The sequence below is a fragment of the Streptomyces sp. NPDC006435 genome, from assembly GCF_040612315.1.
Taxonomy (GTDB): Bacteria; Actinomycetota; Actinomycetes; order Streptomycetales; family Streptomycetaceae; genus Streptomyces.
The window spans coordinates 1-57,144 of sequence record NZ_JBEXPY010000048.1 but is presented as its reverse complement, the minus strand read 5'-3'; the positions used below and the strand labels follow the sequence as shown (position 1 = coordinate 57,144).

47 protein-coding genes are annotated in these 57,144 nt (G+C 72.8%); 22 read left to right on the top strand and 25 right to left on the bottom strand.

What is annotated here, in order from left to right; all coding sequences use genetic code 11:
• The 9 genes from ABZZ04_RS32740 to ABZZ04_RS32700 all read right to left on the bottom strand — a co-directional run.
• Positions 1-304: zinc ribbon domain-containing protein (locus ABZZ04_RS32740; RefSeq protein WP_356935863.1), on the bottom strand; the 304-nt coding region annotated here is incomplete at its 3' end.
• Between the two features lie 4 nt (positions 305-308).
• Positions 309-872: a phage tail protein gene (locus ABZZ04_RS32735; RefSeq protein WP_356935862.1), complete on the bottom strand. Its 564-nt coding sequence runs from the start codon at positions 870-872 to the stop codon at positions 309-311.
• Positions 869-2,830, bottom strand: coding sequence for a putative baseplate assembly protein (locus ABZZ04_RS32730; RefSeq protein WP_356935861.1), 1,962 nt, complete (start codon positions 2,828-2,830; stop codon positions 869-871). Before ABZZ04_RS32730 ends, ABZZ04_RS32735 begins: the two co-directional genes overlap by 4 nt.
• Positions 2,830-3,249: a GPW/gp25 family protein gene (locus ABZZ04_RS32725; protein ID WP_356935860.1), complete on the bottom strand. Its 420-nt coding sequence runs from the start codon at positions 3,247-3,249 to the stop codon at positions 2,830-2,832. Before ABZZ04_RS32725 ends, ABZZ04_RS32730 begins: the two co-directional genes overlap by 1 nt.
• On the bottom strand, positions 3,246-3,563 hold the full coding sequence (locus ABZZ04_RS32720) for a PAAR domain-containing protein (protein WP_356935859.1): 318 nt from the start codon (positions 3,561-3,563) through the stop codon (positions 3,246-3,248). Before ABZZ04_RS32720 ends, ABZZ04_RS32725 begins: the two co-directional genes overlap by 4 nt.
• 60 nt (positions 3,564-3,623) lie before the next feature.
• Positions 3,624-5,390, bottom strand: coding sequence for a VgrG-related protein (locus ABZZ04_RS32715; protein WP_356935858.1), 1,767 nt, complete (start codon positions 5,388-5,390; stop codon positions 3,624-3,626).
• Positions 5,387-6,109, bottom strand: coding sequence for a peptidase M23 (locus ABZZ04_RS32710; RefSeq protein ID WP_356935857.1), 723 nt, complete (start codon positions 6,107-6,109; stop codon positions 5,387-5,389). Before ABZZ04_RS32710 ends, ABZZ04_RS32715 begins: the two co-directional genes overlap by 4 nt.
• An 89-nt stretch (positions 6,110-6,198) precedes the next feature.
• Complete coding sequence (locus tag ABZZ04_RS32705; RefSeq protein ID WP_356935856.1) at positions 6,199-6,624, bottom strand: phage tail protein; 426 nt, start codon at positions 6,622-6,624, stop codon at positions 6,199-6,201.
• 49 nt (positions 6,625-6,673) lie between these two features.
• Positions 6,674-6,940: a hypothetical protein gene (locus ABZZ04_RS32700; RefSeq protein WP_356935855.1), complete on the bottom strand. Its 267-nt coding sequence runs from the start codon at positions 6,938-6,940 to the stop codon at positions 6,674-6,676.
• Positions 6,941-7,070: 130 nt separating this feature from the next.
• Between ABZZ04_RS32700 and ABZZ04_RS32695 the strand changes: the two genes are divergently transcribed.
• Positions 7,071-7,553, top strand: a complete 483-nt coding sequence (locus tag ABZZ04_RS32695; RefSeq protein ID WP_356935854.1) for a hypothetical protein — start codon at positions 7,071-7,073, stop codon at positions 7,551-7,553.
• Between the two features lie 201 nt (positions 7,554-7,754).
• A complete protein-coding gene (locus tag ABZZ04_RS32690) occupies positions 7,755-8,303 on the top strand; it encodes a hypothetical protein (RefSeq protein WP_356935853.1) in 549 nt (182 codons plus the stop codon).
• A gap of 1,317 nt (positions 8,304-9,620) precedes the next feature.
• Here ABZZ04_RS32690 and ABZZ04_RS32685 read toward each other — a convergent pair.
• The 5 genes from ABZZ04_RS32685 to ABZZ04_RS32665 form a co-directional block, all read right to left on the bottom strand.
• Positions 9,621-9,779 carry a DUF6760 family protein gene (locus ABZZ04_RS32685; protein ID WP_003966147.1) on the bottom strand — a complete coding sequence of 53 codons (159 nt, stop codon included), beginning with the start codon at positions 9,777-9,779 and terminating at the stop codon, positions 9,621-9,623.
• Positions 9,776-10,270 carry a hypothetical protein gene (locus ABZZ04_RS32680; protein ID WP_356935852.1) on the bottom strand — a complete coding sequence of 165 codons (495 nt, stop codon included), beginning with the start codon at positions 10,268-10,270 and terminating at the stop codon, positions 9,776-9,778. Before ABZZ04_RS32680 ends, ABZZ04_RS32685 begins: the two co-directional genes overlap by 4 nt.
• The gene (locus ABZZ04_RS32675; RefSeq protein ID WP_148833111.1) at positions 10,267-10,707 is read right to left on the bottom strand and encodes a phage tail protein; all 441 of its coding nucleotides are present in this window, start codon (positions 10,705-10,707) and stop codon (positions 10,267-10,269) included. The genes ABZZ04_RS32680 and ABZZ04_RS32675 overlap by 4 nt, the downstream gene beginning before the upstream one ends.
• A 40-nt stretch (positions 10,708-10,747) precedes the next feature.
• Positions 10,748-12,268, bottom strand: coding sequence for a phage tail sheath family protein (locus ABZZ04_RS32670; RefSeq protein ID WP_356935851.1), 1,521 nt, complete (start codon positions 12,266-12,268; stop codon positions 10,748-10,750).
• Between the two features lie 855 nt (positions 12,269-13,123).
• A complete protein-coding gene (locus ABZZ04_RS32665) occupies positions 13,124-14,410 on the bottom strand; it encodes a hydrolytic protein (protein WP_356935864.1) in 1,287 nt (428 codons plus the stop codon).
• Positions 14,411-14,637: 227 nt separating this feature from the next.
• Here ABZZ04_RS32665 and ABZZ04_RS32660 point away from each other — a divergent pair, with 227 nt between their 5' ends.
• The 7 genes from ABZZ04_RS32660 to ABZZ04_RS32630 all read left to right on the top strand — a co-directional run bounded on the left by ABZZ04_RS32660 (position 14,638) and on the right by ABZZ04_RS32630 (position 23,758).
• Positions 14,638-15,363 carry a LuxR C-terminal-related transcriptional regulator gene (locus ABZZ04_RS32660; RefSeq protein ID WP_356935850.1) on the top strand — a complete coding sequence of 242 codons (726 nt, stop codon included), beginning with the start codon at positions 14,638-14,640 and terminating at the stop codon, positions 15,361-15,363.
• A 205-nt stretch (positions 15,364-15,568) separates the two neighbouring features.
• Complete coding sequence (locus ABZZ04_RS32655) at positions 15,569-18,745, top strand: hypothetical protein (RefSeq protein ID WP_356935849.1); 3,177 nt, start codon at positions 15,569-15,571, stop codon at positions 18,743-18,745.
• Positions 18,742-19,446 carry a DUF4255 domain-containing protein gene (locus tag ABZZ04_RS32650; protein ID WP_356935848.1) on the top strand — a complete coding sequence of 235 codons (705 nt, stop codon included), beginning with the start codon at positions 18,742-18,744 and terminating at the stop codon, positions 19,444-19,446. Before ABZZ04_RS32655 ends, ABZZ04_RS32650 begins: the two co-directional genes overlap by 4 nt.
• Positions 19,443-21,581 carry an AAA family ATPase gene (locus tag ABZZ04_RS32645; protein WP_356935847.1) on the top strand — a complete coding sequence of 713 codons (2,139 nt, stop codon included), beginning with the start codon at positions 19,443-19,445 and terminating at the stop codon, positions 21,579-21,581. Before ABZZ04_RS32650 ends, ABZZ04_RS32645 begins: the two co-directional genes overlap by 4 nt.
• 194 nt (positions 21,582-21,775) lie before the next feature.
• Complete coding sequence (locus ABZZ04_RS32640) at positions 21,776-22,198, top strand: hypothetical protein (RefSeq protein WP_356935846.1); 423 nt, start codon at positions 21,776-21,778, stop codon at positions 22,196-22,198.
• A gap of 11 nt (positions 22,199-22,209) precedes the next feature.
• Positions 22,210-22,824 carry a cell wall protein gene (locus ABZZ04_RS32635; RefSeq protein ID WP_356935845.1) on the top strand — a complete coding sequence of 205 codons (615 nt, stop codon included), beginning with the start codon at positions 22,210-22,212 and terminating at the stop codon, positions 22,822-22,824.
• Positions 22,825-22,855: 31 nt separating this feature from the next.
• Positions 22,856-23,758 (top strand): MauE/DoxX family redox-associated membrane protein, encoded by a 903-nt coding sequence (locus ABZZ04_RS32630; protein WP_356935844.1) that lies wholly within the window; start codon positions 22,856-22,858, stop codon positions 23,756-23,758.
• Between the two features lie 295 nt (positions 23,759-24,053).
• Here ABZZ04_RS32630 and ABZZ04_RS32625 read toward each other — a convergent pair whose 3' ends face one another.
• The gene (locus tag ABZZ04_RS32625; RefSeq protein ID WP_356935843.1) at positions 24,054-25,598 is read right to left on the bottom strand and encodes an FMN-binding glutamate synthase family protein; all 1,545 of its coding nucleotides are present in this window, start codon (positions 25,596-25,598) and stop codon (positions 24,054-24,056) included.
• 225 nt (positions 25,599-25,823) lie between these two features.
• A complete protein-coding gene (locus ABZZ04_RS32620; protein WP_356935842.1) occupies positions 25,824-26,270 on the bottom strand; it encodes a TetR family transcriptional regulator C-terminal domain-containing protein in 447 nt (148 codons plus the stop codon).
• A 12-nt stretch (positions 26,271-26,282) separates the two neighbouring features.
• Between ABZZ04_RS32620 and ABZZ04_RS32615 the strand changes: the two genes are divergently transcribed.
• The 3 genes from ABZZ04_RS32615 to ABZZ04_RS32605 all read left to right on the top strand — a co-directional run bounded on the left by ABZZ04_RS32615 (position 26,283) and on the right by ABZZ04_RS32605 (position 28,782).
• Positions 26,283-27,101: a zinc-binding dehydrogenase gene (locus ABZZ04_RS32615; protein ID WP_356935841.1), complete on the top strand. Its 819-nt coding sequence runs from the start codon at positions 26,283-26,285 to the stop codon at positions 27,099-27,101.
• 255 nt (positions 27,102-27,356) lie between these two features.
• The gene (locus ABZZ04_RS32610) at positions 27,357-28,091 is read left to right on the top strand and encodes a type 1 glutamine amidotransferase (protein WP_356935840.1); all 735 of its coding nucleotides are present in this window, start codon (positions 27,357-27,359) and stop codon (positions 28,089-28,091) included.
• A 163-nt stretch (positions 28,092-28,254) separates the two neighbouring features.
• Positions 28,255-28,782 carry a DinB family protein gene (locus ABZZ04_RS32605; protein WP_356935839.1) on the top strand — a complete coding sequence of 176 codons (528 nt, stop codon included), beginning with the start codon at positions 28,255-28,257 and terminating at the stop codon, positions 28,780-28,782.
• A gap of 86 nt (positions 28,783-28,868) precedes the next feature.
• Here the strand turns inward: ABZZ04_RS32605 and ABZZ04_RS32600 are convergent, their stop codons facing one another.
• Both ABZZ04_RS32600 and ABZZ04_RS32595 read right to left on the bottom strand, forming a co-directional pair.
• On the bottom strand, positions 28,869-29,489 hold the full coding sequence (locus ABZZ04_RS32600) for a LysE family translocator (RefSeq protein ID WP_356935838.1): 621 nt from the start codon (positions 29,487-29,489) through the stop codon (positions 28,869-28,871).
• A 26-nt stretch (positions 29,490-29,515) separates the two neighbouring features.
• Positions 29,516-30,259, bottom strand: a complete 744-nt coding sequence (locus tag ABZZ04_RS32595) for a metallophosphoesterase (protein WP_356935837.1) — start codon at positions 30,257-30,259, stop codon at positions 29,516-29,518.
• Positions 30,260-30,431: 172 nt separating this feature from the next.
• Between ABZZ04_RS32595 and ABZZ04_RS32590 the strand changes: the two genes are divergently transcribed.
• Entirely contained in the window at positions 30,432-31,049 is a 618-nt protein-coding gene (locus tag ABZZ04_RS32590) for an ABATE domain-containing protein (RefSeq protein WP_356935836.1), read from the top strand.
• A gap of 268 nt (positions 31,050-31,317) precedes the next feature.
• On the top strand, positions 31,318-34,656 hold the full coding sequence (locus ABZZ04_RS32585; RefSeq protein WP_356935835.1) for a S8 family serine peptidase: 3,339 nt from the start codon (positions 31,318-31,320) through the stop codon (positions 34,654-34,656).
• Between the two features lie 165 nt (positions 34,657-34,821).
• Here ABZZ04_RS32585 and ABZZ04_RS32580 read toward each other — a convergent pair whose 3' ends face one another.
• From ABZZ04_RS32580 to ABZZ04_RS32560, 5 genes are all read right to left on the bottom strand, one after another.
• Positions 34,822-35,472, bottom strand: coding sequence for a hypothetical protein (locus ABZZ04_RS32580; protein WP_356935834.1), 651 nt, complete (start codon positions 35,470-35,472; stop codon positions 34,822-34,824).
• Between the two features lie 8 nt (positions 35,473-35,480).
• Positions 35,481-37,007, bottom strand: coding sequence for a HAMP domain-containing sensor histidine kinase (locus tag ABZZ04_RS32575; protein ID WP_356935833.1), 1,527 nt, complete (start codon positions 37,005-37,007; stop codon positions 35,481-35,483).
• Complete coding sequence (locus tag ABZZ04_RS32570; RefSeq protein ID WP_356935832.1) at positions 37,004-37,687, bottom strand: response regulator transcription factor; 684 nt, start codon at positions 37,685-37,687, stop codon at positions 37,004-37,006. The genes ABZZ04_RS32575 and ABZZ04_RS32570 overlap by 4 nt, the downstream gene beginning before the upstream one ends.
• A 130-nt stretch (positions 37,688-37,817) precedes the next feature.
• Positions 37,818-39,743, bottom strand: coding sequence for a serine/threonine-protein kinase (locus tag ABZZ04_RS32565; protein WP_356935831.1), 1,926 nt, complete (start codon positions 39,741-39,743; stop codon positions 37,818-37,820).
• Between the two features lie 228 nt (positions 39,744-39,971).
• Positions 39,972-40,358 carry a MerR family transcriptional regulator gene (locus tag ABZZ04_RS32560; protein ID WP_356935830.1) on the bottom strand — a complete coding sequence of 129 codons (387 nt, stop codon included), beginning with the start codon at positions 40,356-40,358 and terminating at the stop codon, positions 39,972-39,974.
• A 51-nt stretch (positions 40,359-40,409) separates the two neighbouring features.
• Between ABZZ04_RS32560 and ABZZ04_RS32555 the strand changes: the two genes are divergently transcribed.
• Positions 40,410-41,225 (top strand): MBL fold metallo-hydrolase, encoded by an 816-nt coding sequence (locus ABZZ04_RS32555; RefSeq protein WP_356935829.1) that lies wholly within the window; start codon positions 40,410-40,412, stop codon positions 41,223-41,225.
• Positions 41,226-41,307: 82 nt separating this feature from the next.
• On the opposite strand, the gene ABZZ04_RS32550 is transcribed toward ABZZ04_RS32555, so the two are convergent.
• Entirely contained in the window at positions 41,308-41,685 is a 378-nt protein-coding gene (locus ABZZ04_RS32550) for a hypothetical protein (protein WP_356935828.1), read from the bottom strand.
• A 275-nt stretch (positions 41,686-41,960) separates the two neighbouring features.
• Here ABZZ04_RS32550 and ABZZ04_RS32545 point away from each other — a divergent pair, with 275 nt between their 5' ends.
• Positions 41,961-42,185, top strand: coding sequence for a hypothetical protein (locus ABZZ04_RS32545; RefSeq protein WP_356935827.1), 225 nt, complete (start codon positions 41,961-41,963; stop codon positions 42,183-42,185).
• Positions 42,182-42,700, top strand: coding sequence for a GNAT family N-acetyltransferase (locus ABZZ04_RS32540; protein ID WP_356935826.1), 519 nt, complete (start codon positions 42,182-42,184; stop codon positions 42,698-42,700). Before ABZZ04_RS32545 ends, ABZZ04_RS32540 begins: the two co-directional genes overlap by 4 nt.
• Before the next feature lie 165 nt (positions 42,701-42,865).
• Here the strand turns inward: ABZZ04_RS32540 and ABZZ04_RS32535 are convergent, their stop codons facing one another.
• Complete coding sequence (locus ABZZ04_RS32535) at positions 42,866-44,479, bottom strand: pentapeptide repeat-containing protein (protein ID WP_356935825.1); 1,614 nt, start codon at positions 44,477-44,479, stop codon at positions 42,866-42,868.
• 380 nt (positions 44,480-44,859) lie between these two features.
• On the opposite strand from ABZZ04_RS32535, the gene ABZZ04_RS32530 reads away from it, so the two are divergent.
• The 5 genes from ABZZ04_RS32530 to ABZZ04_RS32510 all read left to right on the top strand — a co-directional run.
• Entirely contained in the window at positions 44,860-45,693 is an 834-nt protein-coding gene (locus tag ABZZ04_RS32530; RefSeq protein WP_356935824.1) for a PIG-L family deacetylase, read from the top strand.
• 590 nt (positions 45,694-46,283) lie between these two features.
• Complete coding sequence (locus tag ABZZ04_RS32525; protein WP_356935823.1) at positions 46,284-46,898, top strand: winged helix-turn-helix domain-containing protein; 615 nt, start codon at positions 46,284-46,286, stop codon at positions 46,896-46,898.
• A 5-nt stretch (positions 46,899-46,903) separates the two neighbouring features.
• Positions 46,904-48,403: an MFS transporter gene (locus ABZZ04_RS32520; RefSeq protein WP_356935822.1), complete on the top strand. Its 1,500-nt coding sequence runs from the start codon at positions 46,904-46,906 to the stop codon at positions 48,401-48,403.
• A 349-nt stretch (positions 48,404-48,752) separates the two neighbouring features.
• Entirely contained in the window at positions 48,753-55,496 is a 6,744-nt protein-coding gene (locus ABZZ04_RS32515; protein WP_356935821.1) for an amino acid adenylation domain-containing protein, read from the top strand.
• Positions 55,497-55,543: 47 nt separating this feature from the next.
• Positions 55,544-57,144: condensation domain-containing protein (locus ABZZ04_RS32510; RefSeq protein ID WP_356935820.1), on the top strand; the 1,601-nt coding region annotated here is incomplete at its 3' end.

The window sequence follows — 57,144 nt, the reverse complement described above, 5'->3', positions numbered from 1 at the left end:
CGGCGGGTTCCGGCGTGCGCGACCGCGCGGGCGCCACCGGCGGCTCGGAACGCGGGGCGGGCGGGGGCCCGGCCGAGGGCCCCGGAGCCTGCGGGGCGGCACCGGCCGCGGGAGCGTCCGGAGCACGGCCCGTCGGCCCGGCGGCCGGTTCCGCCGGGGCGGCGGGCTCCTCCGGACCGGTGGGCTCCGTGGCGGCGGGAGGGGTCTGCGGCGGCCGGGAGGACCAGCCCAGGTAGGAACCGCAGTTGCCGCAGAATTCGTCGTCCTCGCGGTTGCCCGCACCGCACGCCGGACATGGGCGCATCGTGTCAGCCTCCTGTCTCCGCCGGTGGACCCGGCAGGATCTCCACCCGGCACGTGAGGTGCGCGGGGCACGACGCCGCGACGACCTCCTGGACGCGGTCCGCGTCCACCGGCCCCCCGTGCGGCGTCCAGACCCGCACCAGCAGTTCGCCGGTCGGAGCCGGGGGCAGCGCGGTTCCCGGTTCCGGCGACCAGACGACGCCCCCGCCGTCACGGATGTCGGCGTGGACACCGAAGCAGAGCCACAGCCGCTCGACCAGGCCCCGGCGGGTGCCCCGCCACCGGTGCAGCTCGACGGCTCGTGCCACGACGGCCCGGCGCAGCTCCGGCGGCAGCCCCGGATCGAGATCGGCACCCACCCAGGACGCCAGCCAGGGCAGGAAGTCGGCCGGGGCGAGCGCCGGATCGAAGTAGGCCGGAAGGTTGTCCAGGGTGGACAGGACGGGGGCCAGCACGGTGTCCAGGCCCGCGGTGAACCGCTGGGCCAGGTCGTCGTCGGCGTACAGCGCGGGCAGCAGCCCGCCGATCGGGTAGCGGCTGGGGAGCCCCGGCACAGCGGCCCTGGTCATGAGCCGTCCCCCCGCCCGCCCGCGGTGACCACGACCTGGTGCTGGTGCGAGAAGACCAGGGCACCCGCGGCGACGTCGATCCGCTCCTGCGCCGCCCCGCGCCGGCCGGTGATCGGGTCCGCGGGGAACAACCGGACCTCCTCCACCAGGCCCACCCCCGGCACGTTCTGGAGCACCGAGAAGACCTCGCCGTACTGCACCGGCCTGCCGAACGGCCAGCCCGTCCCCTCCGCCCCGCCCCGCAGGGGGTCGATGTGACGGAACAGCGCCGCGAGCGCCTCCGTACGGACCCGGTCCACGTCCCCACCGGACGCCACCAGCCTGGCGACCACGGTGACACCCTGGTACGCGGGCGGCTCCACCACCAGCCGGGTCCCGACCAGCCGCCGCTCGTCGAGCCGCGCAGCGACCGCCGAGAGCACCGACTCCGACGGGATCAGCTGCTCGAACCGCAGGTTCCCGCCCTCGTCCGGGACCGCGTCGGGAACCACCAGGACCCGCACCGCACCGCCCTCGCCCGCGACGGCGGGCAGGCACCGGACCCTGCGCAGGGAGGGTGCCGCCTCACGGGCGATGACCTCGTGGTCCGCGGCCGTGACGGCCCGCTCCTGGACCCGCAGGATGTTGGGCGCCCGGACCTTCGCGTTCTCCACCGTCTCGCCGTCGACCCCGCCCCGGGCCGCCTCGCGGTTGTTCACGCTCGCCACGTACGGCACCGAGCTGCGCAGCACGTTGATGGCGCCCCGGGCGACGTTCCCGGCCGCACCGCCGCCCGTCCGGCAGCGGGGGATCCGCAGCTGCGCGCCCTTCTCGGGCACGGCGCCGCAGGAACGCATCGTCCCGTCGGGCTCGCGCACCTCGGGCGGGAACGCGAACTCGCCGGTGACGGCGTCGATCCGCACATGGCGGTCGTCCGGCAGGGAGGCGCCGAAGTGCTCCACGGCGGTCCACACCTGCCAGCCCTCCGCGGACGACACCTGCACCACCGGCGGCTCCCCGTCCAGCAGCAGCGGAGCCCTGTCCACGAGGAACCGCTGCCCGGCGACCCCCTCCGAGACGCCGAGCGGAACGTCCAGGACGGTCTCCGCGTGCTCCACGTCCGCGGTGCCGCCGACGGTGAACACCTCGGCCTCCCGGATCGTCGGCGACTCGGAGTAGAACGGCTGGCCCGGCTCCGGAGCGGTGACCCGGCAGCGCAGCCACCCCGCCCGGGTCCCCGCCGCCACCGACGTGGTGTGCCCGGCGGGGACGAACACGGTGATCTCGCCCGGCCGGTTCAGTCCGCCGGTGCTGTCGGTGCCGGTCCGGCACGTCACCCAGCGGGCACCGTCCCACGCCTCCCACACCAGCGGCGGCTGCCGCGGGTCGACGCCCACGCCCTCCACCCGGCTGTCCAGGCGCACGGCGACGATGCACCGGGGAACGGCGGTCGGCAGCCCGAACAGCACCGCGTCGCCCGGCTCCGGCCGGGCCTGGAAGCACGGGACGTCCTGGCCCGCGCCGAGCGGCGCGGTCCGGTCGGTCTGCTCGCCCGACACCGGCGCGGTGACCAGCCGGACCAGCGAACTCGGCACGACCGAGAGGTCGTCGGAGGTGGAGAACACCACCTCCTCCTCGGCCTCGCCGCGCGAGGTGGCGACCTCCGTCCCCGCCGGGAGCAGCACGGCCTCCGGCTGCGGGGCCGACAGCCAGAAGTCGACCTCCGCCCGCGCCGCCGTCGGCGGGAACAACGTGACGCCCAGCAGGTCGAGGAAGGCCGAGTAGTTCTTGTCCGGCACCCGGTTCAGCCGGTACAGCAACTGGTCGACCATGTACGCGAACGTCTCGATGAGCGTGACGCCGGGGTCCGACACGTTGTGGTCGGTCCACTCCGGGGTGCGCTGCTGGACGTACCGCTTGGCCTCGTCGACGAGTTGCTGGAAGCGCCGGTCGTCCAGGTTGGGGGAGGGCAGGGCCATCAGCGCACCCCCGCTTCCGCGGAGCCCTCGGAGGAGGGGATGGTGTAGAAGGGGAAGACGAGGTTGCGCAGGTCGTTCGTGGCGCGCACGGTGTAGTGCACGTCGATGTACAAGGTGCCCTCCTCGACGGCGTCGAACGCGATCACCACGTCGGTGACCTCGATGCGCGGCTCCCAGCGCTCCAGCGACGTGCGGACCTCGTGCGCGATGCGCCCCGCGGTCGCGCCGTCGCCGGGGGCGAAGACGTGGTCGTGGATGCCGCAGCCGAACTCCGGCCGCATCGGCCGCTCTCCCGGCGCCGTGCCGAGGATCAGCCCGATCGCCTCCTCGATCTCCTGGTCCCGCTCGACCATGCCGATGCCGCCCGTGGGACCGACCCGCAACGGGAAGCCCCAGCCGCGCCCGATGAAGCCGCTCACACCGGACCCCCGATCAGGACGTTCATCGCACCGGTGATGATCTGCGCGCCGCAGCTGGTGCTGTCCCGCATCCGGGCGGCGGGCAGCCCGCCGATCAGCACCTGGCCGCCGATCGCGGCGGCGGGGTTGGGCAGGACGACGTTCCCGGGCCCGAGCGCGGCGTGCGGGGGGACCACGCACACGTGCAGGCTGCCGGCGACGGCCGCCGGCCTGCCGCCGATCAGCACGGTGGCCACGGCCACGGCACCCGGTGGCGGGGTTCCGATGAGGCCGCCGTGAACGGTGGAGTCGCCCGTCCGGGCTGCAGGGGGCATGGTCGCTGTTCTCCTTGCTGCGAAAAGGATTTCGGCCGCCGTACGGGCCGTGTCGGGGCGTCAGTTGATCCGGATGAGCTTGGCCTTGAGGACGGCGAGCAGTCCGCCGTCGACGGTGACCCCCGTTCTGCCGTTGATGGTCACCGAACGCCCCTTCACGTTGACCTCGCCCGTACCGGCGTCGAGCGTGATGCCGGACTTGGAGAGGACCACGGAGCTCAGCACCCGGCTGCCGCCGGGCGCGAGCACCTTCAGCGCGATCTCGTTCCGCCGCTCGTCCAGCGTGACGTCGAGCTGCTTGTCACCACTGGCCAGCCGGACACCGGACAGCCCGCGCGGACTGTCCAGCAGTTCCAGCCGGTTCCCCGAACGGGACACCAGCGAACGGCGGTTGACCTTGCCGCTGGTCGGGTCGACCAGCGGTACGTCGTGGGGCGACGGCTTGTCGACCCCGTTGTAGAGACCGCCCAGCACATAGGGGCTGTCCAGCAGGCCCTGCTCGAACCCGACCAGCACCTCGTCGTTGACCTCGGGACTGAACACACCGCCGCCGCCCCGGCCGCCCCACTGCACCGTACGGACCCAGTCGGACACGTAGGTGTCGTCGAGCCAGGGGAACTTCAGCCGCACCCAGCCCCGTTCGTCCTTGCCCTCACGGATGTCGGTGACCACACCGATCGCGAGGCCCGGCACACGGGGACCGCGCGCGGGCGCGTTCGCGCCACCGGCCAGCCCCGCCAGGGAACGGTCGGGCGCGGCGCTCACCAGCACCGTCGTGCGGTAGCCGCCGTCCGGCTCCAGGACGTGGTGCGCCGCGGTCGCCGTGTAGCGGCCGGAGAACGCGGGCCCGACGTTGCCGAGCGCCACCGGCTCACCGGCCCGCAGCTGGGGATTGCCCTCGGCGACCGCCTCGATCTCCCCGAAACCGGAACTCACCGAGGCGGCCAGGGAACCGGCGACGGCCGTGGCCTCGGCCTGGGTCCGGTACGGGGTGTCGGCGACCGTCAGCCGGGCGCGCGAACCGAACGCCCCGGCCGCCTTCGACGGACTCATCCCCGGGGACACCGTGTCGCTGCGCACGGACTGCTCACGGGCCACCAGCCGCCGCTTGGTCTCGACGTCCCAGCCGCGCACCTCCACGTCGTTCGCCCCGTCCGCACCGGTCAGCACGGCCCGCAGGGCCAGCAGATTGCGCCCGTACTCGAGCACCATCGGGTTCCGGGCGGCGGAGGTGTCGGGGGAGGGCGCCGACGAGGCGGGCTTCGGCTTCACGAACTGCAACAGGCCCTTGTCGTCCACCCGCACGTGCGCGCCGCTCTCGCCCGCGAGGTACTGGAGGAACTCCCAGTCGGAGACGTTGGGCTGGGTCAGCTGCTTGTACGTGACGGGCGCGGCCTCGATCTTCCCGCAGGCGATCCCGGCGCCCGCGGCGACCTTGCGGACGATGTCCGCGGCCCGCATGTTGCGGTAGGCCACCACCTTCCGGCCGCGCTGCAGCCGGTGGGCCCTGGAGAAGGCCCGCACGACGGTGAACGAACCGGTGGTGTCGCTGTCCAGTTCCAGCGCCGTGACCTCACCGGTGAACAGCCGCTCGCGCGCCCGTTCCTGCACGGTGACCACGGATATCTTCAGCGGGGTGCCGATGGTGAGCCCGGTGGCGGTGAGCAGCTTGTGGTCGGGGTCCCGGTACGTCAGCACGGCGGTGTCCGGCAGGCCGACGTTCTCGTCGACCACACAGCTCACCAGCTGGGTCGCCCAGACGGGGGGCAGCTCGCCGGGGGCCTCGACGATCGGATCGGCGGCGAAGGAACGGCCCGGGGCGGTCATCGGCCGCCCTCCGCCGCGGGGGCCTCCAGGCCGGGCACGACCAGCTCCCTGCCGGGGACCAACTGCATCGGGTCGTCGATGTCGTTGGCGTGGGCGATGGTGCGCCACGCGGTGGCGTCGCCGTACTCCCGCCACGCGAGCAGCGGCAGGCTGTCGCCGACGACGACCCGATGGGTGCGCCGCGCCTCCCGCGAACCCGACGTCGGGTTCTGTCCCAGCCGCTCGCCGCTCGCCTCCTCGATGGAGAGGGAACAGGTGGCGCGCAGCGGTTTTCCGTCGACGTCGAAGAGGGTGTACGAGATGGACAGGCTGGACATCACACCGTCGAACGAGGTCGTCCGGGCCGTGCCCCAGTCGAAGCGCACCCAGGGACTGGCCGGGGTCTTGCGGGCCAGGCTCTTCGGGGTGGGCGCACACGCCAGCATCAGCTGCTCCACCGCCTTCTCCACCGAGTTGTCATGGGTGGCCGTGGCGTCGAGGAAGACCTCCATGGACAGGGTCCGGGGACCGCTGCCCACGAACTCGGGCAGCGCGGACTGCTCGGCCATCCGGGACGGGGTGCGCCGCCACTCGGTGCTCTTGTTCAACGACAGCTGCGACGGGTTGAACTGCAGCGTGATCTGGGCGATCCTCCCGCCCGGCTTGGCGCCGACCTCCGCGGGCGGCTCCATGATGGTCAGCTGGGCGCGAGCACGGCTCGTGCGGGCAACGGGTGACATCGCGTTCCTCCTTCCGGGACCGGGACTTCACTGGTGACGGGCTGCCGGGCCGCAGGGGCGCCGGACTTCCGGAGCGGTTCGACGAACGCTCAGGAGGGCTCCAGGCCCTCGTGCGCGATCTCCAGCGTCTCGATCGCCGGCTGGGAGCTGGCGGGATCGAAGGAGGGGCCCTGCCAGCGCACCGGCACGATGCCCTGCACCTGCCAGCTGATGATGCGGCTGAGGTCGGGACGGAGCGCGACGATCTCGCCGTCCTTGCGCTCGACCCGCTGGATCGTGTCGTTCAGCCACCGCGTGATCTTGAGCGTGTCGGCGGTCACCGGGCGGGTCAGCGTGATGTTGGACCAGGTGATCCGCCCCGGCAACTGCCAGGTGAAGCCGTTGTTCCCGCCCTCGGCGTACTGCTCCAGCTCCACCTCGGCGCCCAGGCCCGAGCAGGTGTGGAAGGCACCCAGGTCGTTGCCCCCGATCACCAGCTTGAAGAACACGCTCGTCGCGAAGATGTTGTCCGTCATTGCTCTTCTTCTCTGCCGTTTCCCAGTGCTCCGTCGGGCGGAGCCGTCGTCAGCGGCGGTTGTCGTACAACCGGCCGGTGCGTTCCCGGCCCCGGCGCAGGTCCGCGCGGATCAGCCGGCTCACCGGATCGATCAGCCGGCGTGCCAGTTCCTCGATCTCCGCCCCGGTCACCCGGTGCGCGGCCGGGGCAGCCGCGTCGGGCGGGGCGGCCGGTCCGTTCCTCGTCGGTGGACCGGCCGGCTTCACCGGGGCCGCCCTGACCGGGACGCCGGTGATCCCGGCCGCGGCCGCCGCGCGCTGCACGGCCGGGGACACGGCTCCCGGACCGCTCGCCCCGGCCGCCGGACCGGGGGAGGGGCCGGCTCCAGGACCCGGGGAGGGACGCTGCGGCACCCGCACCGAGAGGGGCGGTGCTCCGCCCGGCACGACGCCGTCCCCTGACGCCGTGCCGGTGAACAGGGGCCCGGCGGACTCGGGCACCACAGGCATCGCCATCCGCTGCACGGCCGGGGTGGCCGGTACCGGCCCGGTCGCCCCGGGCGGATGCGGGCGCACCACCGGAACCGGCCGGGCGGCGGACGGCGCGGACCCCCCGGAGGGGGACGCCGACGCGTACGGGAGTGCCGGTGCGGGGCGCGGCGTCGAGGACGGCGGAGCGGAGACACGGGCCGGACGGGACTCCCCGTGCTCCCGCGCCGGCGGGTGGACGTCGGGCCCGGACGGCACGACCGGCCCACCACGCGCCGAACGCTGCACGAGCCGCAGGAGGGAGCCGCCGATCGACGCCCCGCGCCCCGCCCGGCCGGTACCGGTCGTGGCCCGCGCTCCGCCGCCGTCCGACGCGGGACGGGTGGAACGGGCGGGACCACCGGACGGCGTCCGGCCCGACGGCGCTCCGCCCGGAGCACCCCCGGACACCGAGCGCTGAACGGTCCCCCCGGGGCCGGGCCCCTCGGGGGCCCGTCCCGTGCGCACCGGCCGCTCGGGCGAGGCGGGCCCGGCGGGCGGCGGGGGAGCGGACACCGGCCGGGGGGACGGACCACCGGCCGGCCGGTGCGGTCCGGGTGACGCGTTCCCGTGCCCCGGCGCCGGTACGGCGGCCTCCGGCTGCGGTACGTCACGACGCCAGGTGGCCGCCACGACCGGCCGGGCCGGACCGCCGCCCGTCGCCGCGACCGGGGCCGAGAATCCCTCGGCCGCGCCGGTGCTGATCTCCAGCGCCCTGTTCGGGAGCAGGGCACGCGACCGCTGGACGACGGGAGCCCGTCCTCCGGCGCGTTCGTCCGGGACCGCCGAGGACCGCTCCGGGGCGATCCGCCGGACGCGTACCGGAGCGGCGGGCACCGGGGACGTGGCGGGGGAAGAGGGGCCGGTGGCGGGCGTGTTCGCGGTCGGACGGGTGTCCGCCGCGCGCTGGACGGTCGCGGATTTCGGCCCGGTGGGACCGGTGGGCCCGGTCGGGGCGGTCGGGGTGGTCGGGGTGGGAGAGCCGGACGCGGGGGACGAGAGCACCGGCATCGCGGAGGGCCCGTTCGGGCGCGCCGGTGTCCCCACGGGCCCGGACGGCGCGGCCGACGGGGAGGACGAGGGCCCACGTCCCGGCGTCGAGCCCTGCCCGGAACCCATGGCTCCCGGACGCGGCCGGCGGCGGTCACCGAGCAGGGGGGCGCCGTCCTGACGCCTGGCGGTCGGGGGGAGCGAGGGCAGCGGGGCGCCGATCCCGCCACGGGTGGGCCTCGCCCGGTCGGCCCGGTCGGGCGAGGCCCCATCGGGGCCCGAGGGCTTCGACGGCCCGTGCCCGGCGGGCTCCTGAGCCCGTCCCGGAGCCGATGGGGACGAGGACGGAGACGGTCGGGACGGCTCAGCGGCATCGGTACGCGCGGACGACTGCGGGCGCGCGGGTGGTGCCGTCGCCTCCGGCGGGCGCGCGGTCGCCGGGGCCGGTGTCTCCGCCTCCTGCCGCTGGAGCACGGGCATGCCGGGTCCGGGCTGCCCGGCAGGGCCGGACGGCACGACCGCCCCGCGCCGTCCCGCCGGATCGGCCGGCACGGCCCCGGAGGGCAGTTCCCGCAGCGGCTTGCCCAGGGCGGGCCGTACCGCCGTGACCTCGGGAGGCCCGGCGGGGCCGGCCGGCCCGGTCGCGGGTTCGGGCGTCGGGGCGGATACGGGCGCGGGGGTGTCCGGCAGCCCGGACGTGATCCGCCGCGTGCCGCCGTCGGTGACGGGCGCGGAGACGGCCGGCGCGGCCGCCGAGGTTGGTACGACCCCGGTGATGTGCCGCAGCGGCATCGCCGGGCGCCGGGCGACGATCAGCGGCGGCGCGGTCCGTCGGGGGCGTACCGGGGCGGGACGGGTGGGCGGGGGCCCGGCCGGTACCGGCATGTCGCCCCCGCCGGACGGCGCCGCCGCTGCGCTCCTGGCCGGAGACGTCCTTGCTGGGGCCGGCGCGGTCGTACCGCTGCCGCGAGCGGCCTGCCGAGGTGTCTCCCGGCCGGAAGACCCGGAAGTTCCGGAGGACCCGGACGGCGCCGGAGCGCCCGACCGCTGGACGACCGCCGGTCCCCGCCCCGTGCCCCCCGCCGCGGACGGCGGGCCGGTGACGGGCTCGGTGCCCCCGTCCGGGTCGGGCCGGGCGGCACGCAGCAGCAGCGGCCCACCGGCGGACACCTCATGCGCGCCCGCGGGGCGGGTGACCCCGCGGATGAGGCCCACCGGCGCGGACGGCATCACGGCATGGCCGAGTTCGCCGCCGAACGCGACGTTCTGCCACGAGGCGAGGCCGGACCTGAACCGCAGCCCGTCGCTCACCCCGATCGAGGACCGGGCGACGGTCACCGCGGGCGGCGCGACCTGTCGCCAGCCGCCGTCCCAGTCACCGCCCTGCAGGTCGGTCCGGTCGGTGTCCGGGGCGGCCCCGGCCCCGTCCCCGCCCCCGGAGGGGACGTCGGACGGCGTCCGGTCCGCCCGGCGGAACCAGTCGCCGAACCCCATACGATCACCCGCCTTCGTTGACGCGGGTGTTGATCCGCGCTATCTCCCGGACCCACTGCTGACGCTCGCCGTGGGTGAGGTCGAGAATGTCCTCACGCTGCCAGTGGAAGTGGTAGGCGACGTACGCGATCTCCTCCCGCAGACGGGGAAGCGCGTACGTCACGATTCCCCCAGGCGCCCACCCGAGAGGTCCACCTCGAACGAGCCGTGGCACAACGGACACGTCACCGCGGCGTGCGTATGGCCCTCGCTGTTGATCCGCCGGTAGAAGTCCTGGAGGAACGCCACGTCGGTGGCGTACATCCGCTCCACCACCCCGGCGTGCACATCGGTGATGGTGCCGAGCCGGGTGATCACCTGGCTCAGCAGCACCACGCTCAGGTACGCCGGGTTCTCCTTCACCCGCAGGTCGATCTGCGGGCGCAGTTCGTCCCGCGCGGTCGCGAGGCGCATCGAGCCCTGCCGGTGCACCTGGCCCTCGTCGTCGACGTAACCGCGCGGCAGCTCGAACTCGAACTCCGTCTGCAGGTCCTGGCGTTCCCGCTCCCGCGCCGCGGGCGGGGCGGGAGCCTCCTCGCGGGCGGCGGACCGGGCGGACGCCAGGGTGTCGAGGACTTCGTCGAGTCCGCCCGACGTAACGGTCCTGCGCCTCATTCGACCACGATCTCCTCGAAGGTGATGGTGACCGTCTCGGTGGCCGGGCTGGACTCGCCGGCCTTCAGGGACGGGCCCTCCCACTTGCTGGCCCAGCCCTGCATCAACTGGATGCGCCGGACCGTGTCACCCTTCGAGTCCTTGATCTCGATGGTCAGGTTCTGACGCGCGGTGTCGACGGCCCCGTTGTTGAGCGTCTCCTTGATCCACTTGGTGAATTCGCTGCTCTTGTCGAGCCCGCGGGTGATCGTCACCTCGCCCGCCTGGCGGGCGCCGGGCTGCTTGCGGATGATCTGCTTGCCCTCGGCGGTCACCTGACGGACCTCGACGACTTCTTCCTCGACGGTCAGACCGCTGACCTCCTGGATCGACTCCACGAGATAGCCGCCGAGCTGCACGCCGAAGACGTGGGTGGAAAGAGCGTCGCCCTCTGCCATGACTCTGTGTCACCTGTTCCGTTTTGCGGACCCTGCCGGGTCACTCGTTGACGAGGCTGGTGCTGTCGGAGAACTGCGAGAGGCGGAAGACCACGAACTCCGCGGGCTTCACCGGTGCCACGCCGATCTCGCACACGACCTGGCCGAGGTCGATCGACTCCTGCGGGTTGTTGTCGCGGTCGCACTTGACGTAGAACGCCTCCTCGGCCGTGCGGCCGAAGAGGGCGCCCCGGCGCCATTCCTCGGTGAGGAAGGCGGTCACGTTGCGCCGGATGCTCGACCACAGACGGTCGTCGTTCGGCTCGAACACCACCCACTGGGTGCCCAGGAGGATCGACTCCTCCAGGTAGTTGAAGAGACGGCGCACGTTGAGGTAGCGCCAGGCGGGGTCGGACGAGAGCGTGCGGGCGCCCCAGATCCGGATGCCGCGGCCGGGGAAGGCACGCACGCAGTTGACGCCGATCGGGTTCAGCAGGTCCTGCTCGCCCTTGCTGAGCCGGATCTCCAGGTCCAGGGCACCGCGGATGACCTCGTTGGCGGGGGCCTTGTGCACACCGCGCTCGCCGTCGCTGCGTGCCCACACGCCGGAGACGTGACCGCTCGGCGGCATCAGGGAGTTGCGGCCGGCCTCCGGGTCGAAGGCGCTGATCCACGGGTAGTACACGGTCGCGTAGCGCGAGTCGAATCCGGCGTCGTCGTTGCGCCAGGCGCGGACCCGCTGCGCGTTCATGCCCGGCGGGGTGTCCAGTACGGCGACCCGGTCGCCCATCTGCTCGCAGTGCGAGATCAGCGAGAGCTGGACGGTCTTGACGCCCTCGGCGTCGACGGCCCCGCGCTGGTGGGCGCTCATCAGGTCCGGAACGGCGACCATGGTGATCTCGTCGATCGCCTCGAGCCCCGCGATGCCGGTGCGCTGCGACGAGTCCCCGACGAACTCGGCCAGGTCCACGGTCGCGGCACCGGCCCCCGGGCCCGCGGCGGCGGGCGAGAGCGGGAGGACCTGGTTCGCGGGACGGCTCTGGGCCGCGCCGGGCTGCTCGACGACGTCGATCAGCTTGGACTGGCGGGCCTGGGTGACCAGGTAGCCCTTGACGCTCTTGCGGATGGAGACGTCGAAGGTCTCCACCACCTTGCCGGCCTGCCGCACCAGCAGCCGGAACCGGTCCTCCGGGGGGTTCTCCCCCTCGGCGTCGGCGACCTCCACCGAGAGGTCACCGCCCGCGCCGGGCCGTGCGGACACCTGGAAGCCCCCGAGCGCGACGGACGGGGCCGCCCCGCCGGCGGCCGCGCCCTGCGCGGCGCCGCCCACCCGTACGACGTAGGCCGCGCCGCCGCCGTTGGCGAAGTAGCCGTGGACCGCGCGCGTCAGATACGTGCCGGGTGCGTGGGTGCCGAAGGTCTGGACGTACTGGTCCCAGTTGGTCACCAGGGTCGGCTGGTGGAAGGGGCCGGTCTCCGAGAAACCGACGAAGGCTGCGATCGCCGTGCCGACTCCCTCGATGGGCCGTGCTCCGGACTGCACCTCCTCCACGTATACGCCGGGGGTGAGGTACGACGGCATACTCGCTCCTTCGGGTGGTCGTCCGGTCGCCGTCCAGTCTTGCCGGGCCGCCCCGGCGGACAGTAGGCCCCGGAGTCCTGGGCACGGGGCAGGATCACTGCCTTTCAGGGCGCCCCCGGGGGCAGGGAATTCTTCCCCGTGAGGGCATTCGCGACGGGCTTCCCGGGCCCGGCCCGTAGCAATTCTTTTGCCCCATTCGATGAACGCGGGATGAACTCCGGTGTCGCGGAACGCGCGTGACGGTCCGTCGGCTGCCCGAGTGCCCGGAATACGGATGCCCGGCCCCGGAGAATGACGGTGAATGAAGGCATGGGAACCGGGGCCGACGGGCCCGCGGAACCACTCGCGAACACATTTCGTGCCGATGCCCGTCCGGCCGTTCCCGACGGGCGCACGGGGCCGTGGACCGTCGCCGTGCCGCGGCGTCCGCCGACAGCACCCGTACGCTCCCGCTGCGGCCGCCCCGTCGCCGTACCGCGTGCCTTCCGACGAGGTCCACCAACCGCTGTCGCGATGGGACAACCCGTGGTCAAAGCCCGATCGAGGGACGGCCACTATCGGCCAGAATGAGTCATGGAACCGGTCGACCGGCCGACCCCGCACGGCCGGAGGAACCCGGCGGGCCGTGCGGGCGCCCGTGCGATCCCCCTCCGCCCGGACGGCGACGGAGGGGCGGAGGGCGAACGCGTACCGGACGCTCTTCGCCCCTCCGTCGCTCCGCGGACCGTCACGGGTCCGTTTCACCAGGGTGTAGAGGGAAAGAGTTTCGCCAACGCGCGGCAAGCCGGGTTTCCCCGGGGCGGAATTTCTGCTGTTCTCTTCCCGCCCGGGGGAAGAGGGGCTCAGTGCTTTGTTCTACGGTGCGAGGTCGCGCAGGATGCCGCTGACGTTTACCACTTGGTGGCATCCGGCTGCCTGGGTTCCGGTGGCCGGAGTACCCGGTTTGTTGCACGTCACGGAAGCGGTGACTGTCTCGTTCTCCGGAACCTCGATGGGGGTGACCCAGTGGTAGTCCTGGTTGCGGAAGGTTTCCAGGGCGATGGTGGTGATCTTCCGGTTCCCGAACGTGATGGTCAGTACCCCTTCGTCGCCCTGGAAGTTCGCCACCACGAGGTCCGTGACGCCGAACACCTTCCCCTCGGGCACCTGGTACGGCTTCTTCTTCGTGCCCCCGGCGCCGACCTGTACGTCGATCGTCTCCGACATCTGCTGGTCGTTGCCCCCGCCCGACGTCGAGCCGGAACCGCCCGAACCACCGGAGGACTGGCCGGGCCGGGGCTTCTGGTTCCCGTCCTGCCCCTGACCGCCGGAGGCGTCGCCCGAGCCGCCGGACGAGGCCCCGCCCTGCTGACCGCCGTCCCGCCGCTCCTTCTCCGCGGCATCGGCCACCGCCTGGTCCGCGGTGCTCTTCACCGCAGGCCTGACCAGCGCGAACCACGCGAGCAGCAGGGCGAGCAGCGCGGCCAGCACGATCAGCAGCCACCGGGGCAGTATCGGTATCTGGGCGAACTCGCCGGACAGGGTCTCCGGCCGGTGGGGCTGCCCGTCCTCGGCCTCCCCCTCGGTCTTCTCGGCGACCTCCACCTCGAACGGCCAGGTGGCCGGCGTGCCGAACCAGATCAGCTTCTGGGCCCGCACCCGCAGACCCACCTCGGCGGACTCGCCCGGTTCCAGGCGCCGTTGGTCGGGGGAGAAGGCCAGCCGGAGCTCCTCCCCGTCCTGGGTTCCGGTGAACACGACGCCGACCGGGGTGTTCCCCCGGTTCTGCACCGAGGTCTGGAACCGGGCTCCCCGCCACCCGCGCCGTCGACGGGGGTCGAGCTGCTCCCGGAGCTCGTGGAAGGGCTCGACGACCACCGTGGTCTCGGGGACCGCCACCGACTCGGGGCGCTCCGCGGGCAGGACGCGTACCCCCAGGGGCGTCTCCCCGGCCCGGACCTCGTGGGAACGGGGCGGCGCGAGCCGTACGGTCACCACCTCGGAGGTGCCCGGGTAGAGCGAGACGCGCGCCGGCTCCACGGTGCTCCACGCGGCGCAGTCGCCGACCACTTCGAGCGTGTAGGCCTCGACGATGTCGCCGTCGTTGCGCACGGTCAGGGTCGTCGTCGCCTCGGCGCCGGGCGACACCGTCACCGTGGACATTTCGAATTCGGCAGATGTGGTCACGATGCGACGTTAAGCCGAGGACGCGGTGGCGCAGCAGAGACGGGAGGGCAACGTACGGGCAGGGCTTGTGCCCCCGGAGCCCCGCGGCACGGTCTCCCCGAGCCCCTCTCCCGCGCCAGGTCCCCCTGACGGGGCCCGGCACGGACGGGCATGGCGACCGGCACATCGAGACAAGAGCACCTGAGGAAGACGAGCACGGAACGATGACGACGACAGACGTGAAGAGCGAGGCGGCGGTGCGCGGACAGTTCCGCAGGCCCACCGCTTCGGAACGCTCCGCCCAGCGCGGCGCGCGGAAGACCCCCTCGGGCAGGGTCTCCGTGGCGGTGTACGCGGAGGACCTGATACTCCAGACCGGCGTGATACACCAGTTGCGCCCGCGCCCCGAGATAGAACTGACGACGGAGGCCGAGGCCGACCGGGCCCAGGTCTCCTTAGTGGTGGTGGACATGGTGGACGAACCCACCGTCCGGCTCCTCTCCAGACTCCAGCGCAACACCGCGACCCGCACCGGACTCGTCGTCGGTTTCTTCGAATCGGGCGCGCTCCAGACCTTGATCGAGTGCGGCGTGGCAGCCGTGCTCAGACGCGGGGAGGCCGACCAGGACCGCCTGGTCCATCTGGTGACGGCGATAGCCAACGGCGAGGGCGTGCTCCCGGGCGACCTGCTCGGAAAGCTCCTCGACCACGTCAGCAGCCTCCAGCGCACGGTCCTCGACCCCCGGGGGCTCTCGCTCTCCACCCTCACGGCACGGGAGGCGGAGATGATCCGGCTGGTGTCGGAGGGCTTCGGCACGGCGGAGATCGCGCAGAAGACCTCGTACTCCGAACGCACCGTCAAGAACGTGCTGCACGAGATGGCGACGCGGCTCGAACTGCGCAACCGGGCACACGCCGTCGGCTACGCCATGCGGCACGGGCTCATCTGAGTCCCGCCCCGGGCTCCCGTGCGGACGGTGCGCCGACACCGCCGCACGGGAGCGCGCCGGGGTTCCCGGGGACGGGGGAGCCGCGGGGCGGACGCAAAGGGCAGCGGTTCCTTCCCCCGGTACGGGTACTCGGGGCCTGTTCCCGGCCCGGGGCGAGCGGGATGCTGGCGAGGGGAGCGTCATCAACCAGACTGTGAGGTGGGCCGTGACCGGCACTGCTGGCCCGGCGAGGCGAAACCGGCTGCACCGACTGGCAGGCGTGGTGGTGCTGTTGGCACCGCTCCTGGTGGCGGGCTCCGCGGCCGGGCCGCAGGGAGCGCCACGGCTGGCCGCGGCGGCGGACGAGACCCCGGTCGACGCCGGGCGCATCACCTACGCCGGGACCGAGCACCGAAGCATCGGCCGGGTCGTCGACACGAAGAACTCCGACCCGCTGTTCGGGCCCGGACCGGCCCACTACGACCAGGACCCGTTCGTCCGCGGCGACGTGACGGTCTTCACCAGCCTGCGCGACAGCGTCCGCCCGCAGGTGTACGTGCGCGAGGCGAACGGGGCGGTGCGCAGGCTCACCAGCGACCGGGACGCCGCCCGTCCCGAGCTCTCCCCGGACGGGCGGACCGTGGTGTTCGACTCCGAGGAGCGGGGCGCGGACGGCACGGTCCAGCGCGACCTGTGGATCGTCGGCGTCGACGGCACCGGTCTGCGGCGGCTGATGGACACCCCCAACAACGAGACCTCCCCGACCTTCTCCCCGGACGGCACCCGCATCGCGTTCTCCTGCGACTCCGGCGACGGGGGCGCCGGGCTCATCTACGAACGGGCCGTGGACGGTGGTTCGTCGAGGGTCATCAGCGAGAACACGGGGAAAGAGGACGGCAGCGCGACCGAACCGGCGTGGAACCCGGTGGACGACGACGCCCACCGCAGCCAGGTCGCGTACACCCTCACCAAGAAGGGGGCGGAGCCGCAGCTGCGGGTGACCGAGGGCCGCCCCGGCACCGACCGCCCGCTGCTCGCCGGCGACCACATCAACTGGCGCGCCCGCTCGGCCGCCTGGCTGGCGGACGGCAAGGGCCTGCTCTTCCTCGGCCCCGGCGCCCCCTGCGGATGCGAGTACGACCGTGTCTACCGGACAGTCGCCTTCGACCCGGCCGAGCCGTCGATCGAACTCGACGAGGACCGCGCGCTCGAATCGCCCACCTGGACCGGCCCACTGGACACCGGCACCGTCATCGTCTCCCGGCACACGCCGCGCAGGCCGAAGAAGGAGAACGACGATGCGGAGCGCGCCGATCCGGTCGCCGTGACGCTCCAGGACGTCCGGCAGGACGGCTCCGACCCGCGGGACCTCGGAATCCTCGTCCTGCGCGAGGACCCCAACGCCGGGAGCACCGGCGACAGGGACCTGCTGTTCAACCCGAGGGACACGTACGACCCGTGGACCGAGCGGCAGAGCTACACCCCGGACGGCCGGCGCATCGTCGTGACCCGCTTCGAGGGCCCGGAGAACGCGCGCTTCGAGCGGATCTGGCTGGCCGACGCCGACGGCGGCAACGCCGCCGTGATGCCGCTCGCCGGGCGCAGCCCCGGTGACTGGGACACCGACCCCGCGTTCTCCCCGGACGGCACCAAACTGGCGTTCACCAGGACCTCGCCCGGCGGCATCGGCGACAAGGCGGGACCGAGCCGCATCCTCGTCGCGGACGTCGCGACGGGCGAGATCATCGACAAGGTCGTGCCGCCCGCCGGGCAGTTGGCGGGACAGGACGCACAGCCCGCCTGGTCGCCCGACGGCACCACCCTCGCCTTCACCCGCAACCACGTGATCCGGGGTCTCGGCGGCATCAAGCACATCTGGACCGCGCCGGTGAAGGCGCTCGACCAGCAGTACGACCTCAGCGCCACGATCTGCCCCGGCGAGTGCAAGAAGATCGACGACAGCCCCGCGTTCTCCCCGGACGGCACCCGCATCGCCTTCAACCGCAAGGACGGCGGCAACGACCAGAACAGCGGGCGCGGCGGCATCCTGATCACCTCGCCGAACGGTGACGAGTGCCGGGTGGTGCTCCCCGACACCCGGCGGGACGACCCCGGGGCCTGCCGTCAGGACCTTCCGGACACCCCGCCGAACGGCCCCTTCCAGCCCCGTGACGTGGCCTGGTCGCCGGACGGCGGACGGCTCGTGATGAGTTCGCGCCGGGAGGCCGAGTCGAACTCCCCGGAGCAGCTGGCCGTGCTGGACCTCTCCTCCGGCACCCTGACGCCGTTCGGCGGGCGGCTCACCGGGCGGCAGAAGGAGCCCGCCTTCCAGCAGTCCGTGGACCTGTCCCTGACCGCGCCGCCCACCGCCCCCTCGATCGAGGTCGGCGACACAGGGGAGGTGGAGGTCACGGTCACCAACCGGGGGCCCGCCCCCTCGCCCGGCACCGTGTTCACCATCGACGCCCCGCCCGGGGTGCGCCTGGAGGAACTCACCACCCCGGCCGGGTCCTGCGCCGCCGCCTCGCCCCAGTGCGACCTGGGGGTGCTCCGGCCGGGCCGGAGCGTGACGGTCACCGCCCGGCTCACCGGGGTGACGACGGGGGACCAGCGGATCGGCTGGTCGGTCGCCGGGGCCGTGGTGGACCCGAACCCCACGGACAACGCCACCGGAACCGTCGTCCCGGTCCGGGACGCACCGGCGCCCACCCCGACACCGACTCCGACACCCACCCCGACGCCCACGCCGCCCGAGCCCGAGGCGGGCCCCGGCGTCGTCGTACGGGCCCAGCCCAGCCCCGGGTTCGTCGGCGGCCGGGTCGTGGTGACGTACACCGTGCGCAACGGACGCAACGCCCTCGCCACCGGGCTGCGGCTGAGGCTCGGTCTGCCCGCGCGCGTTCCGACGGGTCCGCTTCCGGCGGGCTGCGCGGCCGGGGTGTGCACCCTGCCCGACCTGGCTCCCCGGGCCTCCACGGTGATCCGGGTCGTCCTCGAACCCGACCGGGCACTGAGAACGACCATCACCGGCAGACTGACCACGACCGGTACCGACGCCGACCCCCGCGACAACGTCGCCAGGACCGCGCTGCGCATCCTCCAGCCCCGCATCGTCGCGGTGCCCGCCGTCGGCAAGCCCGGGTTCGTCACCTCCGTACGGGGCAAGGACTTCCCGCCGGGGGCCCCGGTGCGGCTCACCTGGAAACCGGGGATCACGGCGTCCGCGCCGCCCGCCGTCCCGGGCGCGGACCGCACGTTCATCGCGCAGCTGCTGATCCTGGTGAAGGACCGGACGGGGCCGCGCACCATCACCGCCACGGGCCCCGGGTTCAGCCCGGTCACCACCCGCTTCCTGGTGGTCGACGGCACCATGGTCCCGCCGGACGAGGTGGGGCGCCGGTGATCCACGAAGTCGACGAGGGGCTGCGGCTGCTGCTGGTCGAGGCGGGCCTCCAGGAGAGCGGCGTCGACCTGGTCTTCGACGCGCCGACCAAGGAGTGGTCCGCCCGGCGCAACGCACCCACGGTCAGCGTCTTCCTGCACGGCATCCGCGAGGACGCGACCCGGCGCCGCACCGGCACCGCCGAGGAGCACGACGACCAGGGCCTGGTGGTCGGGCGGCGGACCCCGCCGCGCTGGTTCGAGCTGACCTATCTGGTGACCGCCTGGACCAACCGCCCGCAGGACGAACACCGGCTGCTCTCCGAGGTGTTGCGCTGCCTCGTACGGGCCGACGTGCTGCCCGCCCGGATGCTCACCGGCAGCCTCGCCGAACTGGGGCTGACCGTGGACATCGAGGCGGCGGGCCCGAGCACCGACCGGCAGTCCACCGCCGACGTGTGGTCCGCGCTCGGCGGCGAGCTCAAGGCCGCGATCGACCTGCGGGTGTGGGCACCGCTGGCCGGCGAGCAGGAGCCCGCCGGTCCGCCGGTCACCGAAGGACTGGTGGTGCGGGCCGCGCCCGCCCGCGACGGCGACGGGGCGGGCCCCGGGCGCCGGCTGCGTTACGACGGGGCGTCCGACCCCGGCGGGCAGGGCTTCGCCGCGGGACGTGAACGGCAACTGCCGCCCGGCCGGCGCAGACGCGGGGGCGCCGCCCGATGACCACCACGCAGGACACCCCCCGGACCACCGCGGAACGGCCCGGCGTCCCGACGGCCGTCGAGGAGCTCTGGGAACGGCTGGGGCATGTCGAACAACGGGTCAGGAACGCCGTCGCGGCCCGGCGGGCCGTCGACCCGCACCCCGACGACCCCTACCGGGGGCAGTACCTCACCCCCGAGGGGGCCGAGCGGATCCTGGCGGCCCGCGACGCGTTCGGGCCCGTACCGCAGTACGCGTCCGAGCCCCCGGTGCCGCCGGGCCCCGGGGGCCGGCTCGGCCGGCTCGTCGAGGACTTCGGCCTGACCCCGCTCGACGTCGACCTGCTGATGGTCGCGATGGCGCCGGACATCGACGCCCGGTTCGAGCGGCTCTACGGCTACCTCAACGACGACCTCAACCGGCGCAGGCCGACCATCGGTCTGGCCCTCGAACTCTGCGGGCTGCCCGCCGCGAGCTCCGGCCGCTTCCGGTTCTCGCCGTCCGCGCCCCTGGTCGCGGGCGGACTGCTGACCGTCCTGGAGGCCGACCGCCCGCTGCTCTCGCGGGTGCTGCGGGCACCGGACCGGGTCACCGCCCATCTGCTCGGCGACGACGAACCCGACGGGAGATTGCGCGGACTGGTCCGGGTGGCCGGGCCCGGGGACGAGCAGCCCGACCCGGCGCCCGGGACGCCGAGGGTCGCGGCGGCCCTGGGCACGGGCAGTGGCCTGGTGCACCTGCTCGACCGGGGCGGAGACCCGGGCGGACTGGCCGTCCAGGCGCTCCTCGCCGCGGGGCGCCGTCCGCTGGTGGTCGACATCGCGGCGTTCGCCGCCGCCCCCGGCCCGGCGGACCTCGTACGGACCCTGGCGGCCGAGGTCCGGCTGAGCCGCGGCGGCGTCGTCCTCGGGCCGCTCGAAGCGCTGGCCCCCGAACGGCCCGAGGGAGCCCGGCTGCTCGGTGACCTGTGCGCGGCGGTCCGCGGCGCCCCTCTGGTCGTGTACGGGACGAAGAACTGGGACCCCCTGTGGGCCGGGGACAGCCCGGTCCCGGTCCACGTCCCGCCCCCCGGCCCCGCGGGTGTGGCACGGCAGTGGCGCCGGGCGCTCGGCCTGGCCGGTACGTCCGTCGGCCTGCCCGCCGGGGAGGCGGGGGTCGAGCCGGGGGTCGTGGAGGCCACCGTCGCCTACCGGCTCGACGCCGAGCAGGTGCGCAAGGCCGCAGCCGTCGCCTCCCGGCTGGCCGCCCTGGAGGAGCGTCCGGTGGGCGTGCGGGACCTGCGCACGGCGGTCCGGGCGCAGAACGGCGCGGGGCTCGAACGGCTCGCCCGTCGCATCGAGCCCGCGGTCGGCTGGGACGACCTCGTACTGCCTCCCGAGACCCACCGCCAACTGTCCGAACTCGCCCTGCGCGCCCGCCACCGGGGGCAGGTGCTCGGCGAGTGGCGGATGCGGCCGGGAGGCGGCCGGGGGAGAGGGGTCGTCGCGCTGTTCGCCGGTGAGTCCGGCACCGGGAAGACCATGTCGGCCGAGGTGGTGGCGTCGGAGCTCGGCATGGAGCTCTACGTCGTGGACCTGTCCATCGTGGTGGACAAGTACATCGGCGAGACCGAGAAGAACCTCGAAAGGATCTTCGTCGAGGCGTCCGACGTCAACGGCATCCTGCTGTTCGACGAGGCGGACGCCATCTTCGGGAAGCGTTCGCAGGTCAAGGACGCGCACGACCGCCACGCCAACGTGGAGTCGGCCTATCTGCTGCAACGCATCGAGTCCTTCGACGGGATCGCGGTGCTCACCACCAACCTGCGGGCCAACCTCGACGAGGCGTTCACCCGTCGCATCGACGTGATCGCGGAGTTCCCCATGCCGGACGTCCGGCAGCGACTGGCGCTGTGGGACCGCTGCCTGGGGGCGGAGATCCCGCGCGCCGCGGACCTCGACCTGGAGTTCTGCGCGCAGCGCTTCGAACTGGCGGGAGGGTCGATCCGCTCCTGTGCGGTGACCGCCGCCTATCGGGCGGCGGAAGCGGGGGGACCGCTCGGCATGGAGCAGGTCGTCTCGGCCGTGCTCCAGGAGTACCGCAAGCTCGGCCGACTGGTCATGGAGAGCGAGTTCGGCCCGTGGCTGGGCCGTGGGCAGGGGCGCGGCAGAGGATAGGGCCGCTCGTTCGGATCGTGCCGGGCGGAATGCGGCCGTCTATACAACTGGCTTGTCTACGCGCATCATTGAGGTGCTTCGCACGAACGGACCAACCTCGGCCGGAACGCGGGCGTCCCCTCACTCCTGGCTCAGGGGCGACACCCGGTTCCGGAATTGTCATGTACGTGTCAATCTCCGAGAAAGGGAACACGATGGCTTGCGGATCGACCAGCCTGTGGGCCGGCGAGACCAGCTGGTTCTGCTGCGGCAACTCCTGGGGACCGTGCTCCAGTGCCGGCGGCGGCGCCTGCGGCAACTGCCAGTCCGGCGCGCGCCACGGCGCGTGGCCCAACGCCTCACAGGCCTGCTGGGACATCACCCGGCCGGACCTCTGCGGCGAGAACATCCCCAGACGCGGCTGCGGCGCGGTGATGAACGTCAGGCACCAGTGCTCGGGCGCGACGGTGTGCATCACGATCACCGACTGCGGCCCGCGCACCAAGGAGTGGTGCGGCGAGGCGACGTGCTGCAACGGCACCTGCCGCACCAACCGAGTCCTCGACCTGACCCCGGCCGCCTTCTCGGCGATCGGCAACCTGAGCTCGGGCAAGCTGCCGGTCTACATCTACGAGTGAGGAGCATCGGCATGAACGCACGGAACGACCGGGCCGACGGGATGCGCCGTCGCCGCTTCCTCACCAACGCCGCCCTCGGCGGTGCGACCATCATCGGCGCGTCCGCGCTCGGCGGCTTCGACGCGGACGCCGCGTTCGCCGCGGAACCCTCGCTCGACCCCGCGATAGCCGATTCCGCCTTCGTGGAGGGCCGCATCACGGGCATCACCGGCAGCGTCCTGGAGGTGGCCGGATCCAACGGCGGCCACTCCCGGGTGCAGATGACCAATGTGACCAGCGTGTGGAAGGTGCGCGCCACCACGGCCGAGGCGATCGACATCGGCGACGGGCTCTACGCGCGCGGCGTCGAGATGCCCGACGGCACCGTGGCCGCCGACGCGGTCTGGGTGAACATCGTGAACCTGGACACGCAGATCAGGGGCATCGCGAAGAACCGGCTGCACCTCGCCCACGGACAGCACGAACTGGTCGGCCACGTCGCCCCGGACACCAGCGCCTCCTACGCCGGCCGCGCCCTGACGTCCGACCTGTCCCGGCTGCGCATCGGACAGAGCGCCCAGGTGCTCGGCGCCTGGCGGCCGTCCGACGACTCCGTGGACGTCGTCCGCATCTCCGTCGGTCACTGACGCGGCCCCGAGGGAACGGAGAGAGGAAAAGATGCTGTCACTGACAACGAGCCTCGCCCCACTGGTCCTCGCGGGCCTGCTCGGGTGGACCGGGGCGGTCAAGGCGTTCGGCCGGGACACCGCACGGCAGGCGCCGAAGACGGCGCTGGCCCGCATGCTGCGCAGCAGCGAACGGGCCACGACGGTGCTGCGCCTGACCGGAGCGGCCGAACTCCTGATCGCCGCGGGCCTGTTGGCGGTTCCCGCGAACCCGGTTCCGGGGGCCGCGACCGCGGTCCTGGGGGCGGGCTTCCTCGGATACCTCGGCTATGGCCGGGCCGTGGCACCGGAGTCCTCCTGCGGCTGCTCGGCCAGTGACGACACCCCCATCGGCCTGCGGGCGTTCGCACGGGCGGCCGTGGTACTGGTCGGCGGCACGACCGTCGCGGTGGCGCAGGACACCTGGTGGCCGACGCTACGGGACCGGCCCGCCGCCGCACTCGCCCTCCTGGCCGGGGCGGCGGCGGTGCTGGTCGCCCTCTCGGCCGACCTCGACCGGTGGTGGCTGCTGCCGCTGCGCCGGACGAGACTGCGTGTCCTCGGCCACCCGCTCCTCGGCACCGCGGGGAGGGACCGGGTACCGGTCGCGGCGAGCGTCGAACTCCTGGAGAACTCCCTGGCCTGGCAGGCCGCCGCTCCCGTGGTCAGGTCCGCCCTGCTGGACCACTGGGAGGAGGGCGGCTGGCGCATCCTCCAGTACTCGGGGGTGTACGGCCACCGGGCGGACGCCCGCCCGGTGGCGGTGCTGTTCGCACTCGACGCCACGGCCGTGCGCGACACCGGGAAGGACCCGATCGTCCGTGTCGGCTACGTCGACGCGGAGAGCGGCGAGGCGGTGGCCGTGGACGAACTCAACGCGGTGCCGTCGCGCAGGAGCCTGCCGATGGCGGGCTGACACCACGTCCCGGCCACCGCGAGGTGGCCGGGACGAAGGGCCCCGCACGGCCCGCCCCGCGACGGCCGTCGTCCCTTCAGCGACGGGCCGCTTCGGGACCGCGCCGTGCGCAGACGGCCGGGACCAGCGCGCCGATGACGGCCGGCACGCCGGAGACCGGCGCCGCGGTGTGCACGCCGTTCATGAAGGCGTGGTGGCTCCCTTCGACGATTGCCGCCCCGATTCCGTCGGGGGTCCGCCCCGGCAGCGGTACGGGACCCCGGCCGTCCGGCCGCCCTCGGCAACTCGTCGCGCGTCAGTCGGTCGGCTCTTGGAACGGGGCCGAACCGGTGGTGAGCAGTGCGGTGATCTCCCGGGCGAGCTCCGGGCCGAGTTCGCCCCAGCCGTCCTTGTAGCCGTATACGCTCGCCAGGGTGCGGGCGTCGTAGTCGCCGTTCATGATCTCGATGTCCGTGGTGGTGATGAGCGCCGGGTGGGCGACGCCGACCGCTCCCGAGACCTTCAGCAGCTCCTTGCACAGGGTGCGCAGGTAGACGGCGGCCCGGGTGGCCTTCGAGGGCGCGTCGACGCCCCGCACCAGCCACGGGTTCTGGGTGGCGATGCCGGTGGGGCACTTGTCGGTGTGGCACTTCTGCGCCTGGATGCAGCCGATGGACAGCATCGCCTCGCGGGCGACGTTGATCATGTCGACGCCCAGGGCGAAGGCCACGGCGGCGTTCTCGGGCAGGCCGAGCTTGCCGGAGCCGATGAAGGTGAGGTCGTCGGTCAGGCCCCGCTCGGCGAACGTGCCGTAGACGCGGGAGAAGCTCATCCGGAACGGCAGCGACACCGAGTCGCTGAAGATCAGGGGAGCCGCCCCGGTGCCGCCCTCGCCGCCGTCGACGGTCACGAAGTCGACCCCGCGGTCGCCACGCGCCATCAGCGCGGCCAGCTCCTGCCAGAACTCCATCTCCCCCACGGCGCTCTTGATCCCGACCGGCAGACCGGTCTCGGTGGCGAGCAGCTCCACGAAGTCGAGCATCGAGTCGACGTCGTGGAAGGCGGTGTGCCGCGAGGGCGAGGCGCAGTCCTCGCCGACCGGGATGCCGCGGATCTCGGCGATCTCGGGGGTCACCTTCGCACCCGGCAGCATCCCGCCGAGCCCCGGCTTGGCCCCCTGGGAGAGCTTGATCTCGATCGCCCTGACCGGGGCGCCGGCGACCACGTCCTTGAGCTTGTCGAGGTTGAAGGTGCCGTCCTCGTTGCGGCAGCCGAAGTACGACGTCCCGATCTGGAGGACGAGGTCACCACCGTTGCGGTGGTACGGCGAGAGACCGCCCTCGCCCGTGTTCTGCATCGCGCCCGCCATCGCCGCGCCCTTGTTGAGCGCCGTGACGGCCGCGCCGGACAGCGACCCGAAGCTCATCGCCGAGATGTTCACGACGCTCGCCGGCCGGAACGCCTTGGCGCGCCCGCGCGGGCCGCCCAGCACCTTCGCCGAGGGCAGCGGGGACTGCGGGTCGTGCAGATCGGGCAGCGCGCCGGCGAACGTGCGCTGCTTTATGTACGCGTGCCCCTGCACGTGCTCGACGTCCACGTCGGTCCCGAAGCCGAAGTAGTTGTTCTCCTCCTTCGCCGACGCGTAGATCCAGGTGCGCTGGTCACGGCTGAACGGGCGCTCCTCCTCGTTGGACGTCACGACGTACTGCCGCAGCTCCGGCCCGATCGTCTCCAGCAGGTACCGGGCGTGCCCGATCACGGGGAAGTTTCTGAGCAGCGCGTGCTTCTTCTGGACGAGGTCGCGGGCAGCCACCAGCGCCAGTGCTGTCGCGGCGGCCGCGCCGATGTTCCGAGCACGCATGAACGTTCCTCTCCTCGACTGCTCGTTACCCGACTCCAGCGCTGTGCGGCGGATGTCGTGGACGTTGGGCGGCGGACACGGCCCGGCGGGGCATCGGTGTCCGACGGCAGAACGTCACACGATGCTAGAGGCCGCGCGGGCGGGCGTACGGGCCGGGGTGCGCGGGCCCGTACACCCCGGCCCGAGGGGTGCCCGGACCCGACCGCCGGTGGAGTCGCCCGGGCGTCAGGCGACGAGGGAGTCGAAGACGTCGAAGAAGGCGTCCAGCGGGGCCCGGTCCCGGGCCACTTTCGCCCGCAGCGCCGCGCCCTCCCAGGCGTTCACGAGGAACGGGCCCAGCTGCTCGGAGGCGAGGCCGGTCGTGAGCGCGCCCGCTTCACGGGCCTCGTCCAGGACCTGCGCGACGGCGGCGGTCCAGAGATCCAGGGCGGATTCGACCTTGCCGCGCATCATGTCGCTCTGGTTCGAGATCTCAGCCCCGAAGTTCCCGAAGATGCAGCCGCGCTCGAAGGACGCGCGCTCCAGGTCCGCGGCCAGGTACTGGAAATGGGCACGAAGGCGCGGAACGGGGGCGAGGGTCTCGTCCCGCAGCATCTCCAGCCTGCGGGAGACGGCGTACTGGCCGCCGAGGGACTGCGCGCCGACCCCGAGCGGCCGATCGTGCCCGGACACGGGGTGGTGGGCGTGATCGACGCCGTCGGCCGGGGTGTCAACGCCTGGCGGGTCGGCGAGCGCGTCGGTGTCGGCTTCCTGGCCGGACACTGCTGGGAATGCGACCCCTGCCGACGCGGCGACTTCGTCAACTGCCGCGACCAGGCACAGACCGGGACGACGACCGACGGCGGCTACGCCGAGGGCGTCCATGCGCGGACCAGTGGTCTCGTGCGCATCCCCGAGGGCATGCCCCCGGCCGAGGCGGCCCCGCTGCTGTGCGCCGGTCTGACCACGTTCACCGGGCTCCGGCAGGCCGGCGCCCGTCCGGGCGGGCTGGTCGCGGTGCAGGGCATCGGCGGACTCGGGCACCTCGCCCTCCAGTACGCGCGCAGCCTCGGGTACCAGGTCGTGGCCGTCGCCCGGGGCCGGGAGAAGGAGTCGCAGGCCCGCCTGCTCGGGGCCCACCACTACATCGACAGCAACGAGGAGGACGTCGCCGACGCCCTCCAGGCGCTCGGCGGCGCGTCCGCCATCCTCGCGACCGCCGCCAGCGGAGCCTCCATGAGTCCCCTGGTGGCGGGGCTCGCCCCGCGCGGCAGGCTCGTCGTTCTCGGCGCCGCGCCCGACCCCATCCAGGTGAACACCGCCGACCTGCTCTTCGGCACACGCACCGTCCAGGGCCATCTCACCGGCTCCCCGATGGACAACGAGGACAACCTGGCCTTCAGCGTCGCCCACGGGATCAAGCCCCGCATCGAGGTGTTCCCGCTGTCCGAGGCCCCGAGGGCGTACGAGCACATGCTCTCCGGAAAGGCGCGCTTCCGCGCCGTCCTCGACGCGAGCGCCTGACCGGATCGACGAACGGCGTACGACGGCTCCTCCCTCCCGGTGGCCGGAAGCAGGTCCCCGGGTCCGCCCGCGCCGCCGCCCGGACCGCCGCGGCCGCGGAGCCCGCGGAGCCCGCGCACGGCTGAGCCGGCCCGGCGGGCGTTCCCCGTCGGTGTCGTCGGTGCCGCCCCGGGGCAGTGTGGTCCCGCGGAGGCCGGGCGGGAACCGCCCGGCACCGGCAGGCAGGAAGCACGGACGACGACAAGGGGCAGAGGGATGAGCACCGACGGCGTGACGGCCACGGCACTGGTGGTCCAGAACGAGCCCGGAGGGGGACCGGGCCGTTGGGCGGCCTGGCTGGAGGAGCGGGGTGTGACGACGCACGTGGTCCGGGCGTACGAAGGCACCCCGCTTCCGGACCGGTCGGAGCACCCCGGGCTCGTCGTCCTCGGCGGCGCCCGCCTTCCCGACGACGACGCCTCCGCGCCCTGGCTGCCCGCGACCCGGGCCCTGGTGCGTCAGGCGATCGACGAGGGGACACCGATGTTCGGCATCTGCCTCGGGGGCCAGCTGCTCGCCCATGTCGCCGGCGGCGAAGTGCGCGGGCGGCACGGACCGCCCGAGTTCGGCAGCACCCGGCTCAGCCTGCGCCCCGAGGCGGCCGAGGACCCGCTGTTCCACGGGCTGCCCGCACATCCTCCGGCCATCGAGAACCACATCGACGCCGTCACCGCGCTCCCCGCCGGCGCCCACTGGCTGCTCCGCAGCGAGCGCTGCCCCTACCAGGCGTTCCGCATCGGTTCCGCGGCGTGGGGCGTGCAGTTCCATCCGGAGACCACGGCCGAGCGGATCCGCGGCTGGAACCGCGACCGGTTGGACCGGAACGGCGCGCCGCCCCCGGAGACCCTGCACGCCCTGGCGCTGCGGGACGAGCCGGAAGCCACCGAGACCTGGCGCACCGTCGCGCACCGCTTCGCGGACGCGGTGACCGCGAGAGCCCGGCGATCGTGACCGTACGGGCCCGTTGACGAGCCCGTGTGCCACTGGCGACCGCTCCTGCGGGCCGGCCTCCCCGAACCCGCCCTGCCGCATCGGAGCGGTCGGCCCCGTGACCCGTGCGAGGCCGTCGAGGCGCCCGCTTGATCCCTCCCGGACGGCAGGGCAGGGTGGGCCCATGACATGGACAGCGCCACCGGTCGAGCGCACCGAACAGCTGGGCGACCTGGGCACGGTGACCGAGCGTCGGATGCTGGAGGGCTGGCTGCGTCGGCACCGGGAGACGCTGCTGGTCAAATGCGCCGGGCTGGAACCGGACCAGTTGGTGCGGACGACCGCGGAGCCGTCGAACCTCACCCTCCTGGGCCTGGTCCGGCACATGGCGGAGGTGGAGCGGTGGTGGTTCCGGCGCTCCTTCGCGGGCGAGGACATCGGCGACGTCTTCACCGGCCCGCCGGACGGCGACGAGGGGTTCGACGGGGTGCGTGCGGCCGACGCGGAGAGGGACTTCGCGCTGTTCCGGAACGAGATCGAGGCCTGTGACGCGGCAGTGGCCGGGCGCGACCTCGACGAGGCCTTCGTGTCCTCCTACGGGGTCGCCCTCAGCCTGCGCTGGGTCTACATGCTGATGATCCAGGAGTACGCCCGCCACAACGGCCATGCCGACCTCCTCCGGGAGCGGACCGACGGGGCGACGGGCGACTGAGCCTCCCCCGGCCAGGCCGGGACCGGGGTTCCCTCCCGGACCGGCCGGGTCCTCGGGCGTCCGGGAGCCGACCGTCGGTCGTCGGGCTACGTCGCGGCGGTCCGGATCCCGAGGGCGAGGAACATCACGGCCGTGACCCTGGCGGCCAGGCGCTTGAAGCGGGGTTTCCGCAGGAGGCGCGAGGCACGCCGGACGAGGCCGGTCCAGGCGAGGAGCCAGAGCGTCATCAGCAGCGCGTGGGCGGTGGCCAGGGCGAGTACCTGGCTGCCGAAGGAGGCGTCGGCGTCGATGAACTGGGGAGCGAGGGTCAGGTAGACGGAGGCCGCCTTCGGGTTGAGGACGTTGGCGAGCAGGGCCTGGACGTAGACGGAGTCCGGCCGCGCCGGCAGCTGCCGGCGGGCGGGAGTGCGCGCCGGGGCCGAGGCGGACCGCCAGGTCCACAGGCCCAGGCCGATGAGATAGACCGCGCCGACGACCTTGACGGTTGTGAAGGCCCGGCCGGAGTGCATGACCAGGGCCGACAGTCCGGCCACGGCGAGGGCGGCGTGGACGTACAGGCCGGTGGTCGTGCCGAGGATGACGGGAAGGGCCTGGCGGCGGCCGTTGTCGGTGACGTGCTGGACCAGAAGGGCCAGGCTGGCTCCGGGGGTGGCGACCAGGGGGAGGACCGCCGCCAGGAACCCGAGGACGGCACAGGGGTGGACCATGATGCCTCCGTGGCGGACGGACGGGGTCAGAGCACGACGCGGTAATGGGTGGTCAGGCGCCGGTCGTCGTCCAGGACGTGGAAGGCGAGACCGGGCGGCTGGTCGCGGTCCGCGGGGCGGTCGCCCTCCCAGGGCATGCGCAGGGTCCAGGTGACGGCCGGGCCGACGATCAGGGGACGGCCGGCGAAGGTCGAGGCGGCCGCGGTGTGGGCGTGTCCGGTCAGGACGGCGACGACCTGCGGGTGCGCGTCCAGCAACTCGGCCAGATTTCCGGGCTGTTCGAGCAGGCTGGAGTCGGGCAGCGGGTGGTGGAGTTCGACCGGCGGCTGGTGGAAGGCGATCAGCGCCGGGGTGCCCGGCGGGAGTGCGGCGAGCCGGGTGTCGATCCAGTCGAGCGTTTCGGCGTCGAGGCGCCCCTCGTCGCGGCCGGGAACGGTGGAGTCGCACATCAGGACGGCGGTCCCGGCGATGTGGTGGATCCGGTTGACGGGCCCGTGGCCGGGCGCCTCGCCGAGTAGGGCCTCGCGGTAGACAGGACGTACGTCGTGGTTGCCGGGACAGGTGAGCACCGGGAAAGGGGCCGTCAGGATGCGGGCCGCTTCCTCGTACTCGGCTTCCTCGCCGTGATCGGCGATGTCCCCCGTGACCAGGACCGCGTCGACCGGGCGGGGCAGGGTGCGCAGGTGGTCCATGACGCGGACCGCGCGTTCGGTGGCCCGCTCACTGCCGTCCAGGTGCAGGTCGCTGATCTGGGCAAGCAGCACCGTCATCGTCTGTCCCCTCCCGTGGCGGCCGCGGCCACCGGTTCACCGCGAGGTGCGGCGCATCGCCCCACCCCACTGTCTAACGGAAATTATTTTTTTGCCGTTAGAGACTCTAGGGTGCGGACGGGAATGTGATCAAGTGGTCGACGACCCGACAGGGGCAGGGAGGGAGACATCGATGGAACGCTGGCCGGCGCTGGAACTGGCGAGCACGATCCGCCACGACGGAGAGGGCGGCGTCGCCGACGACCTCGCCACGGCGCACGGGACGACCCGTTGGATCCGGGCGCAGGCCGACCTGCTGGGCGACTGCCTCCCGGCCGGGGGGATCACGGCGGACGAGGGTCTCAGGGCCGAGATCACCGAACTGCGGCGGGCGGTCCGGGCGTTGTTCGCCCGGGTGGTCAGTCCCGCTCCTCCCAGCCCGGCGGACGCCCGGCGGCTGATGCCGGCCGATCAGGCGCTGGCCCACCTCAACTCGGTCGCCGCCCGCGAACCGGTCGTCCCGCAGCTGGACTGGCCGCAGGGGGGCGCCCCCGGAACCCGTCTGCTGTCGGCGCAGGACGACCCGGAGGTGCGCCTCCTGGCGGCCCTGGCACGCGCGGCCATCGACTTCCTGAGCGGCCCGCAGCGCGAGCAGTTGCGCGCCTGCACCGCTCCCCGCTGCGTGCGCTACTTCGTCAAGAGCCACGGACGGCAGGAGTGGTGCAAGCCGTCGTGCGGAAACCGGGCACGGGCGGCGCGGCACTACCGGCGTCAGCACGTGGCGACCGATCGCGATCCCGCTTCGTCCTGACCGCCGTTCGGTGTGATGCCGGGGGCAGGGCGGGCCGGTACCACCGGTCCGCATGCCCCCGGACCTGCGGCGGGACACCCACCGACACCTTCCCCGTCCTGCCCGGCCGACCGGCCCGACCGTGCCGGACGGCTGTTACACAACGATCATTGAGTGCCTTCGAACGCCCCTGGAATAGTTCGGAGCCCGGGGCCGTGAGCGCATTCGATCCGAGCCCCGCACGGGCCGGGCCCCCGCCCGCCCGATCCACTCCTGAGCAGGGGCAATCTTGCGTAAACGATCGAAACAGGCGTACGCCGTCGTCGCTGCGGCCGCCGTCGTCCTGACCGCGGGCACGACCGGCCCGGCAGTGGCGAAGAACAGTGGCCCGGACAGAGAACTCCCGGTAACAGCAAAGGACTTGAAGACTTCCGGCCGGACCGTGCACACCGTCGCACTGATCACCGGCGACCGGGTCCTCGTGGACTCCCGCGGCCGGGTCGGCGGTATCCAGCGGGCGAAGGGCCGGGAGGACATGCCCTTCTTCACCCGTACCCACGACGGCCACACCTACGTGGTGCCGCGCGACGCCCGGCGGCTGATCGCCGACGGCACGCTGGACCAGCGGCTGTTCGACGTCACCGCACTCGCCCGACCGGAGAGCCGCAGGGCCAACCGGGACGGGCTCAAGGTGATCGTCGGCTACCGCGGATCGGCGGCCGGGTCCGCCCGTGCCGGGGTGCGGTCCTCCGACGGCACCACCGTCCGCCGGACCCTGTCGACCCTCGGCGCCGATGCCGTCACCGGCGCCACCGACGGCGCGGACTCGCTGTGGGACGCCCTGACCCGCCGGCGGAGCGACGGTTCGGCGGCCATGACCTCCGGCATCGCACGGATCTGGCTGGACGGCGTCCGGAAGGCCTCGCTCGACCGCAGCACCGGACAGATCGGTGCCCCGGCGGCCTGGGCCCGCTCCTACGACGGCACCGGTGTGAAGATCGCCGTCGTGGACACCGGGATCGACGCCACCCACCCGGACCTGGCGGGCAAGGTGGTGGCGGAGCGGAACTTCAGCGGCTCCCCGGATGCCAAGGACCGGGTCGGGCACGGCACACATGTGGCCTCCACCGCGGCCGGTACGGGGGCGAAGGACGCCCGGTTCAAGGGCGTGGCCCCCGGGGCCCGGCTGATCAACGCCAAGGTGCTGGACGACCGGGGCTCCGGGGAGGACTCCGGCATCCTCGCCGGGGTCGACTGGGCCGTCGCCCAGGGCGCCGACATCATCAACATGAGCCTGGGCAGCCCCGACACCTCCGGGATCGATCCGTTGGAAGCCCAGGTCGACAAGCTCTCCGCGGAGAAGGGCGTCCTGTTCGCGGTGGCCGCGGGCAACAGCGGACCGGGACGGGGCACGGTCGCTTCGCCGGGCAGCGCCGACGCGGCCCTGACCGTCGGCGCCGTCGACGACAACGACCTGATCGCCGAGTTCTCCAGCGTCGGACCCCGCATCGGGGACGGCGCCGTCAAGCCCGACATCACCGCGCCGGGCGTGGACATCACGGCGGCCGCGGCGACCGGCACCCCGGACCAGAACCCCGCCGGGTACACCAGCATGAGCGGCACGTCGATGGCGACCCCGCACGTCGCGGGCGCCGCGGCGATCCTCAAGCAGAAGAACCCCACCTGGACGGGCGCACAGATCAAGGCCGCCCTGACGGGCTCGGCCAAGGGCGGCTCCCACTCGGTCTTCCAGCAGGGCGCGGGCCGGCTCGCCGTCGACAGGGCGATCGACCAGACACTCGTCTCCGAACCGGGCTCGGTCGACCTGGGCGTCCAGCAGTGGCCCCACACCGACGACACCCCCGTCACCAAGCAGGTGAAGTACCGGAACGGCGGCACCGCGGACGTGACGCTGGACCTGTCGCTGGAGACGCCCACCGGCGGGGACGGAAAGCCCGCCCCGGCCGGGTTCTTCACCCTCGGGGCACAGCGGATCACGGTCCCGGCGGGCGGTACCGCCACCGTGGACCTGACGGCCGACACCCGGCTGGGCGGTACGGTCGACGGCTCGTACTCGACCACGGTCGTCGCCTCCGCGGACGGCCGGACCGTGCGCACCGCGGCAGCGGTGGACCGCGAGAGCGAGTCGTACGACGTCACCTTCAGGACCATCGGACGGGACGGCGCGGCCAGTACCACCTGGCAGGCCGACCTGAAGGGCTACCGCGAGTCCGCCGCGGGCCTGCGGTTCCTCCCCGACCTGTCGTCGGGCTCCGCCACGGTCAGGCTGCCGCGCGGCACCTACAGCCTCGCGGCCGACATGCTGGTCGACCCCGCCGCCCCGGACAAGGGCATCGACCTGATCAACAACCCGCGGCTCTCGGTGACCGGCCCCACCACCGTCACTCTCGACGCCCGGACCACCCGGCCCGTGAACGTCGAGGTGCCGGACGCGGCCGCCCGCTTCACGCGCGCCGGAATGATGTACACCCTGAACACGCCCGAGACCTTCATCATCGAGGGGGGCGAGTTCGGCAGCTTCGACAACCTGCGCACCGCGTACCAGGGCCCCGAGATGGACGACGGCTCCCTCGTCCAGCAGTGGTCCGCGAACTGGCAGCGGGGCAACACCGAATACAACATCATCACCGGCGGCCCGGTCCAGAAGCTGGCCACCGGATACAGCAAGACCTACCGGCCCGAGGACCTGGCCCTGGTCAAGGCGAAGATCGGGTCGTCCGTACCCGGTCGCGAAGGCGCCCTCGCGGCACACGGCATATTGGACTACGGCGGCGGCGTCGACGCCCCCTACTCCGTGCAGTCGGCACCGGGAACGCGCGACGTGTACCTGTCCACGGACCACGGCGCACTCTGGAACGTCGTCGCGGGCGTGCTGGGCGAGGCGGACTCCACGGGCTACCGGAGCTTCGACTCGCTGTACGGCTTCGACGAGCCGCGACGGTTCGAGGCGGGGAAGACGTACACCGAGGAGTACAACATCGGTGTGCCGGGCCCGCGGATGAACGCGAACGAGGGACTCGTACGCGACGGTGACGACATCTACGGATCGTTCCCGCTGGTGAGCGACGGGGCGGGCCACTTCGGGTCCGCCCAGTACTCGAACGCCGAAACCACCGTCCACCGCAACGGCGAGCTGTACGCGCAGGAGGACGCCGCCATCGACCAGGGGGCCTTCACACTGCCGTCGGAACCCGCCGCGTACAAGGTGTCGACCACGATCCACCGCAACCCGGCGATCAACCGCACCGGAACCCGGATCGACGCCTCGTGGACCTTCGACTCGGCCCGCACCGAGAGCTCCACGCAACTCCCGGTCTCCACGGCTCGTTTCCTGCCGCGGCTCGCACCGGACTCCACCGTCCCGGCAGGCAGCAGGCAGACCTTCCCCGTCCAGGTGCAGGGCGCCGCGGCCGGCACCGGCCTGAAGTCCCTGCGGGTCCTGGCGTCGTACGACGGCACGACGTGGCTGCCCGTCCCGGTCACGGCGGGCAAGGTCACGGTGAACGCCCCGAAGAAGGACAGGGCGATCTCGCTGAAGGCCGTCGTCACCGACAAGGACGGCAACCTGTCGACGGTCGCGATCCACAACGCCTTCTTCGGCAAGTGAGACCACCCGGGACCGGAGCCCACGAGCGGCGCACCACCGGATGAGACCCCGGCGGGCGGGGCACGGTCCCGGGTGAACCCGAAGGAGCGGTTTGCCGGAACGTCTGTTCCGGCAAACCGCTCCTTCCCGTACGGGCGCGCCGGGAAGCCCCGGTCCCGCCACGGCTCAACGTGCCGGCACCGGGACCGGCCGCACGGGGCAGTCGGCCGGGGCGAGACGGTCCCCCCGCCCGACCAGCGTCACCGGCACGGCCCCCCGAGCATGCGCCGCGTACGCGGCCGTGCAGACGATCTGCTCACGGGCGGAAGCGGTCAGCCGGGTCACCCGCAGACGCAGCTCGACCTCGACGGCGGCCCCACCTGTCACGACCCGGCCCACGGCGGATGCCGCACGGGGCAGCGAGGGCGCGTTGCGGAGCCCGGCACGCCGCTCCGCCTTGTCCGGCCCGGCGAGCAGGGCGGTGACGGCCGCGAGCGGCGAGGAGGCCCCGCTCGTCGCATCGGCCGCCGGGGACGAACCGTCGAGACCCACCCGTCCGCGCGACGCGTCCGGGGCGGCCGACGAGCCATCCGGTACGACGGAACCCGCCGTGCCGTCCTCCCACGGCGATGCGACGATCCGCGGCACGGGCAGCAACTCGCCGTCGGGGGAGCGGAAGAACAGCAGCACGCGCTCCTCGCGCGGGGGAAGCAGATCGGCGACGGCCGGCCCGCCGGCCTCGACCACGGACGTCTCCTGGATGCCACAGCCCACGAGCGGACCCCCGACGAGGACCAGCAGCGTGACGAGCCGCACCGCCCGACGCCCCCTCGACACCGGCCCCTTCACGTGGCGGCCCCCGTCCGGCCGTGGCCGTCCACGGGCCCCGTGCCATCCTGCGCGGACGACGGGCCGTCCGGCGCACCGTCCCTGGACGCGGGCCCGTCGAAGGGCAGCTCCACGGTGAACAGCGCGCCACCGCCGGGCGCGTTCCCCGCACGGATCGTGCCGCCGTGCAGTTGTACGTTCTCCTCGGTGATCGCGAGCCCGAGGCCGCTGCCCGACGAGCGGGAACGCGCGGCGTCCGCCTTGTAGAAACGGTCGAAGACGTGCGGCAGCGCGTCCGGGTCGATCCCGGGGCCGCTGTCGCGCACCTCGGTGACCAGCACGCCACCGCGCGCCGACAGCCGCACGGTGACCGGCTCGGCACCGTGGTGCAGGGCGTTGCCGACCAGGTTGGCCACGATGACGTCGAAGCGGCGCGGGTCGAGACGGATGCGGAAGCCCCCGGGCAGTTCCGCGTCGACCCGGTCGAGCCACTTCCGGTCGGCCAGGGTGCGGCGCACGGCCTCCGCCGCGTCCACCTCGTCGGTGTTGAGCTCCGCCGCCCGGGCGTCGAAGCGGGAGATCTCCATCAGATCCTCCACCAGCACGGCCAGCTTGCCGGTCTCGGCACTGATCAGACGCACCGCCCGGGCGGTGTCCGGGGAGAGCTCCGCGGCGTCCTCGTCCACCACGTCCGTGACGGCGAGCATGCCGGCGAGCGGGGTGCGCAACTCGTGCGAGACGTCCGAGGCGAAGCGCCGGGCCCGCGCCCCGGCATCCCGCAACTCCTGCACGGAGCGCTCCAGACGGGCTGCCGACTCGTTGAACGTCCTGGCCAGGTCGGCCATCTCGTCCCGGCCGTGCACCGGGATGCGCGTGTCGAGCCGCCCACCGCCCATGGAGTGCGCGGCACGCCGCAGCTCACGGACGGGCCGCAGCACACTGCGCGCCGCGAGCAGCGCGGGCACCAGGGCCACGGCCAGCCCCGGCAGCGCGCCGTCACGGGCCGCGGTCACCAGGGCGTCGATGTCCACCTCCTCGTTCGTCATGGGCATCACGGCGAAGAGCACCAGGCCGCTCGGCACCGCGTCGCCGCCGGCGACGATCCGGGTCATCACCGGCATCCCGATCGTCAGATACGCCTTCCCGTCCTCGACGACCCGCTCGAAGACACCGCGCGGCGAAGTGAGCGCGGCACGGCGCAGCCCCGCGGTCAGCACACCGGAGACGGGCCGGTCACCCGAGGAGGCACGCACCGAGCCGTACTCGGCGAAGACGATCCACGGATGCGGTTTGGCGCGCGCCGCGATGTCGTAGAGGTCCCACCGCAGCGAATCGGGGTCCAGGGGCAGCCGGGGGACGAACTGCTCGACCTCCTCGCGGAAGGAGGTGACGGCCGTGTCCTGCGCCCGCACGAGGACCGCGCTGCGCGCCTCCCGGTAGGTCAGCGCGGCGGTCGTGACGGCGCTGACGGCCGCCACCAGCAGGAACGCGATCACCAGCCGGGCGCGCAGCCCGAACGCGGCGGTCGCTCCGGGTATCTTCACAGCGGACCGAAGCGGTAGCCGAAGCCCCGCAGGGTCTGGACGTACCGGGGATCGCGGGACGGATCCTCGATCTTGGCGCGCAGCCGGCGCACACAGGCATCCACCAGACGGACGTCGCTGTGGTAGCTGTGCTCCCAGATCTCCTCCAGGAGCCGCTGCCGGCTGAAGACCTGCTCGGGCGCCGCGGACAGGTGCAGCAACAGCTTCAGCTCGGAGGGCGCGAGGGCGACCGGAGCGCCCGACTTGAGGACGGTGTGACCGGCGCGGTCGATGTCGAGTTCACCGTGGCGCTCGACGGCGGGCCCCGCGCCGGCCGGGCCCTCGACGCGGCGCAGCACGGCACGTATCCGGGCCTCGATGACCTCGGCACGGGCGGGCTTGACGATGTAGTCGTCCGCCCCCGCGTCCAGACCGACGACGATGTCGACGTCGTCGCCGCGCGCGGTCAGCATGACGATCGGCAACTGGCTGGTCTCGCGCACCCGGCAGCACAACTGGACGCCGCTCATGGCGGGAAGCATCAGATCGAGCAGCAGGAGGTCGGGGCGGAAGGAACCCATCGCCTCCAGACCGGCCTCGCCGGTCGCGACGGCGAGGACCTCGTGCCCCCGTCGGCGCAGTCCGAGCTCGATGCCCTCGCGCACGGAGGGGTCGTCTTCGACGAGGAGGACGCGTGGCATGGCGGTGTCTCCGGGGTCGTGCGGAAAGAACGGGCAGGTCGTCAGGGCCCCGGCGACCGAACACCGGGGACGGGAATGAAGAGCGTACGACCGCGTCCGTGGTTGCCCGGGACACGGTCGTACGCACGCGTCACGTGCCGGGCCTGCGGACGAACTCCAGCTTCCGCGCCGCGTGCCCCATGGACAGGACGCCGGAGTCGGAGAGGGAGTACCCGCGGGCGCCGGTGGGGGCGATGCCGCAGGGACTCGCCGAACCACGCCGGTAGACCGGCCTGGAGACGAGACCGGTGTCGTTCACGAACACCAGGACCTCCTTCCAGGCGCAGTGCTTGCCCGAGGACTCGTCCCAGCCCCGGACGAAGAATTCCCCGGTCCTCGCCTGTTCGATGGTGACCTGGGCCGTCGGGTCTTCCCTCTCGCCCTTGGGCACCCACTGCCCCACGTACTTCTCGGGCACGGGTTCCTTGCCCGCCCTGGCCTTGAAGAGGACGGCCTTGTACCGGCCGTCGTCGGTGGCGAAGTTGAGATTGCCGTCCTTGCGGGCCTTCAGGGTGTACGACGGCAGGAACGCGCACTTGCCGCCGCCGAAGGCGTTCTCGTTGTGGGCCTCACCCAGGGAGACCGCTCCCTCGGACGCCTTCTTCGGCTCCTTGTTCACCACGCAGAGAGACGTGCCGGTCAGGAAGAAGGACCTGGCGACCGTCCGCTGCTGCTCGTCCTTCTTGAACTCGACACGTACACGCGTGTCGCTCAGCGGCACGCCCTCCCACGCCCCGAGGAAGTCCTTCGGCACGCTCACCCCGGCCGGGGCGGCCTCCGAACCGCCGCCCGCACCACCGCTCCCACCGGAGGCCGTGTCGTCGCCCCGGGAACTCACCGCGATCGGCACACCGACGGCGAGGACCAGCACCCCGACGACGGCGCCGACGAACCGGGCCCGCCCGAATCGCGAACGCTCGGGCGGGGGACTCGGCCGTGTCGGGAGGCCGCCGGGAGCAGGGGTGCCCGCCGGGGCGTCCCCGGGCACCCCGGACCGCACCTCCTCGTGCGCATCCACCGGAGTGTCCTGCCGCCGGGTGTCCGCCCGTGCCTCCGGCGGGACCTCCGCGGGCTCCTCCGGCTGCTCGTCCGCGGACCCGCCCGACGCATGCCCCTGCGGATCCAGATCCAGCAACCGCGCCGCACGCCGCCCCAGTTGGTCGAGCAGCTCGCCCGGCAGCCACGGCCGGGCCTGTCCGGCGGCGGTGGTGCGGGCCACGAGCTCCATGGGCGTGGGCCGTTTCCCGGGGTCTTTCTCCAGGCACTGGCGTACGAGCCCGAGCACACCCTCCGGCACGCCCTCCAGGTCCGGCTCCTCCTCGGCCACCCGGAACAACTGCGCGTGCAGCCCGATGGAGTGGCTGCCGAACGGGGGCCGCCCGGTCGCCGCGTACGCGAGGACGGTGCCGAGGCTGAACACATCGCTCTGCGGGCCGACTCCGAGCCCGCGCACCTGCTCGGGCGACATGAAGCCGGGCGAGCCGATGACGGCGCCGGTACTGGTGCGAAAGCCGTTGCCGGAAGCGGCGTGCAGGGCGCGGGCGATGCCGAAGTCGATGACACGGGGGCCGTCGACGGCGACGAGGACGTTGGACGGCTTCAGGTCCCGGTGCACGAGACCGGCGTCGTGGACGGCCCCCAGGGCGAGCGCGAGCCGGTTCGCGAGGACGAGCAGCGAGTGCTCGGGCAGCGGGCCGTAGTCGTCGATGACGACGGCCCGCAGGTCGGGGCCCGGCACGTAGCCGGTGGCGACCCAGGGGGTCGCGGCACTCGTGTCGAAGTCCAGGACCGGCGCGGTCCAGTCACCGCCCACCCGCCGCGCGGCGTCGACCTCCCGCGCGAACCGCTGCCGGAAGTCGTCCTGCCCGGCGAACTCGGGCCGCACGACCTTCACGGCGACGGTCCGTCCTCCTTCGGACCGTGCGAGGTACACCCGGCCCATGCCCCCTTCCCCGAGCACCCCGAGAAGCCGATAGGGGCCCAAAGCGCGCGGATCGTCCGGGCTCAGAAGGTTCATGCGAAGGACGATACGTCAGGGCAGGACGGGGGAGAAAAGCACGACTCACCTGCTGCGCTTGGTATTTGACCGGTTCCCGACCCCGGACCCGCACCGTCGGCCGGGGCCGTGGCGGGCATCCCGAACGAACCCGTCCGGGACCCGGTCGGGAGGACGCGTCCGGACGATGCCGTGCCGGATCCCGTGGCCGGACGAGGCCGCTTCGGGCGGCGCGCCGGCCGCAGCGGGTCATGACGTCGTCGACGCGAAGTCCCAACAGGCCGGACACTCGCGCACCACGGGGTGGGAACACTCCAGGACGTGGTCGAGGAAGGCCGAGGCCCGTTCGAGCCGCGCGCGTTGCCGGTCGATCGCGTCGCGCTGCTCGGCGATGAGGCGTCCGCGTTCCTGCCGCCGGCCGTTCAGGAGCCGGGCGATCGCGCCGAGCGACATGCCGGCCCGCTGGCACTTGACCGCGATCGACAGCGCGTCCATCAGCTCCGGGTCGTAGCGCCGGGCGCCGCTCGCGGTGCGACGAGGGGTGATCACGCCGGTGGCCTCCCAGTGTCTGAGGAGGTGCGTGGAGACTCCGAGGCGTTCGGCCGCCTCGCCGATTCGCAGTAGCAGGGTGCTCATGTGCCCATGATCGTTGACTTCGTGCCGACACGAACTTCTACCGTCTGCCGCATGCGAATCCACGAACTCAATTGCGGAACCCTCGACGTCCCCGGCGGCGAAGCCGTCTTCGGGGCGCCCCACTTCATCTGCAGATGCCTCCTGATCGAGCTGGAGGACCGGCTCGTCGCCGTCGACACCGGGATCGGGCACAGGGACATCGAGTCCCCCGGGCTCCGCCTGGGGGAGGACTGGATCGAACAGGTCCGTCCGGCTCTCGACCCCGACGAGACGCTGATGGCCCGTGTCGTCTCGCTGGGACTGGACCCGCGGGACGTCTCGGACGTGATCGTGACCCACCACCACCGTGACCACGTCGGCGGCCTCGCGGACTTCCCGTCGGCCCGGGTCCACGCCACGGACGAGTGCCGGTCCGCCGTCGAGGAGGGCGACGGACGCGTCATGCCCGCACAGTGGGCGCACGGCGTGGTGTGGGCTCCCGCACCCGTCCCGGCGACCCCTTGGCGGGGGCAGGAGTCCTGGACGCTCGACGGCCTCCCGGAGTCCATCCGCCTGATCGCGCTGCCCGGTCATTCACCGGGGCACGTCGGCGTACTCGTCGACGACGCACTCCGGGGCCAGGAGCTCCTGCACATCGGCGACGCGATCCACCACCACACGCAGCTCACCCGCACCGCGCCGCCCGCGGTCGAGGCGTTCGCCGCCTCCGTGCAGCACGACGCGACCGCCGGGCTCCGCACCCGACGACTGCTGGCGGAGCTCGCGGGCGAGGGGTCGGTGCGCCTGGTCAACTCGCACGACCCCGAACCCGTCGACCGGACCGGGCAGCCGGGCACCGCCCGGCACCACGGCGCGGAGCGGTGCTGATACCGCGCCGGTCCGTCACGACGCAGGAGGCCGGTCCCGCCCCGCGCCGAGGGGCGGAGGGCAGGACCGGCGAGCCCGGCTGTCAGGACACCCGGAAGCTGTACAGAGATCCGACGCTCTTCCAGGAGTGCAGGCCCGAGGGGGGCTCGCTGTGGGCGGGAGTGCCCGTGCAGTCGCCGTTCCGGTAGAAGTCCACCCGCCGGTCCGTCATGTTGAGAGTGGCGAGCATGCCGAACGGGGCGGTCACGCACTCGGTGCCGATGTCCTCGTACAGGGCCCACCGGTCCGTGAAGGCGCCTTCCCAGACGCAGATGTTGCCCGCGACACCGCACTGCGACGGGTCGGCGCCCGGCACCGGGCCGGACGCCGCCGATGCCGTACCCGGCATGACTCCGATCAGCAGTGCCGCGGACATGGTCGCGACACCGGCCACGGCCCGCTTGAGACCGGAAATGTGCATGTCTTCTCCTCACAACTCCGAGTGATCTGCGGTGGATCGGGCCCAAGCCTCCCCCCTGCCCCACAGATATTCAAGGGTTCAATTAAATGTCGCCGTCTCCTGATGCCCTGTCCCGGAATCAGTGGTTCGGTGCGTGGTGCCGGATGCGCGAGCGGTACCCGGGACCTGCGCATCCTCCTTTGGAGGAGGGGCGCGAATGGCGTACCTTTCCGGTGATCCCCCGACGGTCACCGGAGTGGGCCCGTGTGCGCAGCACGGGTCGGAAAGGCTCATCCGTGCTCGACACAGCCACCGGCAACGGCACCACCGGGACCGGTTCCCCGATCGACGGGACCGTGCGCGAGGGCGCCCGCCGGGGCACGCGCGCACCCGTCCTCGCGGTCGGCGACGGAGCCCCGGGCTCCCGGAAGGCCGTGAGCGCACCCCACCCCACCGCCCCCGCCGCAGCACGTCGCGGACACGGCCGGCCCGTCGAACGTCCCGAGGCGGTCGCGGCATGAGCACCATCGAAGCCCGGCTCATCGGCACCGGGCGGCTGGACCTGCTGCCGCTGCACGTCGAGCACGCCGAGGAGATGGCCGACGTGCTGTCCGACCCGGCCCTGCACACCTTCATCGGCGGAACTCCCGACACCCCGCAGGCCCTGCGCTCGCGCTATCGGCGGGTGACCGCGGGCTCTCCCGACCCGGCCGTCTCCTGGCTGAACTGGGTGATCCGGCTCCGTGACACGTCCTGCCTGGCGGGCACCGTCCAGGCGACGGTCGGCCCGTCCGGCCATGGGCCCGTCGCCGAGATCGCCTGGGTGGTGGGAACCCCGTGGCAGGGAAGAGGCATCGCCACCGAGGCGGCCCGGGGCCTCGTCGACTGGCTCGGCGGGCAGCAGGTGCGCACCGTCATCGCCCACATCCACCCCGAACACCGGGCGTCCGCCGCCGTCGCCACCGCCGCCGGGCTCGCACCCACCGACGAGTGGCACGAGGGCGAGATCAAATGGCACCGGAGCATCGGACCATGACCCGGACGGCCCACGGGGTCCGGCAGTTCCTCGACCGGGCGGTGGGGAACAGGAAGTCGGTACGCGGGCCGGGCCCGGCCGGGAGCGGGCCGAGCGGAAGACGCCCGGCCGGGGCCGCGGGAGGCACGAGGTTTTGGGCGGTACGGCCCCGGGGCGGCGATGCGGTCACGGCGCGGGGCGGGCCGCGAGCAGCGATTCGAGCGTGGCGAGGGCGGTGTGCCGGCGGGGCGCTCGGGACGAGGTGAAGTGCTCCTCGCCGAGGTCGGCGCCGTCATGGCGGACCGGCCCGTGGAACGTCGCTGAACCGCTGCCGCCGGGCAGCCGGAACAGCGCGCCACGGGTGAACAGAACGCCGTCGAACCGTGTGGTGCCGTGGAACTGGGTGCCCGTGAAGTCCGCGTACGCCAATCGGCAGGCGTTCAGGTCGAGGTCGACCAGAGTGGCGCCGGACAGCGGCAGCTCCGCGTCCGGCCAGAGCCGGTCGGCGTCCGCCGACCGCAGGCGCGCGGCGAGCAGGTCCTGGGCCGCCCGCCGCACGGCCAGTTCGGCCCGCTGCGCGTCGTCGAGGCTCTCGGCGCCGACCGGGAACGGCAGCGGCGTCCGCAGGTACGCGCAGACCACGGTGACGATCCCGGCGCGCAACCCGGGCCGGGCGTCACCGAGGGCGTCCAGGATCCGCAGCCCGGCCAGCCGTACGGAGGCCTCGGCCGCAGCCAACTGGTGTGCGTACGGGGCGACGGCGGTGTCGGTCGTCAGGCGCGCGGGGCCGTCGTCCGCGGGCACCGTCGTCCAGCCGAACGGCCACCGCTGTTCGAGGTCGGTGGCCGAGGCACGGGCATCGGTGAGGTCGGCTGCGGGCTGGTCCAGGTACACCTGCGACTCGAAGCGTGCACCGCGGAACACCGCCGCCGCGCCGAACCGCACCTTCCAGAACCATGCGGCGTTCCGGAAGCGCGCGCCGCGGAACGACGCGGCACCGCGGAACAGCGCCCCGTCCCCGCCCTCCTCCCAGCTCTGGTACTCACCCATCAGGTACGCGTCGGGCCAGTGGGGGTCGGCCTCGTTCGGCTCGTTCCAGGGGATCACGGTCGTCGGCCCGAGCACCTCCGCGGAGGCGTCGTCGTCGGGATCCTCCCGGTCCTCGTCCTCCCAGATGCCCTCCTCGCCGAAGCCGAACCAGGCGAGCCCGTCGAAGCGGGCGTCGTCGAAGCGGGCCGGGCCGTGGAACCGGGCCCGGCCGAAGACGGCCTCCCCGCCGAACCGGGCGCCGGTGAACCGGGCGTCGCAGGAGAACACCGCGCGCGGGAAGACCGCGTCGCCCGCCCACCGCGCACCCTCGAACGTGGTCGTGCCGCGGAACAGACAGTCGGCGAAGGTCGCCCGGTCGAACCGGCAGTCCGTGAAGTCGACGCCGTCCACGACCGCGCCGGTCAGGTCCACCGCGATGCCGTCCCAGCGGGCGGTGTCCTGCCCGGCCGCGTCCGGCACGGGGCGCAGCCGGTCGGCGAGCACGGCGAGCGCCGCTCGCCGTACCTCCGGCCCGGCCGGATCACTGTCGACCTCCGACGGGTGTTCGTCCCGGGCCGGGTGCTCGCGGACGAACGCGCAGAACGCCTCCGCCACGTCCTGACGCAGGTCCGGATGCTCGTCCCCGAGCCGGGCCAGCTCCGCCACGGCCTCCTGCCGGAGGCCGGCGCCGCCACCGCGCAGTCGGCCCGCTGCCGCCCGCACCGCGTCGTCCGCCGGCCCGCCGTCACCGATGATCACTATGGCCCCCACACGGTCAGGACGATCAAGTTCCTTGGTTTCCAAGAGATTAGCGATGCGCCCGGAACCCATCGAACGCGGCCCGACCGCCGACCGTCGTTCGCCGACCACCGGCCACGCGAAACGATCGTGCCGGGCGGCGACCCCTCCCGGGCCGCGGCGGGAGCAGACCGGTTTCCTTGACCGGGCGTGTCCGCTCGGGCGACAGTTCGGGCGCGCCGGGAACAGCCGGTCCGGTCGGCGCGGTTGCACCGATCGAGGGACCGGCGCCGTACGGGCGGGGAGGCACGGGGGACCGCGAGGTCGTCCGCCCCGCCGGGAACCGGGCCCAGGATCGCGGTATGCCCGCCGCGCACTCGGACCGACCCGTATTTCTGCAGGAGGACTTTTCCATGACTGACCGGCCCTTGACGCTGATGGCAGTACACGCCCACCCCGACGACGAGGCCACCGGAACCGGAGGGGTCCTCGCGCAGTACGCGGCGGAAGGAATCCGCACGGTTCTCGTGACGTGTACCGACGGTGGTTGCGGTGACGGGCCGGGGGGTGCCAAGCCGGGCGACCCCGGGCACGATCCGGCGGCCGTCGCCCTGATGCGCCGCCGGGAGCTCGAGGCGAGTTGTGAGGTCCTGAAGATCAGTGATCTGGAGATGCTGGACTACGCCGACTCCGGGATGATCGGCTGGCCGAGCAATGACGCCCCCGGGTCCTTCTGGCGGACCCCCGTGGAGGAAGGCGCCGCCCGACTCGCGGAACTCATGCGCCACTACCGACCCGATGTGGTCGTCACCTACGACGAGAACGGCTTCTACGGTCACCCCGACCACATCCAGGCCAACCGCATCACGATGGCGGCGCTGGAGATGACCGGGCTGACGCCGAAGGTGTACTGGACGACGATGCCCCGCTCGATGATGCAGCGGTTCGGGGAGACCATGCGCGAGTTCGGTGAGGACATGCCGGAGCCGGACCCGGCCGAGGTCGCCGCGATGGCCAAGATCGGTCTGCCCGACGACGAGGTCACCACGTGGGTGGACACCACCGCCTTCAGCGGTCAGAAGTTCGATGCGCTGGCCGCGCACGCCAGCCAGGGCGAGAACATCTTCTTCCTCAAGATGGGCAAGGAGAGGTTCGGCGAGTTCATGGGCATGGAGACCTTCGTGCGCGTCAAGGACACCACCGGCGCGGCCGTACCCGAGAACGACCTCTTCGCGGGACTGCGCTGACCCGCTGAGTGCCGTCATCGCCGCGTCGACGCCGGCGCGGGCCGGACGGTTCGTCCGTCGAACGGCGGCCGACACGAAACCGGGGTTCCCATCCGCATTCGGGCCGTCCTCGATGCCCGAATGCCGCGGAGCGGGACCCGTGAGCTGATCCCGACCCGCTGACGGCGTACGGACGGTGCACATCGGTCGGGCGGCTCCACAACGCGACGAAGCTCCTGGTGGGAGCAGTCACGGCCGAGATCCACGCCGTGCCCCGCCAGGAGCTTCGTGTGCTTTTCCACTCGCCGTCGGTCAATCCATATGGCTGGAATTCATGCTGCCCGAGTGCTCAACCGTGTTCCCTGCGGCGGGAGACCGGGGCGCTTCGGAGGCACCCACCCGTAGGCCGACGGCGCCTGTCCGCCTTGGCTCACCTGTGGTGCTGTGACATCCGTGCCCGGCTCGCCGCCTGCTTCCGTGACGGAGCGCAGCCGTGAGCCGGAGTCGCCATCGGCCCGCGGGTCGTCGCAATTCGGCCACCTCTTCAATTGCACAGACTTCTGTGCACAGGAGTCTGTGCACAGAAGTCTTTGTCGTTTACCTTGGGCCTCATGGAACCTCCCGAGCAGCCCTCCCAAGTGCAACTGAACGCCCGTAACCTGCGGGGCATCGCGCACCCGTTGCGGGTGCAGATGCTGACGGTCCTGCGGACGGAGGGGCCGGCCACGGCCACCACGCTCGCCCGGCGGCTGAACCAGAACACCGGCGCGACCAGCTATCACCTGCGCCAGCTCGCCGAGTACGGCTTCATCGTCGAGGCGCCGTCCCAGGGCGGCCGCCGCGAGCGCTGGTGGCAGGCGGCGCACGTCAACACGGTCCTGCCGGACGATTCGGTGCTGGCGGACGACGGCGGTCTCGGGATCGCCTATCTGCAGGCGCTCGGCCGGGTCTGGTCCGACGCGATGACGACCGCCATCGACGCGACCCCCGCGCTGTCGCCCGAGTGGCGCGACGCCCAGGACTTCAGCGACTACGCACTCACGCTCACCCCGGCCGAGGCCGAAGAGCTGTCGGCGGAGATCCACCGACTGCTCCGTCGACGCAACTCCTCGCCCGAACCGGCGGGTTCGCCGCTGCCCGAGGGCGCGGCACGAGTCACCTTCCAGTTCCAGTTGTTCCCCACCAGCGCAGACCGGCACGTCTCCCACCCCACCGACCCGGAGTGAGAAAGATGACCTCTCGGCACGCGGCCGCCCAGCAGGCGGCGGACAGTGGCACACGCACACCCTCCCCGGACGCAGCCGCCCCGGATGCTCCGGACGCCGCTCCGGACGCCGCCCGGGATGCTGCGGAGGCCCCGGATGCCTCGGACACCCCGGACGCGCCGGACACCCCGGGTGCTCCGGACGGCGAACCCCGGGTCCTGCGCGGACTGGTCGGCATGCTGTCGGCCAACGCGGCGTCCCTGTCGGCCAACCGGGTGCTCTCGATCGCCCTGCCCTGGTTCGTCCTGACGACGACCGGCAGCGTCGGCAAGACGGGTCTGGTCGCCTTCTTCCAGATAGTTCCCTACGTGATAGCCCAGGCGCTGGCGGGGCCGATCATCGACAAGGTCGGCCCCAAGCGCATCAGCGTGGCCGGTGACCTGGCCTCCACCGTCGCGACGGCCGCCGCCCCGTTGCTCTACCTGACGGGCAACCTGTCCTTCGGCCTGCTGCTGGGACTGCTGGCCGTGGTCGGTGCGGCGGACGGCCCGGCCAACGGGGCCAAGGGGCTCTTCGTGCCCGCGGCCACCCGCGCGGCCAGGGTTCCGCTGGAGCGGGGGACCGGTCTGTCGGCGGCGGTCGAACGGACCGCGACGACCGTCGGACCGGCTGTCGCCGGTGTGGTCGTCGCCTCCTTCGGCAGTCTCTACGCCCTGTGGATCACGGCCTTCCTGTTCGGTGTGTCGGCGCTGATCATCTCCACCACCCTCAGCGACCCGGTGCCCGAGCCGCACGAGATGCCGGTCGAGGAGGCCGAGGGCTATTTCTCGCGGCTGCGTCAGGGAGCCGTGTTCCTGCGCGACGCCAAACTGCTGCGGTCCATCGTGTGCATGCTCGCCGTGACCAACCTGCTCGACCAGGCGTTCATGTCCGTGCTGCTGCCGGTCTGGGCGAAGGAGACGGGTTACGGCGCGGGAGCCATCGGCCTGGTGGTCAGCATCTTCGCCGCGACATCGATCATCGCCGCGCTCGTGGCCGCGGGAGTGGCCGACCGGCTGCCCCGGCGTACCGTCTATCTGATCGGCTTCACACTGGGCGGCATCCCGCGCTTCGTGGCCATGGCCACGGGGGCACCCCTGTGGGTGGTGCTGGCGGTGCTGGCGGTGGGCGGCCTGGGCTCGGGCTTCGTCAATCCGATCGTGGGGGCCGTGACGTACGAACTGATCCCCACTCCGCTGCTGGGACGGGTCAAGACGCTGGCCCAGGCCGTGACCTGGGCGGGCATCCCCTTCGGCGGGCTGCTGGGCGCCGGACTGGTGACGGTGGTGGGCACCTCGGGAGCGTTGTGGATCGTGGGCGGGCTCTACCTCGTCGCCATCGGTGTGCCGGCCCTGAACCGGGAGTGGGCGGGCATGCGCAAGCAGACGGTGCCCGACGCGAGCCCCGCCGGCACCGGGAACGGGAAGGAGAGCGAGACCGGCACGGCTCCGGCTCCTGTGGAAGAGGCGGTCAAGGAAGCCGTGTGAGCGGAGGTACGGGGTCGGCACCGGCCGGGCGGTGGACCGCCCGCCGGCCGCCGGTCCCGTACCCCTTCCCCTGCCCCACCCGGTCGGCGGAACCCCGCCGACCGGGTGTTGTGTTCGCGCCCGGCCGGGCTTGAGCGCCCACGCCCGGCGAGTGTGGGCGTCCGCGCCCGGACGGGCTCGGGTGCCCGCGCCCGACGGTCGCGGACGTCCGAGCCCGGCGGGCAGAAGTGACCACGTCCGGCGGGCAGAAGTGACCAGTTATCTCCTCCAGAACGCTCTGCGAGCATCGGATTCGGCTGAGTTTCCGAGGGTTTTCGCAGACGGTCGATGACGAGGAACTGGTGGACACATGACGACGAACCCGATGATGGCCGCGGCCTCCGGTCAGAGGGTCGAGCAGGGCGGTTTCTCTCCCGCGGAAGCCCGCATCGCGGCAGTGTGGAACGCGGTGCTCGGCGCCGGGGTGACCGGGGCGGAGGACGAATTCTTCCGACTCGGCGGAACCCGCCCGCAGGCGGCGGAAATGGCGCGCCGGATCGCGGAGGAATTCGGTTCGGAATTCGGCGCGGAAGAACTGCCGGAGCCGTTGACGGTACGGGCCGTGGCGTCGTTCCTCGCGGAGGAGGCCCTGCTGCGGGCCCGCAGGCTTTTCGAGTCGGCCGACTTCGACGCCGAGGACGCGACGGACGTCGTGGACGCCCTGGTGGCGGCCGGGGCTCCGGACGACGCTCCGGCCATACCCCGCGCGCCCCGGCACGGACATCCGCTGCCGCTGTCGTTCGCGCAGCACCGGCTGTGGTTCCTGGACCAGTTGGAGCCCGGCCGGGCCGAGTACCTGATCCCCATGGGGCTGCGCATCAGCGGCCCGCTGGACGTCCCGGCGCTGCGCGCGTCGCTGTCGGACCTGGTGAGCCGGCACGAGGTGCTGCGCACCCGCTTCGTCGGCGACGTGGACGGCAACCCCGGCCAGGTCGTCGACCCGCCCCGGCCGCTGCCGCTCGCCGTTCACGACCTGCGGTCCGTCGCCGGACAGGACGCGCGCGAGGAGGCCGCCGCCGCGCTCGTGGACACCGAGGGCTTCCGGCCGATGGACCTCGGCACCGGGCCGATGGTGCGTGCCCTGCTGATCCGGCTGGCCGACGAGGAGCACCTGCTCTCCCTGACGGTGCATCACATCGCCTTCGACGGATGGTCGGCGGGGGTGCTGTCCCGGGAACTGACCGCTCTGTACGGCGCGCGGGTCGCGGGAACGGCCGACGGACTGTCCGAACCTCCGCTCCAGTACGCCGACTTCGCTTCCTGGCAGCGCCAGTGGTTCACCGGCGATGTGCTGGCGGAGCAACTGGACTACTGGCGCGCCCGACTGGTCGGCACCGAACCGCTGGAACTGCCCACCGACCGCCGACGCCCGGCGCGGCGCAGCGGCAACGGCGCCATGCTCACCTTCCGCGTGCCGGCGAAGACCGCGGACGACGCCCGCAGGCTCTCCAAGGAGGCGGGCGCGAGCCTGTTCATGACCCTGCTGGCGGTCTTCCAGACGGTGCTGTCGCGCTACAGCGGCCAGGAGGACATCGCGGTGGGCACCCCGATCGCGGGCCGCAACCGGGCCGAGATCGAGAACATGATCGGCTTCTTCGTGAACACGCTGGTCATGCGCACCGATCTGTCCGGCGATCCGGCGTTCACCGAACTCCTCGACCGGGTCAAGGACACCGCGCTCGGCGCCTACGACCACCAGGACCTGCCCTTCGAGCGCCTGGTGGAGGAGCTGGCCCCGCAGCGGGACCTGTCGCGCAACCCGCTGTTCCAGGCGATGTTCGTCCTCCAGAACACCCCCGACAGCCGGTCCTGGGAACTGCCGGGCCTGACCGTGCGGCAGCTCGACGTGTCCGCCCAGGACTCCAAGTTCGACTTCACCTTCTACGCCACCGAGGCCGCCGACGGCGCCCTGGACGGCACCATCGTGTACTCCACCGACCTGTTCGACGAGGCCACGATGGTGCGGCTCGCCGGGCACTTCGAGACACTGCTGGCCGCCGCCTGCGCCACCCCGGACGCCCGGCTGTCCGAGCTCCCGATGCTGACCGCCGCCGAACGCCGGACGATCCTCGGCGAATGGAACGGGGCCGACACCGACGCGCCGGACGCGGTGACCGTGACCCGGCTGATCGAGGAACAGGCCGCTCGCCGCCCCGACGCCCCGGCCGTGACCTGCGGCACCGACCAGCTGACCTACCGTCAGCTCGACGAGCGGGCAGAGTGGATCGCCGACCGGCTGCGCGAGCGCGGTGCGGGGCCGGGCACTCTGGTCGCGGTCTGCCTGGACCGCGGTACGGACATGGTGTGCACACTGCTCGGCATCCACAAGTCGGGGGCGGCATACGTGCCACTGGATCCGGCGTACCCCACGGACCGGCTCGCCCACATGGTCGAGGACAGCGGGGCCCCACTGATCGTCACCCAGGCCGCGCACACCGGCCGCCTGCCCGACCGCACACCGACGCTGCTGCTGGACGGACAGCGGACGGAGCAGCCGCGCACCGCCCCCGCCGGTCCGGTGGCCCAGGCGGGCCCGGACGACGTGGCCTACGTGATCTACACCAGTGGTTCCACCGGCCGCCCCAAGGGCGTGCAGATCACCCACGGCGCGCTGCGCGCGCGGATGCGGGAGACCCGACGTGAACTGGGGCTCACGCCCGAGGACCGGGTCCTGCAGTTCGCCTCGATCGCGTTCGACTCGTCGGTGGGCCAGATGTTCGCCCCGCTCGTCTCAGGGGCGGCCCTGGTGCTGCGCGACGACACCTGGGACCCGGGCCGGCTGGCGGCGGCACTGCGCGAGCACCGCGTCACGGTGGCATGGCTCACCCCGTCGGCGTTCGGAGCCCTGGCCGCCGACCTGGACGGGCCGGACGCGCTGGGCCCGCAGCTGCGGCTGGTCCGGCTCGGCGGCGAGGCACTCCAACGGGAACAGGTCCGGCAGTGGTTCCGGCACTGCGCGGTGCCCCTGGTCAACGGCTACGGCCCCACGGAGGCCGCGCAGGAGGCGACGACCGCCAGGATCGACGGCCCCGTCGACCGGGTGCCGATCGGCCGGCCGGTCGCCAACGCGAAGGTGTTCGTGGTCGACCGCCACGGCCGGCCGGTGCCGGTGGGCGTGCCGGGCGAAATGTGGATCGGCTGCCCCGGACTGGCCCGCGGCTACCTGAACCGGCCCGAGCTGACCGACGAGAAGTTCACCGTCGTGGACGTGGACGGCACACCGCGGCGCGTCTACCGCACCGGTGACCTCGCCCGGTGGCTGCCGGACGGGCGGCTGGAGTTCGTGGGCCGCTCCGACAACCAGGTCAAGCTGCGCGGCTACCGCATCGAACTCGGCGAGATCGAGACGGCGCTGCTCACCCACCCCACGATCACCGGCGCCACCGTCGTGCTGCGCGAGGACGTCCCCGGTGTGCAGAGACTGGTGGCGTACGTGGTGCCCGTGGGCCCCCTCGACGCGGGCGCGCTGCGCGCCCACCTCCAGCGTGACCTGCCGGACTACATGGTGCCCACGGCGTTCGTGCCGCTGGAGAGCATCCCGCTCACCCCGAACGGCAAGACCGACCGCCGGGCACTTCCCGCGCCCGCCTCCGACCGGTCCGGACTGGGCGCCGCGTACACCGAGCCGCGCACGGACACCGAACGCACGGTGACCGAGGTGTGGTCCGAGGTGCTGGGCATCGACCGGATCGGTGTGCACGACGACTTCTTCGCGCTGGGCGGGCATTCGCTGCTGGCCACCCAGGTCGTGTCGCGGCTGCGCCGGCGGTTGGGTGTCGACGTGCCGGTACGCACGCTGTTCAGCGCGCCGACCCCGGCGCTGCTGGCCGCGGCCGTGACGGAGCTGGACGACACGGAGGCCGGCCGCATCCCGGCGGCACCGCGCCAAGGCACCCCGCCGCCGCTCAGCTTCGCACAGCAACGGCTCTGGTTCCTGGACCAGTTGGAGCCGGGCCGGGCCGAATACCTGCTGCCCTTCGCCTTCCGCATCCACGGCCCCCTGGACACCGAAGCCCTGAACGCCGCGTTCACCGCGGTGGTGGCGCGCCACGAGATCCTGCGCACCCGGTTCGGCACGGACGCGGCGGGCTCCCCGGAGCAGCTGATCGACCCGGCACGGCCGGTGCGGATGCTGGTACGGGACCTGAGCCGGATGGATGACACGGCCGCCCGCGAGGACGCCCTGGCGGAGGTGCTGCGCGAGGACGGACTGCGACCGGTCGACCTCGGCACCGGACCGATGCTGCGCGCCCTGCTGGTGCGGCTGGCCGACGAGGAGCACGTCCTGGCGGTCACCGTGCACCACATCGCCTTCGACGGCTGGTCGGTGGGCGTGCTGGTGCGCGAGCTGTCCGCGCGGTACACGGAAGCCCTCTCGGACCGCCCCGGCACGCCCGGGACGGATCCGCTGCCCGTGCAGTACGCCGACTACGCGGTGTGGCAACGGGGCTGGCTGTCAGGTGCGCCGCTGGAACATCAACTCACCTATTGGCGCGATCAGCTGGGTGGACTGGAACCGCTGGAGCTGCCGACCGACCACGCGCGGCCGGCGGAGCGCGGCGGACGGGGCGAGGTGGTCCGCTTCTCGGTGCCCGCCGAGCTCGCCGCCCGTGCCCGCGCGGTGTCCGCCGAGAGCGGCGCGAGCCTGTTCATGACCCTGCTGGCCGTCTTCCAGCTGCTGCTGGCCCGCTACAGCGGACAGCGGGACATCGTGGTCGGCAGCCCGGTCGCCGGCCGCAACCGCGCCGAGACGGAGGAGCTGATCGGTTTCTTCGTGAACACCCTGGTCCTGCGCACCGATCTGTCCGGCGATCCGACGTTCGCCGAGCTGCTGGCCCGGGTCAAGGACACCGCGCTCGGTGCCTACGACCACCAGGACCTGCCCTTCGAACGCCTCGTCGAGGAACTCGCCCCCGACCGCGACCTGTCCCGCAACCCCCTGTTCCAGACCATGTTCGCACTGCAGAACACACCGGGCGCGGACGCCTGGAACCTGCCGGGCCTGACCGCGGAGCCCGTCGAGTCCCCGGTCCGGGACGCCAAGTTCGACCTGTCGATGTACCTCGCGGAAGCGGCGGACGGCACCCTGGACGGCGCAGTGGTCTACGCGGACGACCTCTTCACCGAGGACACCGCGCGCCGCATGGCCGGACACTTCACCAACCTGCTGGCCGCGGCCACGACCCGCCCGCACGGCACGCTCTCCGAGATGGAGATGCTGGACGCGGGGGAGCGACACCGTGTCCTCACCGAGTGGAACGACACCGCCGCGCCCGCCCCGGCAACGACACTGCACCGGCTGTTCGAGCAGCGGGCGGCACAGGACCCGGACGCGGTCGCGGTCGTCTGCGGCACGGACAGCATGACGTACCGTCAACTCGACGAGCTGGCCAACCGACTGGCCCACCGGCTGCGCGCCGTACCGGGCATAGGCCCCGACGTGCCCGTGGGCGTCTGCCTGGAACGTTCACCCGCCATGGTGTGGACGCTGCTCGGCATCCTGAAGGCCGGCGCCGCGTACGTCCCGCTCGACCCGGAACACCCGGAGGAACGACTGGCGTACCTGGTGGAGGACTCCGGCGCCCCGCTGATCGTCACCGACGTCGCGCACGCCGCCCTGCTGCCGGACGGCCCGGACCTGCTGGCCGTGGACCGCCCCGCCGACCTGCCGGACACCCTGCCCACGGACGCGCCGGAACCCGTCGCGGACCCCGGCGACCTGTGCTATCTCATCTACACCAGCGGTTCCACGGGCCGCCCGAAGGGCGTCCGCATCGAACACCGCGGAGTGGTCAACTACCTGGCCGGCATGCAGGACGCCTTCCCGATCGCTCCGGGCGAGGGCTTCCTCCAGGCCACACCGCTGTCCTTCGACGTGTCGGCGTACGAGATCTTCTGGCCCCTGTGGCAGGGCGCCACGGTTGTGCTGGTGCCGGGCTCGGACCGGCTCGACATGGCCGAGGTGTCCCGTCTGATGAGTGCCCACCGCGTGGTCGGCCTGCACTTCGTGCCGAGCCTGCTGGACATGTTCGTCTCCGGGGTACGGCCCGAGGACTGCGCACACCTGCGGTACGCCTTCGCCAGCGGCGAGCCGCTCCAGCCGACGCTGGTGAGCCGGTTCACCGAGAAACTCCCCGGCGACCTCATCAACCTGTACGGCGCCACCGAGGTCTCGGTGGACACGACGTACTGGCGTGCCTCGCGCACCGACCCGACCGGACCGGTCCTCGCGGGCCGCCCCATGGTCAACCAGACCGTGTACGTCCTGGACCCGGACCGCCGCCCCGTGCCCGCGGGGGTGCTGGGCGAGGTGTACCTCGGCGGCGACAGCGTCGGGCGCGGTTACCACCAGCGGCCCGACCTCACCGCCGAGCGCTTCGTCGCCGACCCGTTCCGAGGCGGCCGGATGTACCGCACGGGCGACCTCGGCCGGTTCACCGCCGACGGCGAACTGGACCTGCTGGGACGGATCGACCGCCAGGTGAAACTGCGCGGCGTCCGGGTCGAACTCGGCGAGATCGAGGCGACGCTGCTCACCCACGGCACGGTCGGGGTCTGTGCGGTGGTGGTCCGGGAGGACACCCCCGGAGACAAGCGGCTGGTCGCCTACTGCGTGCCCGCGCCCGGCGCCGCGGTGGACGTCGGCGCGCTGCGCGAATGGGCCGCCGAACGCCTGCCCCGCGCCATGATGCCGTCCGCGTTCGCGACCCTGCCGGAACTGCCGCTCAACCGGAACGGCAAGGTCGACCACGCGGCCCTGCCGGCCCCCGGGAACGACGGCGACAGCACGGCCGGATACACCGCGCCACGGGACGAGATCGAGGCGGAGATCGCCGGGATCATGGCCGCCGTGCTCGGCGTCGAACGCGTAGGAATCCACGAGAGGTTCTTCGACGCCGGCGGGCATTCCCTGCTCGCCCTCCAACTCGTCAACCAGGTCGAGTCGGTGACCGGAGTACGCATCGGCCTGCGACGCCTTTTCCAGTCGCCGACCGTCATCGGCATCAAACAACAGCTCGTCGAATTGTTCGACGAGCAGGAACAGCTTTCCTGAAACAGCGGCCCATTGCCCACACGAGAAGACGAAGAGGACGGAACATCATGGGCGAGAACTCGGTGGAGGCACGGCTGCTGTCCCGCATGCGGCGGCGTGCGGAAGCGGCTCGGATCGTACGGACCGACCGGGAGGCCGGACCACTGCCGCTGTCGTTCGCGCAGCAGCGGCTGTGGTTCCTGGACCGGCTGACGCCGGACAGCGCGGAGTACCTGGTACCGACGGTGCTGCGGGTGCACGGCACGCTGGACGTCACCGCGCTCGGCACGGCACTGTCGGGCCTGGTGGCCCGGCACGAGGTGCTGCGGACGGCGTTCCTGGCGGACGACAACGGCACACCGCGACAGGTGATTGGCGCGCCCCGGCCGGTCGGGGTCACGGTCCACGACCTGCGGGCCGAGGCGGACGCGGAGGCCCGCGCGGGCGAGGTGCTGCGCACCGAGGCGACACGACCGTTCGACCTGGAGGCCGGGCAGCTCCTGCGGGCCGACGCGGTGAGGCTCGCGGACGACGACCACTTCCTGCTGCTGACGGTGCACCACATCGCTTCTGACGGTTGGTCCTCCGGGATTCTGGCGCGTGAGTTGCGGGAGTTGTACGGGGCTGCGGTTGCCGGGCGTGAGGTGTCGCTTCCCGAACTCTCCGTCCAGTACGCGGATTTCGCTGCCTGGCAGCGGGAGCAGTTGGGCGGGGAGTTCCTGGAGAGGCAGTTGGCGTACTGGCGCGAGCACCTCGCCCACGTGACGCCGCTCGAACTTCCCACCGACCACCAGCGTCCGGCGCAGCCGAGCGGCGACGGCGACGTGGTCACCTTCTCGGTGCCGTCGGAGGTGACGGAGGCGCTGCGGGCGGCGGCGAGCGGGCAGGGCGCGAGCCTGTTCATGGCGTTGCTGTCCCTGTTCCAGATCGTTCTGGCCCGCTACTGCCGGCAGGACGACATCGCGGTGGGCACCCCGGTCGCCGGCCGCAACCGCGCCGAGACGGAGGAGTTGATCGGTTTCTTCGTCAACACCCTCGTCCTGCGTACCGATCTGTCCGGCGACCCGGCGTTCACCGAACTCCTCGACCGGGTCAAGGACACCGCGCTCGGTGCCTTCGACCACCAGGACCTGCCCTTCGAACGCCTCGTGGAGGAACTCGCCCCGGACCGGGACCTGTCCCGCAACCCCCTGTTCCAGACCATGTTCGTCCTCCAGGCGCCCGGCAGCGCGGAGGACCAGGCATGGGAGCTGGCGGGCACACGGACCGAGCCGGTCGAGATCGAGCGAGGTGTCGCCAAGTTCGACCTGACGCTCACGGCGGTCGAGTCGGCGGACGGACTGCGCGCGGTCCTGGAGTATCGGACGGATTTGTTCGAGCGGGCGTCGATCGAGCGGTTGGCGGGGCATTTCGTGACTCTGGCGGCGTCGGTTGCGGCTGCGCCGGGTGCGCGTCTGTCGGAGCTGAACATGTTGACGGTGGGGGAGTTGCGGGAGGTGTTGGTCGAGTGGAACGGTGAGAGTGGCGCGTATCCGGATGCTGCGACTATTCACCGGCTCGTGGAGGAGCGTGTCGCGGCTGCTCCTGGTGTGGTTGCTGTCACGCATGGGGAGCGGTGCTGGACCTATGGTGAGATCAATGCGCGTGCGAATCAGCTGGCCCATCATCT

Coding starts and splice junctions, on each gene's coding strand:
- ABZZ04_RS32735 (WP_356935862.1), bottom strand. CDS start 872: ATGACCAGGGCCGCTGTGCCGGGGCTCCCCAGCCGCTACCCGATCGGC.
- ABZZ04_RS32730 (WP_356935861.1), bottom strand. CDS start 2,830: ATGGCCCTGCCCTCCCCCAACCTGGACGACCGGCGCTTCCAGCAACTC.
- ABZZ04_RS32720 (WP_356935859.1), bottom strand. CDS start 3,563: ATGCCCCCTGCAGCCCGGACGGGCGACTCCACCGTTCACGGCGGCCTC.
- ABZZ04_RS32715 (WP_356935858.1), bottom strand. CDS start 5,390: ATGACCGCCCCGGGCCGTTCCTTCGCCGCCGATCCGATCGTCGAGGCC.
- ABZZ04_RS32710 (WP_356935857.1), bottom strand. CDS start 6,109: ATGTCACCCGTTGCCCGCACGAGCCGTGCTCGCGCCCAGCTGACCATC.
- ABZZ04_RS32705 (WP_356935856.1), bottom strand. CDS start 6,624: ATGACGGACAACATCTTCGCGACGAGCGTGTTCTTCAAGCTGGTGATC.
- ABZZ04_RS32680 (WP_356935852.1), bottom strand. CDS start 10,270: ATGAGGCGCAGGACCGTTACGTCGGGCGGACTCGACGAAGTCCTCGAC.
- ABZZ04_RS32675 (WP_148833111.1), bottom strand. CDS start 10,707: ATGGCAGAGGGCGACGCTCTTTCCACCCACGTCTTCGGCGTGCAGCTC.
- ABZZ04_RS32670 (WP_356935851.1), bottom strand. CDS start 12,268: ATGCCGTCGTACCTCACCCCCGGCGTATACGTGGAGGAGGTGCAGTCC.
- ABZZ04_RS32665 (WP_356935864.1), bottom strand. CDS start 14,410: ATGTCCACGGTGACGGTGTCGCCCGGCGCCGAGGCGACGACGACCCTG.
- ABZZ04_RS32660 (WP_356935850.1), top strand. CDS start 14,638: ATGACGACGACAGACGTGAAGAGCGAGGCGGCGGTGCGCGGACAGTTC.
- ABZZ04_RS32645 (WP_356935847.1), top strand. CDS start 19,443: ATGACCACCACGCAGGACACCCCCCGGACCACCGCGGAACGGCCCGGC.
- ABZZ04_RS32640 (WP_356935846.1), top strand. CDS start 21,776: ATGGCTTGCGGATCGACCAGCCTGTGGGCCGGCGAGACCAGCTGGTTC.
- ABZZ04_RS32635 (WP_356935845.1), top strand. CDS start 22,210: ATGAACGCACGGAACGACCGGGCCGACGGGATGCGCCGTCGCCGCTTC.
- ABZZ04_RS32630 (WP_356935844.1), top strand. CDS start 22,856: ATGCTGTCACTGACAACGAGCCTCGCCCCACTGGTCCTCGCGGGCCTG.
- ABZZ04_RS32625 (WP_356935843.1), bottom strand. CDS start 25,598: ATGCGTGCTCGGAACATCGGCGCGGCCGCCGCGACAGCACTGGCGCTG.
- ABZZ04_RS32610 (WP_356935840.1), top strand. CDS start 27,357: ATGAGCACCGACGGCGTGACGGCCACGGCACTGGTGGTCCAGAACGAG.
- ABZZ04_RS32605 (WP_356935839.1), top strand. CDS start 28,255: ATGACATGGACAGCGCCACCGGTCGAGCGCACCGAACAGCTGGGCGAC.
- ABZZ04_RS32600 (WP_356935838.1), bottom strand. CDS start 29,489: ATGGTCCACCCCTGTGCCGTCCTCGGGTTCCTGGCGGCGGTCCTCCCC.
- ABZZ04_RS32595 (WP_356935837.1), bottom strand. CDS start 30,259: ATGACGGTGCTGCTTGCCCAGATCAGCGACCTGCACCTGGACGGCAGT.
- ABZZ04_RS32590 (WP_356935836.1), top strand. CDS start 30,432: ATGGAACGCTGGCCGGCGCTGGAACTGGCGAGCACGATCCGCCACGAC.
- ABZZ04_RS32570 (WP_356935832.1), bottom strand. CDS start 37,687: ATGCCACGCGTCCTCCTCGTCGAAGACGACCCCTCCGTGCGCGAGGGC.
- ABZZ04_RS32565 (WP_356935831.1), bottom strand. CDS start 39,743: ATGAACCTTCTGAGCCCGGACGATCCGCGCGCTTTGGGCCCCTATCGG.
- ABZZ04_RS32560 (WP_356935830.1), bottom strand. CDS start 40,358: ATGAGCACCCTGCTACTGCGAATCGGCGAGGCGGCCGAACGCCTCGGA.
- ABZZ04_RS32555 (WP_356935829.1), top strand. CDS start 40,410: ATGCGAATCCACGAACTCAATTGCGGAACCCTCGACGTCCCCGGCGGC.
- ABZZ04_RS32550 (WP_356935828.1), bottom strand. CDS start 41,685: ATGCACATTTCCGGTCTCAAGCGGGCCGTGGCCGGTGTCGCGACCATG.
- ABZZ04_RS32540 (WP_356935826.1), top strand. CDS start 42,182: ATGAGCACCATCGAAGCCCGGCTCATCGGCACCGGGCGGCTGGACCTG.
- ABZZ04_RS32530 (WP_356935824.1), top strand. CDS start 44,860: ATGACTGACCGGCCCTTGACGCTGATGGCAGTACACGCCCACCCCGAC.
- ABZZ04_RS32525 (WP_356935823.1), top strand. CDS start 46,284: ATGGAACCTCCCGAGCAGCCCTCCCAAGTGCAACTGAACGCCCGTAAC.
- ABZZ04_RS32520 (WP_356935822.1), top strand. CDS start 46,904: ATGACCTCTCGGCACGCGGCCGCCCAGCAGGCGGCGGACAGTGGCACA.
- ABZZ04_RS32515 (WP_356935821.1), top strand. CDS start 48,753: ATGACGACGAACCCGATGATGGCCGCGGCCTCCGGTCAGAGGGTCGAG.